Genomic DNA, 57,671 nt, shown 5'->3' on the forward strand with positions numbered 1-57,671 from the left:
GACCACGATTCGAGGAAATGTTGATTTCCTGAAAAAGCTGTGGGATCAGGAGGGTGAAGATCGGCCGAATCTGGATGAAGATACGATCAGACAGATGTCTTTGGAAGCGATAGAGGATATGTCTGATGAGGGCAAACGCATGAGTCGCCTGATTAGTGATATGTTATCACTCGCCAGAGCGGATACAGGACAGAAAATCGAGCTTAATCCCATTCCGCTGCAGATTCTAGTGCAGGAAGTCGCACGAAGGTCCCAGTTTCTGGATCGTCAGGCCGACTGGTGTCCGGGAGATTTGTCGATCCTCAACGGTATTTACGTGAACGGTAGCAAAGATTATTTGCAGCAGATGTTGTTTATTTTTATCGAGAATGCGTTTAAATACACACCGGGTGGCTCGGTTACGCTGGATGCTCTGTTATACAAAGGGCAGGTTGGGCTGCGTGTCAGCGATACAGGCATTGGCATGGATCGGGACGAAGTGCCCTTTATTTTCGACCGTTTCTATCGGGCAGACGAATCCCGCGGAGCAACGCCAGGCATTGGACTGGGATTATCCATTGCCAAATGGATAATAGAGGAGCATAACGGTTCTGTTGAGGTCGTGACGAGACGTGGAGAAGGAACTACTTTTATCATCTGGCTGCCTGTAGTCTTTGCCCCGCCTATCGAATAAAGGTATAATAGAGGAAGACTGCAATTACATCGGCTTTTACAGCCGAAAAGAAAGCGGGTGGCAACCAAGTGGAAGTACTGCGAATTTCGCCGCGGGGATATTGTTACGGAGTTGTAGATGCCATGGTGCTTGCGCGTCAGGCGGCACGCAACCTGGATTTACCACGGCCTATTTATATATTAGGTATGATTGTGCATAACAAACATGTGACCGATTCTTTTGAAGATGAGGGCATCATTACGCTGGACGGTCCTAATCGGATGGAAATTCTGAACCAGGTAGAAAGCGGCACGATTATTTTCACTGCTCACGGTGTATCACCGGAGGTGCGCAAGCTGGCTCGGGAGAAAGGTCTGACCACAGTGGATGCAACTTGTCCGGATGTGACCAAGACCCATGATCTGATCCGGGAGAAGACAGCAGAAGGATATGAGATTATCTATATCGGCAAGAAGAATCACCCGGAACCGGAAGGGGCAATCGGTGTTGCGCCAGACCATGTTCACTTGATTGAGAAGGAAGAAGAGATTGAAGACTTGCGTGTGCCTGCGGGCAAAATTTTGATTACTAATCAAACTACGATGAGTCAGTGGGACATCAAGCATATTATGAGCCGGTTACTGGAGAAATTTCCTGGAGCTGAGATTCATAACGAGATTTGTCTCGCTACACAAGTCCGGCAAGAGGCGGTGGCAGAGCAGGCCGGGCAGGCCGACCTCGTTATTGTTGTGGGTGATCCACGAAGCAATAACTCGAACCGTCTCGCACAAGTGTCAGAAGAGATTGCCGGTGTAACGGCATATCGTATATCGGATGTAGCCGAGATTCAACAGGACTGGCTGAAAGGTGTGCAGAAGGTTGCGGTTACGTCAGGTGCATCAACACCAACACCAATCACCAAGGAAGTTATACTGTATTTGGAGCAGTATGAGCATGACCAGCCGGAAACGTGGGAAATTAAACGTACCGTTAATATGAGCAAGCTACTGCCTCCTGTTCGAGAGAAAACACGTACCACATAATTTTAAAATTAAAAGTGTTCCAATAGCATAATAAGAAACATCCTGTCTGTGCAGATCCTCGTTTGGATATGGCGTAGCGGGATGTTTTTTTGTCCATATTTTTGTATTGAAGGGGGCGGTCGGACAGGATATCACTTCTTGACGCAAGGGGGAAACTGTGTTATATTTACTTTAGTGATTAAAAGCTTAAAAGCGAACAAGCGTTTAAGCGCGACAGGGGTTTAGGGTACTGACAAACAGACTATAATCAGACGCACGAAATAAACGAGTGCTCTTATACAAGGAAGGATGGGACAATTTATGATCGTAATTGCAGGCAAAGCTACCTCGGAGGATCAGATTCAGGATATCGTTGGTGTTATTGAAAAGGAAGGGTTACAGGCACATGTATCCCGCGGAGAAGATCGCACCATCATTGGATTGATTGGTAAAGTGGAACCGAAGATGCAAGAGCACCTTCGTCAAATGAAGGGCGTCGAGAATGTGGTGAAGATTTCGAAATCTTACAAATTGGCAAGTCGTGACTTCCATCCGGAAGATACGGTTATTTCCATCAAAGGTGTAGATATCGGCGGGAAAGAGCTTGTTGTGATGGGCGGACCTTGTGCGGTTGAATCAGCAGCGCAGATTGATGAGATTGCTGGACTTGTTAAAGCGGCTGGTGGTCAAGTGCTCCGCGGAGGTGCTTTCAAGCCACGTACAGGTCCTTACAGTTTCCAGGGAACGGGTGTGGAAGGTCTGATCATGATGGCAGAAGCGGGTCAGAAACATGGCTTGCTGACGATCACAGAGGTCATGACGCCTGAGTATGTGGATATCTGTGCGGAGTACGCAGATATTCTGCAAGTGGGTACACGTAACATGCAGAACTTCGACTTGCTGCGCAAGTTGGGTGAGTGTGGTAAACCAGTATTGCTGAAGCGTGGATTCAGCGCGACCTATGATGAATTACTTAACGCGGCCGAATACATTTTGGCAGGAGGCAACCCGGATGTAATGCTGTGTGAACGCGGTATCCGTACGTTTGAATCGTACACACGGAATACACTGGATCTGTCAGCGATTCCTGTCTTGCAGTCTCTGAGCCATCTGCCAGTCATCTCTGACCCAAGCCATGGTACGGGACGCCGTGAACTGGTAGAACCAATGACCAAAGCCTCGGTAGCGGCAGGAGCTAACGGCCTGATCATTGAGATGCATACAGATCCGGATAACTCCATGACGGGAGACGGTGTACAGTCTTTGTTCCCTGACCAGTTTGCAAACTTGTTGCAGGATCTGGAGAAGCTAGCTCCAATTGTGGGCAGAACATTTAACACAGCTAAACAGCCGGCTGCATTTTTCCCGGCACGTGTGGGCGTATAATTAACGCAACCATAAAGATTTGAAAGTTAAACCGGACATCCCCCTATTTGTTCCTTGTGAACAAATAGGGGGATGTCCGGTTTTTCGTGTATTTTGGACATATGAACATATTTATTATCAAAGGTGATAAGAAACATTTATGATGTCACGTATTTCCCATCATTTAGGCTATTTTAGGGGTCGCTTTACCGCATTAAATCAGTCAAATACAAATTATTAACGTTGTTATATGAATTATTGAATATTATAAAATGTAAGTATACCTAACATGCTCGCAAAAAATACCTTACATAAGTATTGACGATGTAATGTTTTAGAAATTATAATGACGACAGAAAAAAATTCGAATATATAGACATTTTCTTCGTGGGGTTGTTTAATGTTCGGAATATTTGGGAGGACGAATACATGTCGGTTGAAAACGTATTGAAATCAATTCAAGAGAATAACATCGAGTGGGTAGATTTTCGTTTTGTAGATTTGGCTGGTCGTGCGCATCACATCTCTTTGCCAGCTTCGGCTGTTGATGCAGACACGTTCGTAAATGGAGTAGCATTTGATGGTTCTTCTATCCAAGGTTTTCGCGGTATTGAAGAGTCCGATATGGTTATGATGCCAGATCCTGAAGCGACTTATGTCGATCCGTTCACTGCACACCCTACATTGAATGTTATGTGTGATATTTTTACACCGGATGGCGAGCGTTATGAACGTGACCCGCGTAGCATCGCAGTTAAAGCTGAAGCTTTCCTGAAAGAAAGTGGCGTAGGTACTGCAGCGTTCTTCGCACCAGAATCCGAGTTCTTCATCTTTGACGATGTTCGTTATGAGAGCGGCACGAACAGCTCTTCTTATTTCGTAGATTCCGAAGAAGCATCATGGAACACAAACCGCAAAGAAGAAGGCGGCAACCTGGGCTTTAAAGTTCGCACGAAAGGCGGATATGTTCCAGTAGCTCCAGTGGATACTCAACAAGATATCCGCAGCGAAATGTGTCGTTTGCTGGAAGAAGCTGGTTTGTCCGTTGAGCGTCATCACCATGAAGTTGCAACCGCTGGTCAAGCTGAAATCAACTTCCGTTTTGATACGTTGAAGAAAACAGCAGATAACCTGCTTGTATACAAATACATCGTGCACAATACGGCACGTCAATATGGCAAAGTAGCAACATTCATGCCAAAACCGTTGTTCGGTGACAACGGTAGCGGAATGCACGTTCACCAATCCATTTTTGATGGTGATTCCCCGTTGTTCTATGATAAAGGCGGATATGCAAACCTGAGTGAAATGGCTCTGCACTATATCGGAGGTATCTTGTATCACGCTCCGGCTTTGATCGCTTTGACGAACCCAAGCACAAACTCGTTCAAACGACTCGTGCCTGGTTACGAAGCACCGGTTAACTTGGTATATTCCAAAGGTAACCGTTCCGCAGCTGTACGTATCCCGGTAGCGGCTGTAACACCTAAAGGCTGCCGTATCGAATTCCGTACACCGGACTCCACAGCTAACCCATACTTGGCATTCTCCGCAATGCTGATGGCAGGTCTGGATGGAATCAAACGTAAAATCAACCCTACTGAGCTTGGATATGGTCCACTCGACAAAAACATCTATGACCTGTCTGATGCAGATAAAGAAAACATCCGCAGTGTACCAGCTTCTCTCGAAGAGGCGCTGGATGCACTCGCAGCTGATAATGAGTTCTTGACTGAAGGTGGCGTGTTCACCAAAGAATTCATCGAGAATTACATCAACCTCAAGCGCGATGAAGCTAAAGCTGTTGCGATCCGCATTCATCCACATGAGTACAGCCTCTACTTCGACTGCTAATCGGTCGGAGTCGGAACAGAAATTGTTCCAACCCAAAGCCTCCGGGACTCGCTCTCGGAGGCTTTTCCTTGAAACAAACCGTGTAGCGCTTTAACTTTTTAGGGTGATAAAGGAATTTGATGGCTTTTAACGGGTATTCAGTGCATATTGCCCTTGAAGCAGTCAGGGAATACTGATATCATAGCGATAATATTTACTTCATATGTTAGGGCGTGTCTGAAAACTCCGAAGGGAGCAGATTTTGCCGGATTTTCGTTCCAAGCCAGGAAGTTCTCCGCAGGCGTGCCGGGGCACGTCAAGGGGAAGTGACGCAGCAGGGGGCGAAAAGACGATAAAAGATGCACTTCAGCGAGTTTTAAGACACGGCCTAGTTAAGGATGGAAAGGGCGGGGAAGTTTGTGACAAAGCGAGCGTATAACTTTAATGCAGGACCAGCAGCACTGCCACTAGAAGTATTGGAGCGTGCTCAGGCAGAATTTGTAGATTTTCGTAATACAGGCATGTCGATTATGGAGATGTCCCACCGTGGGGCGGTGTACGAGTCTGTACATAATGAAGCTCAGGAGCGCTTGTTGTCGCTGCTAGGTAATCCCAAAGGATATAAAGTTCTTTTCCTGCAAGGCGGCGCAAGCACCCAGTTCGCGATGCTGCCGATGAATCTGCTTGGGGCAGGTCAGACAGCTAGTTACATCATGACAGGTAGCTGGGCCAAAAAGGCTCTGTCAGAAGCGAAGTTGATTGGAGAGACACAGATTGTTGCTTCTTCGGAATCCGATAAATTCATGAAATTACCGAATGTTTCGAATCTGAGTTTACCTGAACGTACGGCTTATGTGCATATCACTTCCAACGAAACAATTGAAGGTACACAGTTCAAGAATTTCCCTGATACCGGATCGGTACCGTTGATTGCAGATATGTCCAGTGATATTTTCTGTAAACCGTTTGATCTGAATCAGTTTGGCATGATCTATGCAGGCGCACAGAAAAACCTTGGACCTTCGGGGATTACAGTTGTTATCGCACGGGAGGAACTGGTGAGCGAGTCTCCTAAGACGATTCCAACGATGTTCCGTTATAACACCCATGTGGATAATAATTCTCTGTATAATACACCACCATCCTTCTCGGTATATATGGTGAATGAAGTGTTGAAATGGATTGAAGAACAAGGCGGCCTGGTGGGTGTGGAACAAAAAAATATCAAGAAAGCGGAGTTGCTCTACAATACAATTGATTCCTCAGGGGATTTCTATCGTGGTTGCGTTGCAGCAGAAGACCGCTCGTTGATGAATGTGACGTTCAGACTCGCATCTGAGGAACTGGAGAAGAAATTTATTAAAGCCTCTGAGCAGGAGGGTTTTGTGGGTCTGAAGGGACATCGCAGCGTAGGGGGACTTCGTGCTTCCATCTATAACGCAGCTCCATACGAGAGTGTTAAGGCACTTACCGACTTCATGAAGCACTTCCAGCAAGCAAACGGATAACTTTAAGAATTCATGACCGAGTGTAGCAGTAGTAAGCTCTCGACGAGTCGTGCTACTGCTGTGGCAAAGCCTTCCACATTGACGTGTGGAGGGCTTTTCTTTAGAATTAGAGGATTGTTGTATACATGAACATGAAATATAAAGGAGATCAAACGCATATGGCATTACACATCGTTCTTGTTGAACCGGAGATCCCGGCTAACACCGGTAATATCTCGCGGACTTGTGCAGCGACAGGTACGCATCTGCATCTCGTGCGTCCTCTGGGATTCCGGACAGATGATGCAACCTTGAAGCGTGCTGGACTGGACTACTGGCATGCAGTTCATATCGAATATCATGATTCTTTTGATGAAGTTCAGGCGAAGTACCCGGACGGACGTTTTTTCTACGCAACAACGAAAGCCCAAAACCGGTATTCGGATTTCGAATTTCAGGATGGAGATTTTCTGGTGTTCGGCAAAGAAACCAAGGGGCTTCCACCGGAATTAATTGCTGCGAATCCGGAAACTTGCATGAAAATGCCAATGAGCAGTGATGTCCGTTCCTTAAACCTCTCCAACTCAGCAGCAATTATTGTATATGAAGCACTCCGCCAGCTGAATTTTCCAGGGCTGGATTAATAAATTGCTTCCGAAAAGACGGATAGAATTCGCTAAATAAACATTTTTCAAAAAAAAGGACAAAAAATGTTTATTTCCAGCAGGATTCGACAAAATTTTGGCGAATCTATAGATGTAGTACTAATGTACCTAGAAATTCAGAGTAAGATAGGAGAGGTGTGCCGTAGCTATGAAGCCAGCAGGAGTAGTTCGCAAAGTTGACCAATTGGGTAGGATCGTATTACCTAAATCTTTGCGCAAAAGGTATCAAATGAATGAAGGAGATCCTGTAGAAATTTTAGTTCAAGGGGATCATATTATCTTGGAAAGATACCGTCCGAAATGTATTTTCTGCGGATCAATGGAAGATGTCAATGACTTTAAAGAGCGTTACATATGCGCACAATGCTTGGAAGAAATGACTCAGCTTTCATAAAAAACAAGTACACAAAAACGTCATGGAGTTCATAAATTCCATGGCGTTTTTGGCTTGTTTATTTTTGGATTTTTTGTCATGAAGCCAATATAGGCAAGATCTGCTCCCAGACAGCGTTCAGAATACCTTGCATATTCTCTTCTTCACTGTTGATACTGATGACAGCCTTTTTGGAAGGCAGAACAATGCAAAATTGGCCAAAAGCTCCATCTGCGCGATAAGAATCATGCGAGCACATCCAAAATTGATAACCATAGCCTTGTCCCCAATCTCCATCTCCGTTTGTCTCAATCTGTTTACACGTAGCTGCCCTAATCCACTCATTAGGAACCAGTTGTTTATTATTCCAACGCCCTTCCTGAAGCAAAAACTGTCCAAACCGGCTTAATTCTTCATTGCTCAGCCAAAGACCTGCACATCCAAGGGTGATTCCTAGTGGAGAAGTCTCCCATTCTATATCAACCATGCCTAGTGGTTCAAAAAGCCGTGGTATGAGGTAATCTTTAACTGTCTGACCGATAGCTGCTTGAAGCATGGCCGAAATCATGAATGTATCCCCGCTACTATATGTGAAATGATTTCCTGGCATTCGATCTAATGATAAAGACATGTAATGTTTCACCCAGTCCTTTTCTTTTAAGGAGGCTCGTTCGTCTGCCCAGAGAGGAGGAGAATCATGGCCAGAAGACATGCAAAGCAGATCTCGCAGTGTAAGCTCTCGCGGAGAAGGCAGTTGTGGGGGATTTAGCTGTACTTGATCATAAGGGAAGTAATCGCCTAATGTGTCATCTAACTGAATGAGTCCTTCCTGAACGGCCAGTCCAACCGCCATGGAGGTAAAGGATTTACTTACCGAATGTTGCACACGGCGGCAATCACCGTCCGAATGCCATTCGTCCAGAAGCTGCCCATCGTGCAGAACACGTACAGAGTGTACATGAAGTTTCTCTGCTCTGATTGTATCTATGAATCCTTGAAGATGTTTAGACATGATAACCCTCCAGTTTTAGGCTTTTACCTGAATGAATTCAATCTGGTGAAACGTTTCCGTAAATCGAACACAAAATTAGAACTCATGTTAGTACAATCTTTGTTTGAAGTCAATTCAGGTGGAATAACGATGGTTAAACCTTAATGTACGCACAATAAAAGTGTCTTTTGGATCAAAATCGAAACGTATAAGTCACTTTTTTAAAGAAATAACGCGAAAATTGTAAAAAGGTTATTGACAGGATTTACTCATCGGGATTATGATTTATTCGAAACGATTCGAAGAAATCGCTTCCAAGTAAAACGTTGATATTTAATCTTCAAGTAAATCAATGTGGATTGTTTTTGAAACGATTCGAGAGAATCGTTTCGATACCAGAACCTAGTTACGGGGAGCATGTGGAAAGAAGAAACGGCACACAGAGAAGACAAAACAAGCAATCCGCAGTTAAAAGCAGCAAAGATGAAAGGGGTTACGATCATGGCGCATATTACGATCGAAACCGGATCGCCCACATTATGCATGAATACAAGCATACATGTGGTGTCCAGTGACTCCGGAGAGACTTCAGGCGGTACACTATATCTGCTTCACGGGGCAGGAGACAATGCGAGTACGTGGCAGCGTCTGACCACAATTGAGATGTACGCAGCCCAATACGGCTGTACCGTCATCATGCCGGAAGCGAGTCGCAGTTATTACACGGATATGGAATACGGCCTGAATTACTTCCACTACATCACGAAGGAACTACCCGAAATATGTGAAAGGCTGCTACGGTTGAACTCCGACCCAGCTAAAACGTATGTTGCCGGTTTGTCCATGGGCGGATACGGGGCATTGAAATGTGGGCTGACCTATCCTGAGCAGTACAGCAAAGTGGTGTCTTTATCCGGTGTAACGAACATTCAGGCACGTCTTCGTGATCCTCATATGCCAGAAGGTATGATTAAGGAAATGAAAGCGGTTTTTGGGGAACGGTTACAGGTTAAGGCTGATCAGGATATTTACGCATTGTCAGCCAGATTACTGGAGCAGGGAGGAACCTTGCCGAAGATTCTGAGCTGTTGCGGAGATCATGATCCTTTCGTGGAAATGAACCGGGAGTATACCGAGTACATGCAGGGAACTGCATTTGATTTTCGGTATGTTGAGACCCCTGGTACACATGAATGGAGATTTTGGGAGCAACATCTGAAAACGATGTTTGATTTTCTTTATAACGACAACACCATAGTAGAGTGAGGAGATGCAAATTGAAACCTGCAGCCGAAGGACCTGACAAAAAGCTGAAGGCAAACATGAGAGGCAAGTCGCTCTGGACGGAAGTCTGGAAGAACCGAATGACGTATACCCTGCTTGTTCCGGGACTAATCTGGTTGATCTTGTTTGCTTATATGCCGATGGGCGGCCTATCACTGGCGTTCAAAGATTACAAGGCGAACCTTGGAATCTGGGGAAGTCCGTGGAGCGGATTTGAAAATTTCAAATACGTTTTCCGTGATCCGACCTTTATTGATGCCGTATGGCGGACGCTTTACATTAACATTCTGAAACTGATTATTCAGTTCCCGTTCCCCATTATTCTGGCACTGCTGCTGAATGAGCTGCGGATGCGCAGAGGGAAAAAGTGGTTCCAGACCGTGCTGACATTCCCGCACTTCCTGTCCTGGATCATTGTATCCGGAGTCGTCATTAATGTGCTTGCATATGACGGATTAGTAAACAGTGCGCTCGGATTGCTCGGATTGCCAACGATTAACTTCCTGGGTTCCGAATCGAACTTTGTTCCCATGTTGCTGCTGACTGACATCTGGAAATCAAGTGGATGGGGCGCAATTATCTTCCTCGCTGCCATCTCGGGTATTGATCAGGATCAATATGAATCTGCACAGATCGATGGTGCATCCCGGATGCAGCAGATGTTTCGTATTACGCTACCAAACATTATGCCAACGATCATGGTTATGTTTATTTTGTCGGTGGGTGGATTGATGTCTTCCGGGTTCGACCAGATCTTCAACTTGGCGAATGCGGCAACGAAGAATGTATCTGAAGTACTCGATGTGTATATTTATCGGATTACGTTCCAGTCATCAACCGACTTTTCATTCTCGACAGCGGTCAGCTTGTTCCGTTCCCTGGTAAATATGGTGCTGCTGCTTCTGGCTGACAGATTTGCCAAGTGGCTTGGCGGAGACGGTTTGTTCCGATAAGAGAGGAGGAAAATAAGATGAGCAAAAAGACTGGTAGAAAGCCGAAAATTGGCACCGAACGAATGACGATTCTCGATTATTTTATATTTGCTGTTTTGTTAGTGCTTGCGCTGATGATCCTGATTCCGTTCTGGAACGTGATTATGATCTCGTTTGCAACGCAAAAAGAATATGCTGAAAATCCGTTCCTGATGTTCCCGAAAGAGTTCACGCTCGATTCCTATAGAGCGCTGTTCGCTGACGGAAGCATTCTGTCGGGTTACAAAAACACATTGATCTTGCTGGTTATTGGTCTGCCGCTCAGTTTGTTCCTGACGACAAGTATGGCTTACGGCCTGAGCCGCGGCAATTTCCCGTTCAAGAAGTTTCTCTTTTTCCTGGTACTGTTCACCATGATCTTTAACGGAGGTATTGTTCCTCTGTACCTGATTATGAAATCATTGCATCTGACAGGTACGTTATGGTCTGTCATTCTGGCAGGAAGTTTCAGTGCCTTCAACATGATTCTGATGATGAACTATTTCTATACCTTGCCTGAATCACTGATGGAATCTGCACGACTCGATGGTGCAGGAGAGTGGAGAATATTGTTCTCTGTCGTTCTTCCGCTGGCAACACCAATTATGGCAACCATTACACTCTTCTATGGGGTAGCCTACTGGAACAGCTGGTATGATGCGATGATCTTCCTGCGAAAAGCAGATCAGTTACCACTGCAAAACGTGCTAAGGAACATCATTGTAACGTCCACAACGAATGCATCCAATGCATCCAGTGTGGATGCAGTGAAACTGAGCAGCTTCTCCATGGGTATGAAGATGGCTGCCGTATTTGTCACGATGGTACCAATTATGTGTTTCTTCCCAATGCTGCAAAAGCACTTTGCCAAAGGGGTATTAACAGGGGCTATCAAGACCTGATATACACATAGGATTTCAATGCAAAAGAAATTCGACTAAAAACATGGGGGTAAAAGCATGAAAACGGGTAAAAAGTCGTCAGTCAAATCGTTATTTGCGATCACACTCTGTCTCTTGATGTTGGTAGTATCCGCTTGTTCCAACAGCAGCAAAGGCTCAGATGGTGGCAACGAAAAGGATGCGGAAGGAAATTACAAAGATAACCTGACCATTTCTGTAGCGAATCTGACCGAAGTGAAAAACGGAAATATGGACAATGAGTTCCACAAATTCTGGCAGGACAAATTTAATATCAAATGGGATTACAACTATATTGACTGGGATTCATGGGGTGAGAAGCTTCGCCTGTGGATTAACTCTGGTGACCTGCCGGATGTAGCGGTATGGAACTATGTACACGGCGATGCTATCAATAACATCGATCAAGGCTTGTTCTACAAATTCCCTGATGATTGGAAAGAGCGCTGGCCAAATGTTGCTGCGGCTTACAAACTGACTGGTCTTGGCGATAAGCTGGAAGAACTCACAGGCGGTACGTACGTGCTTCCTAGACCGATTTATTTTGAAAACAAACCGGCTGATCCGCTGACGAACCAAATCGGTGTTATTGCTCTTCGTAAAGACTGGGCAAAAGCCGTTGGTTTCGAACTGAAAGATGCATACACCACTTCTGAATTGAACAAGTTCGCTGAACTGGTGAAAGAAAAAGATCCAGGCAAGGTGGGCAATAAACTGGTGCCATTATCTTACAATGCTGCCGATGCAATGACAAACATGATTATGCCGAACAGCGTTCATGCGATGACAGATGTTCCTTTCTACAAAGGTGAAGATGGTCAGTTCCATTGGGGTCCTGCAGACCCGGAAACACTGACAGGTTTGAAACTGATGCAAAAAGCCTACAAGGATGGATTGCTTAACCCAGAGTTCTACACTTGGAAAAACAATGAAGGACAAAACAACTTCAAAGTAACAGGTACTGCGGCTGTAACCAGTCTTGGTGGATTGGCTTCTTACAGACAAGGTCTGGATTCCGATATGCGGAAAAATCTTGGCGTTAACAGTGATGACCTCGTTCACACAGCGATCGTTCTGGGCGATGACGGTAAATACCGTAACATGGAACAAGCGAACTTCTGGTCTGCTTTGATCTTCAATCCAAACATTAGTGATGAGAAATTCGAACGGATCATGGATCTGATCGATTACTCTGCAACGAAAGAAGGACAACTGCTGATCAATATGGGATTCGAAGGAAAAGACTGGAAATACGATGACAAAAAAGAACTGGTAAACTTGTTGCCTGAGGGAACGGTTTTGGAAGACAAATACCCTGCACGTTTTGAAGGACTTTATCTTCTGGGCGATGACTTCAGTGTCGTAAACCCTGCAATCAAAAAAGATTATCGTGACAGAGCCGTGGAACTGTTCCAAGAGAAAGCGAAGTTGGGTACAGAAACTAAATCACTGGCACCATACGATTGGGATGTTAACTTATACGATTCCAAAGCGAAAAGTCAGGCTTCGTTTGATTATCAAAACGAATATGCCAACTTGATCCTTAAAGGTGGCGACTTGGAAGCCAACTGGAAAGAGTGGGTTAACAGCAAAAAGTCTCTGGTTCAGCCTTATCTGGACGAACTGAACGAGAAGTTCAAGTAAACGTAATAAAATCATGAACAGAATGGGGATGGCAGGAGCGTTCTGTCTCCCCGTCCGATTGAACCCGGTGCGCGGTCTCTCCCCGAACGCAGCCGGGTTCTTTCTATCAATAAAGATGTAGTGGAGGATGATTACGTGAATAATCAGCAGTTGATGGATTTGGTCAATCAGATGACGCTGGAAGAGAAAGTGGCACAGTTGTTGCAGTTAACTGCCAATTTTTACGAAGGAACAGATATGCAGGGTCAGATTACAGGTCCGATGGAAGAGATGGGCATTACGGAGCAATCTGTACGAGCGAGCGGCTCCATTCTTGGTTTATCGGGTGCACAGGCTATTATCGATGTACAGCAGGCCTATTTGAAAAAAAGCCGACTCGGCATCCCGTTGCTGTTTATGGCAGACGTGGTGCATGGCTTCAAGACCATCTTTCCGATTCCGCTGGCGATTGGGTGTTCATGGGATCTGGAGCTGGCAGAGAAAAGTGCCGAGATTTCGGCACGTGAATCCGCTGTATCCGGTTTGCATGTAACCTTTGCACCGATGGTGGATTTGGTTCGTGATCCGCGCTGGGGTCGCGTGATGGAAACAACAGGTGAAGATCCTTATTTAAACAGTTTATTTGCAGCCGCTTTTGTGCGCGGTTACCAAGGGAATAACTTGACAGATGAACTGGATCGTCTTGCGGCTTGTGTAAAACACTTTGCGGCGTATGGTGCAGCAGAGGGTGGCCGTGATTATAACACGGTAGATATGTCAGAACGCCAACTGCGTGAATATTATTTACCAGCATACAAGGCAGCGCTGGATGCTGGCGTGGAGATGGTGATGACTTCATTCAATACCGTAGACGGTATTCCGGCCAGCGGGAATGAGAAGTTAATGCGTGGTATTTTGCGCGATGAATGGGGGTTTGACGGCGTGCTGATCTCGGACTGGGCTTCCATCCGTGAGATGATTGCCCATGGTGCGGCCGAGGATGACCGTGAGGCGGCATATCGCGCTATTCGTGCGGGTGTGGATATGGAGATGATGACACCGTGTTATGTCAAACATCTGCCTGAACTGGTTCAACAGGGCGAAGTGGATGAGAAGCTTGTAGATGAAGCAGTTTTGCGTATTTTGCAACTCAAAGATAAGCTGGGTCTGTTCGATAACCCATTCCGAGCCGCCGACCCTGAACGTGAGGATGAGATTGTTTTTTCCAGGGAACATCGTGAGGTATCACGGGAACTTGCTGCGAAGTCTGCCGTGCTGCTCAAAAATGAAGGGCAGGTTCTTCCGCTCGAACCGGATGCAAAGGTGGCATTAATTGGACCGTTTGCTCAAAGCGAGGACATCCTCGGCTGGTGGTCTTGTGAAGGCGTCAAATCGGATGCGGTGAAGCTGGGAACAGCATTGAAGGAGCGTCTCCCGCAAGGGAAGGTTGTTGTAGCTCAAGGCAGTCATGTTCACACGATAACAGATGAGCAGATTGCCGAAGCACTGGAGGCTGCAAGTCAGTCTGATGTCATCGTACTTGCACTAGGCGAAGATTCCGAGATGAGCGGCGAGGGTGGTTCACGGACAGACATTCGTTTACCAGCAGCGCAGTTGCAGTTGGTACAGGCGCTTGAGGCAGCAGGTAAACCGATCGCCAGTGTTATTTTTAATGGCCGTCCACTCGATTTGAATGGTGTTATCAGCGAATCGCATGCTGTACTTGAAGCGTGGTTCCCTGGAAGTGAAGGCGGAGCAGCAATTGCCGATGTGCTTACAGGCGCAGTCAATCCATCTGCCAGACTCACGATGTCTTTCCCGCAATCTGTTGGACAAGTGCCAGTATATTATAATCACTTCAATACAGGACGTCCGATCAACCCGAATAATACTGAAAATCGTTATGTTTCCCAATATATTGATAGTCCCAATGAACCGCTATTCCCGTTTGGATATGGTCTCTCCTATACGACATTTACATATGGAGATATTGAAGTGTCAGGCCACGAGATGGCTGCCAATGACACTCTGACCATCCAGGTGTGTGTAACCAATACGGGGGATCGTGCTGGTGTGGAGACCGTGCAATTGTATGTTCGGGACGTGAGTGGTGAAGTGGTTCGTCCGATGCGTGAGCTGAAAGATTATGTAAAGCTATCTCTTGCACCAGGTGAGACAGGTAAGGCAACTTTTACACTAAATGAAACGCAGCTGCGTTATCACCATGCTGATCTGAGTTATCACAGTGATCGTGGAGAGTTCCGTGTGATGGTTGGACCAAACAGCAGGGACACACGGAGCCACACATTCAGACTAATTTGAACCGGTTGATTCTGTGACGAGACGTACATTTCTTCAGATCTAATTAAACATCAGGTCTTTCGTAATGAGAGGCCTGATCAACATAACAGAGGAGCAAAGAATATGGTCAGTATCAAGGATATCGCCAAAAAGGCGGGGGTTTCCATCTCGACCGTATCATACGCGCTGAATGGAAGCAACAAAGTGACCGATGAGACTCGTTCGAAAATTCTGGTCATTGCCAAAGAACTAAACTATGTTCCCAATGCGGCTGCCAGAACATTGAAAAAGAGAGAGTCACGGATTTTGGGTGTATTTCTCACGGATTTCAGCGGGGATGTATACGGAGACTTATTAAGTGGCATGAAAGCGATTTGTAATGCCCAAGGGTATGATCTCATTGTATGCAGCGGCAAACAGTCCCATCGAATGTTGCCGGAAAGAATGATTGACGGCGCTATTATTCTCGATCACACGTTTTCGAGCGAGGAACTTATGCAGTATGCGGATCGAGGACACAAAATTGTAGTGCTTGACCGTGAGTTGAAACATCCCAATATTAATCAGGTTCTGCTCGATAATAAGGCTGGAGCCACACTGGCGATGGAATATTTGATTGAACATGGTCACAAAAAGATCTATGTGGTCACAGGTCCGGAAGGTTCGTTTGACTCTGTGCAGCGATTGAAAGCCGTAAGACAGGTTGCTGAGCGTGAGGCGGATGTAGAGTGGATAGAAGTCACGGGAGATTTCGAGAAAAGCGGAGGGGAACGAGCCGCGGATCAAATTATTCAAACGTATAGTGGACCGGCAGCTGTCTTTTGTCTCAATGATGAGATGGCTATTGGTTTATGTGATCGTCTTGCAGACAGTGAACTCCAGGTGGGCAAGCACATCGATGTAATTGGCTTTGATCATATTGAGCTTAGCAATTACGTGCAGCCCAAACTCGCAAGCATCGATTATTCCAAACGGAAATGGGGAGCGATCGCAGCTGAACAATTAATTAAAATTATTGCTGGAGAACCCGTTGATCACGAGCGAATATATGTCACTTTGGTGGAAGGGGAGTCTGTGACAGGGCCGAATCAGGCTGAGGTTATGCTGTCCCTGCCAAACGAACGTGCAGTCAGCTACTAATCGCTGCATAGCATCATTGCTCGCTGGTTACCTTGCATATATCTTTCGTTATAACAAGAGACAAGCTTTGGAAGGATGGAACGTCCTTTTAAGACTTGTCTTTGCTGTACGCGATAACATGAAAAAAAGCCTCTCCAGAGAGAGGCTTGGCCTTACAGGCCTTTTGTTTTGTCGTGATTGTAGGATGAAGTGAGAATACCTGTGGTAAATAGCGTAAGTACAACTGCAATAATCCAGAATGTCAGTGAAAACGACATACACTTCGCACCTCCTGCACAAGCTCATTTACTTCTATTATAACCATATTCGTTAGAAAAGGAATGCCCTGCCCCATCATTTGTAAAATAAAAAGTGGGTAGGTACAGGTCTCAGACTACCATCCGAAGGGTGGTTGATCACCCGGTTATTCAGAATTAACGATGAGGAACCACCGCCATCCAGATTATAGGCGTCCATCACGCCCAGTTTAAGCATTCTGCCTTGCATTTCTTCGAGGGTGGCACCCGAACTCCCGCTCTCGTTGTAACCATCGACTACCATGATAAGTAATTGATCATCCTTGTAGTTGCCAATGACAGTTCGTGGAGCTCGTTTGGGTGAAACCTTCCATTTGTCTGGAATAATTGTTTTCTGTCCATTTTTCATAAGGACCGGTACAAAAGTCGCTCCAAATTGCGGGCGCAGACGATCCAGAGCGTTTTTATCGAAAAACTTGCCTCCGACCAGCTTACCGGCATCGTTAAGTCCGACAAAGAACAAATCTTTGAAACTGGCTTGAAAACCGTTGATGTACTTGCCGTTCATGACGGTTGTACTGAGGGGATAACGTTTGCCACCACTGTCAGCAAATCCGCCAGCATTAATCCCGGCAATCGCTCCGTTACGTTTCACCGCCTGCATTGTCGTTTCTGATCGACCAAGTTCACTATTTAGAGCCATTTGCATCGCGCTGTGATCCTTTAGATTGATCTTCATGGCATATCCCGTGTAAGTACCTGGATTAACCCGATACATCTCGATGGTGATCCGATCACTGTCTACACGCTCAAAAGGAACACCAAGTTTAGCCGTAATCCGTTTGTTGTAGATGCTTTCCGGACGAGAGGCTTGAACAGCAGCCTTTTGTACAATGTCAGACATGGTACTGGTAGTTTTGTTGTAGAGCTGGGTTGTTCTTTTAATAGAAGAAGAAGTTTGAACAGCAGCCTCCTTTGCTCCTGCAAGCTCTTTACTGATTGCTTGGGTCTGAGAGGTTATACGATCCTCAGGCAAGTTAGAAGAAATTACGGTACCTGCTTCAAACTCTGGACGAAACAGCAGCAAACATATGATTAATCCTATAAAAGGAGCGAGTGCAAGCATAAAAAAACGATTAACCTGTTTCGCGGGTGTAATCATTTGAGCAAGTCCATCTTTTTCTGGAGAGCTTCCAGTTGTTTCTTCACTTCGCTCAGCTGCGTATACAATTTATTACTGTTGTCCGTTTTGCTGCTTGCATTATCCTTGGTGAAAGTCAACAGTTCATTGAAAGACTGAACTTGTCCCTGCAATGCTGCAACTTCCGAGGATATCGTTGTTAGCTGCTTTTCGTAGTCGGTTTTCAGTGCGTCAATCTGCTTTTGTGTATGGACCTGAAGCTGGTTGATCATCTGTTGCTGGAGGTGGTTACTATAATAGTAGGTTCCAGTGACTCCTAATGCAATGAGAACGATCCACATGACCAGAAACCATTTAACGGATGATCTGATCTTGCCTTTGGCGCTCCGGGTGTGATGGGTGTCAGAAGACGGGTCGGATAGATTCATAACATCACTCCTGGTTCAATAGATTAAAGATTAAAAATGCCAATCCTCATTCTACCATGCTGCATTTATTTACGCAAAAATGAAATTCTTTAAATAATAGATGAAAAAGAGATTGCATCGGAAGGAAGTCCTAGGATACAATTTCTTATAGATGCAATAAGTAGGAACTTTGGGTGAGTTTTTCGACTTTTTTAGATAGGGATGCAGGAAATTTATACTAGGTTTTGATCATTTCAGGCATGGAAAGAGACCCGTCTTACCGTCTTTACAGTGAAATATAGTCAGAAAACAGAACGTTTAAGCGTCTGGGTCCTGTATTTCTTCTTTATTCGACACAATCCGACCTTTGCTTCATCTATACTCGGACTGTCGCATAGACTGTGTAAAGGATATGGATGGAAACAGAAGTCAATTGCCCAATACATAACAGGGGGAACCATAATGAAAAAAGTATGGCAGGTGGTCATCGTTGATATCCACCCCACCAGCATGCTGGGAACAAAATTAATCTTGGAAGAGCAAGAGGATTTGACAGTACGTGGTATGACTTCGACGGGAACAGAAGGCCTTGAACTGGTGAGTGTGCACAAGCCTGATCTGATTCTGATGGATTATCGTCTTCCGGAAGGACAGGCGGATCAATACATCGCCCAAATAAAAGGGCTATCGAATGACACACACATTATTATTCTGACAGATGAGGATAACGTAAAGCTGTTTCGTCATCTGATGAGCCTTGGGGCAAGCGGCATGTTATCCAAACAGGCTTCACCAAGCCAACTGATTCATCTGATCTCCGGACTAAGGGAGGGCTACGTTTCTATTCCAATGTCTTGGTTAAACAGTGAGGATTGGGGTCATCCTGCTGACTCACCGGCAGAAGAATGTATAATTGAACTAACCGAAACAGAAACTTTTATTATGGAAAGAATTGTTCAAGGGGTAACCTATGATAAAATAGCGAGTGAGATCAATGTGAGCAGACGCTCAATTGACAATTATTTACGTAAAATTTATGTGAAGCTGGAAGTAAACAGCAGAGCGCAGGCCATCGAACGTTATGCCTTACATGCAAGGCAGGCTAAGACACTGTCCTGATTATTGCCTTTGCTCGTTCTGTCAGGTCAAGATTAGATGGATCCGGTCAGGTAATCATTCAGGTATTTGTCCAGTTAGTTATATTTGGTGTCCGGTTGGAATAGGTTGTAGGGCGGCTGCGAGAACAGTTTCGGATTAGGGATGAAGGGGGATTTATCCATGAAATATTTCTTTGCTTCCCGTACCAACAGGCTTTTATCTTCACCGCTGAGGGATATACGTGAGATGTCTGGCAAGGAATATTTCATTTCTCTCGCTGAAGAATTGCCTGCGGAGGAACTGTTTCCATTTAAACTGTTGGAGGAAGCAGCACTGTCTGTATTCAGTTCAGGGCCTTCTGCTTTGCAGTATGGTGAGCCTGGAGGATATGCACCATTAAGGGAATGGCTGAACAATGATTGGAATATGCGTAAGGGTATCCGAACCGTATCCGATCAGATTCTGCTGACCACAGGTACCCAACAAGCCATCGATCTTGTAATGCGTCTGTTGCTGGAGCCGGGAGACTCTGTGCTTGTCGAACATCCGACTTCTCCCGGCTGTCTTGAAGTCCTGGAAATGCAGGGAGCGGCGATTGTACCAGTCGCCGGAGATCAGGACGGCATACTGCCGGATTTATTGGAACAGCACATGCAGCAGGTGAAGCCTAAGCTGCTTTTTGCTGCACCCAGCTTTTCCAATCCCACGGGAATCTTGTGGAGCATGGAACGACGAGAAGCCGTGCTTGATCTGTGCGCGCGCTATGGTGTGTTACTTGTGGAGGATGATTCCTATGGCGAGTTGCATTTTGACGGTCTGGAGCCAGCTGCTTTCTACCGCAAGTATCCTTCACTCTTCGCACTCGACACCGCAGATCAGGGTGGACATGTCCTCCACATTGGCTCTTTTAGCAAAACGGTTGCGCCGGCACTTCGCACAGGGTGGGCCGCTGGACATCCGGCACTTATAGAGGCGATGACATCTGTTAAACGGATTGCAGATGGACAGTCCAGTCCGATGAACCAGCGTCTGTTGTATCAGCTGTTAGCGCAGTCTCCCTTCCGATGGAGCGATCACTTGTCTATGCTGAACAAGGAGTACAAAACCAGACTTAAATTGATGCTTGAATTATTGAAAAGACCAGGCTGGAAAGGGTGCAGCTATAACATTCCTGAGGGTGGAATGTATCTGTGGGTCCAGCTGCCTGAAGGGCTGAACAGTGAGGCACTGCTCAGGGCAGCTTTATTGAAGGGGGTATCTTTTCTACCCGGAACGTTATGCTCCACAGGCACGCTGGATCAACAATATATTCGGTTAAACTTCAGCCGTCCAGGGCGTGATGAGTTGCTACTTGGCATGAATCTGATTAGCGAAGCCATCTCAGAATTTACCGCTCGCAGCTAAAGATAGAACGATTGCATACACAGAAATTTCAATGTAGTTTACAAATCATAGAGATTACCTTATTGCATCCACTAACATTTTTATATATAATGTGAATTAATGAGTTGTTGGTTTCTTTATACTAGGCAACAACGGTTGCGAGTTGAGGATATGCACTCATATATTTTAATTATTGGGGGAAATTTCAACATGTCTAATGTTCTTTTTATTAAAGCTAATGACCGTCCTGCAGATCAAGCAGTTAGTGTTCAATTGTACGATGCATTCCTGAGCGCATACAAAGAGTCCCATCCAGGTGATACCATCACTGAGCTGGACCTCTACAATACAGATCTTCCTTACTACGGTAACACTGTAATCACTGGTGGTTACAAAGCAGCTAACGGTATCGAAGCAACTCCAGAAGAGCAAAAAGCAGCAACACTGGCTGCGCAATTGCAAGATCAATTCCTTGCAGCTGATAAAGTGGTATTTGCATTCCCACTGTGGAACTTCACTGTTCCAGCACCACTGGTTAACTATATCTCTTACCTGAGCCAAGCAGGCAAAATGTTTAAATACACTGCTGAAGGCCCAGTAGGTCTGGTAGGCGACAAAAAAGTAGCATTGCTTAACGCACGTGGTAGCGTATATTCCGTAGAGCCTATGGCATCTGCTGAAATGTCCGTTCGCTATGTAACGAACGTACTTGGCTTCTGGGGCATCCAAAACCCTGAGGTTGTCGTTGTAGAAGGTCACAATGCTTCTCCTGATCGTTCCCAAGAAATCGTGGAAGCTGGTTTGAAATTGGCTAAAGAAGTAGCAGCAAGCTTCTAATTCCATTTCGATATCGGTTTAATTAAAACGCCTGTCGTCTCCAAGGAGATGACAGGCGTTTTTTGGGCTATTTGCGAATGCGGGCACACGGGCTATGTATGCCCATCTTGGACGAAGGTAAGCCCGCACGGGTTCCGTGTCGTTTATCGGATCATTCCGTTTTACTGATGTTCAGGAGATAACGTTCGGTGACCTCGGCAACCTGAGCCAATTGTTCTTTAGTTGAATCCTGCAGCATAAGTTCATGTTCGGTTAATGCTTGCATACCTTTGATGGTGAGCATATACTTTCCGCGGGAAACACGTTCAAACCAGCTGTAATAGTTTTTTTGCAAAATAGCTGCCGCTGAGCCTACACCGGTCTGCCGGGCAAGAGCCGCTGGTGAAGACTCACCACTGGATCTTAGCGCAGCCGCGACACGTATAGCTTTTTCCCGATAGGCTGTCATCAGCTGGCGGCCTGTACTTCCGCCTATGTTATAGTCTCCACTCCGTTCATCGAATTCCTTAAGCAAACGCTGACGGCGTATGCCGCTTTTACGGGCTAACGGGAGGGGGCGCAAACTGCCAGATATCACGGAGGGTTCGCATAATACATCAATCAAAGGTGCTTTGGTTTTGTAAAAGGTGACCGTCAATAGCCCAAGGCCGAGCTGACTGCACAGTGCTGTTAACTCGCTCCAGCGCTGATTGACCGCTCCGCGTTTACTTCGGTTTCGCTCCACAGCCAGATATACGAGCGGGCTGAGTTTAAGGCGTTGCATGCCTTGCAATAGCAAAGACAGGTTAAACGTTTTTTTCATCTCCACAATAAGGGGTTCAGTCTGATCCGCTCGGACTCCGACGAGGTCACAATGCTTAACCTCTGCCTTGATATCAAAGCCGCGCTGTTCAAAAAAAGCTTTGACAGGGGAATACAGCTCCGTTTCATATTGTATAGCCAAGCTCTCTACTCCTCTCCTGAAGTTGTTTACCCGTCTGCATTACCTTGTTCCGGTTTCCTTCAATAGAACCTACATTATAGCATATTCATGCTTTTTTTTCTGAGGTCACGAGATGTCTGAGAGGACTGCATATGCATAAAATTCAGGATCAAGGTTTGAAAAAAAGAGGTCAACTTATCCAAGTTGCCGCATAGGTATGTAATACACTTTTCACATCCATACAAGATCATTGGAACAAGGGTAGCGGGACTAAGCCGGACCGCAGAAGGGTATTCAAGCAGGAGCTGCAATTCTATTGATTTCTTCATACCATTCGGAATGGTTGACAATCACACTAAAGGAGCCATGGGAGGTACCAAGCATGAATATTTTTGAACGCGTTGCGGAATATCGGGCAGAGAGTGACCGTTTGTCATGGAACGGAACATTTGAAGATTATATTGCACTGCTGAGAGAGGACCCGACTCCGGCAATGACGGCTCACGCACGAGTGTATCAGATGATTGAATCGTTTGGGGTAGAAGAGGCCTTGGGACACAAACGGTACAAATTTTTTGAGCAGGAAATCTTCGGACTCGATCGTTCCATTGAAAAACTGGTGGAGGAATATTTTCATTCGGCTGCACGCCGTCTGGATGTACGCAAACGGATTTTGCTGCTGATGGGGCCGGTTAGTGGGGGGAAATCCACGCTGGTCACGCTGTTGAAGCGAGGTTTGGAACAATTTTCACGTACGGAAAAGGGAGCAGTTTACGCTATTAAGGGATGCCCGATGCATGAGGAGCCCCTACATCTCATTCCGCTGGAGCTTCGGTCCGATGTGGAGAAAGAGATCGGTGTGCGCATTGAGGGCAATCTATGCCCTTCCTGCCAGATGAGACTTCGCACCGAATTTGGTGGGGATATCAGCAAGGTTCCCGTGGAACGGGTTATCATCTCTGAAGATAACCGTGTAGGGATCGGTACATTCAGTCCGTCAGACCCGAAATCTCAGGATATCGCTGATCTTACAGGCAGCATCGACTTCTCCACGATTACCGAATTTGGATCAGAATCAGATCCACGGGCGTATCGTTTTGACGGGGAACTGAATAAAGCCAACCGGGGTTTGATGGAATTCCAGGAGATGTTGAAATGTGATGAAAAATTTCTGTGGAACCTGTTATCTCTGACGCAGGAAGGTAATTTTAAGGCAGGGCGATTCGCACTGATTAGTGCAGATGAGATGATTGTGGCGCACACGAACGAGTCCGAGTATAAGTCTTTTATATCGAACAAGAAAAATGAGGCTTTGCAGTCACGGATGATTGTCATGCCGATTCCGTATAACCTGAAGGTGTCAGAAGAAGAGAAAATTTATGCCAAACTGATTCAACAAAGTGATATGAAACATGTGCACATCGCACCGCATGCACTACGTACAGCGGCTATATTTTCTATACTTACTCGATTGAAGGAAACGAAAAAACAAGGTATGGATCTGGTGAAAAAAATGCGGATGTACGACGGCGAAGAGGTTGAAGGTTATAAAGAAGCCGATCTGCGGGAAATGCAAAATGAATATTTGGACGAGGGCATGTCCGGTATTGATCCACGGTACGTCATTAACCGGATATCCAGCGCTTTGATTAAGCAAAATCTTCAGTGCATTAACGCGCTGGATATCTTGCGTGCCATTAAGGATGGGCTGGATCAGCACGCTTCGATCACCAAGGAAGAACGAGAGAGGTATTTGAACTTTATCGCACTGGCACGTAAAGAGTATGATGAACTTGCGAAGAAGGAAGTGCAGAAGGCTTTTGTTTATTCGTTCGAAGAATCTGCCAGAACATTGTTTGAAAATTATCTGGATAATATTGAAGCGTTCTGCAACTGGTCCAAAATCCGTGATCCGCTGACAGATGAAGAGATGGATCCGGATGAACGGTTGATGCGTTCCATTGAGGAGCAGATTGGCATCTCAGAGAATGCGAAGAAAGCGTTCAGAGAAGAGATTCTGATTCGGATCTCGGCATACTCCCGCAAGGAGCGCAAGTTTGAGTACAGCAGCCATGATCGTCTACGGGAAGCGATTGAGAAAAAGCTGTTCGCTGATCTCAAGGACATCGTCAAGATTACGACGTCTACGAAAACGCCGGATGCTACACAATTAAAACGGATGAATGAAGTCATCAAACGTCTCATTGAAGAGCATGGATATACAGCTGCAAGTGCTAATGAATTGTTAAAATACGTAGGAAGTTTGCTTAACCGTTAACCTGTAGCACCATTCCGAATTAGGTCCTGAAGATTTGTTGTGAGGCTCCTTCACAACAGGTTCAGGGCCTTTTTATATTAAAATAATCCATTATAATCCATATTAATACAATTAAATATAATTAATGCCATATTAAATAGTTCTTAGGGTATATGTGTGTTTAGGTAGTTTAGTCTATAATCAATTAAAATTGTTTTAATTTTTGGTAGAAAAAGTTATTGAGGAGTTGATCCGATCGGATATGAGCAGCATTTCGGCAGAAAGGCAAAAACAACTGGATTATGTGGGGTTAACTGCACAGGATTTGAAACTACTGGCCGATCATCGGCCTGTCTTCAAAAAAGTGGTTGAAGAAGTGGTCGATCACTTCTACAAGCATGTTGGGAAGTATCCTGAACTAATAGAATTGATCGCACGGTTTTCCAATATTGAACGATTGAAGGAAACACAGCGGATGTATTGGCTATCCATGACAGACGGCATTGTGGATGATGCATATATTGAACAACGTATCACCATTGGATTAGTTCATTCGCGCATTGGACTGACAACCAACTATTATCTCGGTGCTTACATGGCCTATCTGGATATCGCTACCACTATATTTAAACAACTTATCCCCGATTCGTGGCACTACGTCATACATGCATTAAGCAAAATGTTCAATCTCGATTCGCAACTCGTTCTGGAAGCTTATGAAAAAAAAGAAAAAGAGCAGCTTCACCAGCTCGCTGCAGATCAGGATGGTACACTGCAAGCGATCACACAGATTACGCAGGAGCTTACCGGTATGATTACGGAGTTAAATGAAAATGCACTATCCATCTCCGCTGTAGCAAAGGAAACCGTTGTTTCCCAAGATCAGGCGCATGTGCTCTTGGAAGAATTAACTGGAGGGATGCAGCAGATCGAAAAAATGGGAGAGCTGATTCGTGAAATTTCGGATCAAAGTCATCTTGTCGGTTTGAACGCTGCAATTGAAGCGGCGCATGCCGGAGAGTTCGGACGTGGATTTGAGGTGGTTGCAAGCGAAGTACGCAAGCTGGCGGCAAGCTCCAGAGACGCGCAAAGCAAAATCCAATCCAATCTGAATCAGATCATGGAAATCTTAAAAAGAGTGCAGCAGGAGTCTGATCGTACGTCGAGTGGGGCGCGAAGTCAGGCCTCGCGTTCATCCGAGCTTGCCGTGTTTGCGACAGCCATGGAGAAGCTTGCCACGGATTTGAGTAAACTGTAGCAGTCACGATAACCTCGGGTATGCCCGGAACTTCCATACCGTTTCCGGCTGTAATAAGCTATAATGGGTAGACAAACCTGCTGATTGTTATAGATAATATAGCCGGAGACAGGCGATTTATAAAGAGGTCGAGGTGATGAGATGGCTTCTATCCATGATGTGGCCAAAGAAGCGGGAGTATCTGTTGCAACCGTTTCCAAAGTATTGAATGACTATCCGGACGTTAGTGAAAAAACACGTAAAAAAGTGAATATAGCTATTGAACTATTAAAATATCAACCCAATGTGGTCGCTCGAGGACTGGTTAAACGCCGTTCATGGACAGTGGGCGTGCTTCTTACGGTTCCGTTTACGAATCCGTTTGTATCCGAGTTGCTTGAAGGTATCAAAACAGCCTTGGAAAATAGCGGTTATGATCTTGTCCGATTATCAACACGATTTGATGACCCTACATATTCATTCATCAAGCACTGCCGCAGCCGAAACGTGGATGGCGTTGTCGTTTTCGGGGAAGGCCGGGAAAATAAAAGCATTCAGGAACTGGTCACAGCGGAAATTCCAACGATGTTCATTGATACTGATCTGTTTGGTAAACGTGCGGGCTACATTACGACAGACAATGTGAACGGCGTTGCTATGGGGGTTAAGCATCTTTATGAGCTTGGACATCGCAAGATTGCCTACATTTCAGGGACGCTGGGACCCGCTGTAGCGAACCTTCGTTTGGACGGATACAAAGAAGGGCTTCGTCAATGCGATATTCCTTATGCGACGATTTATCTGGAAGTCTGTGACTATTCATTTGATGGCGGTGCTAAGGCAGCCCGGCGATTGATGGCTCTTCAGGAACAACCCACAGGCATCATCTGTGCCTCGGACATGTCTGCTTTTGGAGCAATTCATGAGATTGAGAAGCATGGTTTCCGTGTACCGGAGGATATTTCCGTGGTCGGATTCGACAATACGTATTATGCTGAAGTGTTCAAGCCGGGTCTAACAACGGTGAATCAAAATATCTTCAACATTGGCATTCGGGCTATAGAATATCTGATCGCGATGATTGAAAATCCATCGTATACTCCTCCTGTCGTGACGGAACCATCGAATTTGATTATTCGCCAGACCACGGCACCCGTTAATGAAATGGATCCAGAAGTACCCGCACAGCCTTAGGCTGTGCTTTTTTACCTTATTTTCCTGCAACACGGGAACGAAAAGACAGAAATTGTGATCAAAAGTATAAAAAGAGGGGGGAGGACATTAAATTTCCATATTTACAGTAAAAGGCATCATAACATAAATTTGATATGTAACCGCTTACTTCTGAGGTAAGACAGGTTTCGCAGGGTGTAATCAGGCTCACATAAGGAGGTTAAGAACCGTGCATTGAATGTTCCTGATCCCATCCGTGCGACATGATGTTGTTGCCAGTTAACAGACCAGCAGAGGATATCCATGCATGCAGAAAGTGTGTTGTGAAATGCCCGATGTTTGACCGCGTTACAGGATGGTTGACGAAATTCAAGAAGGAGGAGTTTACGTGCGGGGAAAATGGTTGAGATTATGTTTGGCAGCCGTTATGATCTTAAGTTTGCTGCCAGGGATCGGAGCAGGAGAACAGAAGGCAAGTGCAGCAAATGCAGGTGATATTTTGTTGTCTCATTCATTCGAGGATGGCACGACTCAAGGCTGGACAGCCCGGGGTGGAGTGACGGTTGCAGTGACTGGAGATCAGGCTTATCAAGGTACACATTCCCTGAAAACAACAGGTCGTACAGAGGCCTGGAATGGACCTTCACTTTCATTGACAGATGTGGTCAATAAGAATGCTGTCGTCGAAATCTCTGGTTATGTGAGACTGGTTGCAGGTTCAGCCCCGGCTAATCTGAAATTCACCGTGGAACGCCGCGATGGCAACGGGGATACGGAGTATGATCAGGTTAACGCAGCCGAGCAAGTAACTGATCAGAAGTGGGTCAAGCTGCAAGGTCAATACAGCTATGAACAAGGCAGTGGCCTGCAGTTATATCTGGAGAGTGCGGATGCAACTTCCGCTTATTTGTTAGACGAGTTCCAGATCCGTCTTGTTACACCTGCCCCGGAGAATCCGGGTGTACCAGGAGAACCAGGCAAAGCTCTGTTTAACGCTGATTTTGAAGATGGGAATATCGGAAAATGGAAGCCTCGTGGTACTGAAAAGCTGGAGGTAGTCAGCGGCATCGGACACAATAGTAGCCGCAGTTTGAAAACCTCCTCCCGAACGGAAACTTATCATGGACCGTTGGTAGAGGTGTTGCCTTATTTGCAAAAGGGAAGTACAGTTCATGTCTCCTTCTGGGCGATGTATGATGAAGGGCCTGCAACACAGGTGATCAATGGCTCATTGGAGAAGGAATTTAACGGTGACGCAACTAAGCTGGAATATGCAACCTTTGCTTCCACTACGCTTAATAAAGGCCAATGGAAGAAGATCGAAGCAGATGTCATCGTGCCGGCAGAAAGCACGGGTGTAAGCGGATTGCGGATGTATGCCGAGACACCGTGGAAGCAGTCTTCTGAAGTGACAGAGACAGATACTATTCCGTTCTACATCGATGATGTGCAGATTACAGCAACGGAAGCGATCGCGATTGAGAAGGATATACCGGATCTGGCAAAAAAGCTGGGTACATCCTATGCCCTTGGGGCTGCGATTGACCAGACGGCTCTGGATCCACAGGATCCTCATTCGGATCTGCTCAAGAAACATTTTAAGAGTATTACTGCGGGTAACTTCATGAAAATGGATGCCATGCAACCAACTGAAGGTAATTTTGTCTGGTCTGAAGCGGATCGACTGGTTAACTTTGCTGCAGCGAACAATATGGAGGTCAGAGGTCATACGCTGCTCTGGCACAGTCAAGTGCCGGATTGGTTCTTTACCGATCCGAATGATGCATCGAAGCCGGCTACGCGTGAGCAGCTTCTGAAACGCATGAAAACACATATCCAAACCATTGTGAGCCGTTACAAAGGCAAAGTGCATACGTGGGATGTGGTCAACGAAGTCATCTCGGACGGAGGCGGACTGCGTGATCAGGCGAGCAATTCGAAATGGCGGGATATCATTGGCGATGTAGACGGCGACGGAGATGATAGTGACTACATTGAACTGGCTTTCCGTTATGCACGCGAGGCTGATCCTGACGCGGTACTGGTGATCAATGATTACGGTATCGAAGGCAGTGTCAGCAAAATGAATGATATGGTCAAGCTTGTAGAAAAGCTGCTGGCTAAAGGTACACCGATAGATGCTATCGGTTTTCAAATGCATGTGTCCATGTATGGACCGGATGTAAAACAAATTCGTGAAGCATTTAACCGAGCTGTTGCTCTGGGTGTTCACATTCAAGTGACAGAGCTGGATATGTCTATCTACTCCGGAAATTCTGAGCAGGAGAAACCTGTAACGAATGAGATGATGCTGGAGCAAGCTTATCGTTACCGGGCGTTGTTTGATCTGTTCAAAGAGTTTGACGATCGTGGTGTCATGGACAGTGTAACGTTATGGGGACTTGCCGATGACGGCACATGGCTGGACGATTTCCCTGTTAAAGGTAGAAAGGATGCACCACTCTTATTTGACCGCAAGCTGAAAGCCAAACCGGCTTACTGGGCGTTAGTTGATCCGGCGTCCTTGCCTGTGTATCGAAATGAATGGACAGCTGCCCAATCCAAGGTGTCTTTGCCAGATCGTAAAGGGCAGGAAGATATTCTCTGGGGAGCTGTGAAGGCACAGCCGTTCTCACATGTAATCGAAGGTACAGCCGGCACTACAGGCGAAGTAAAGACAGTGTGGGACGGAAAAAAACTGAATCTGCGTATTGAAGTCAAAGATGCCACACGTCTGAAGGGTGACCAGGTAGAGGTTTTTATCAGCCCGGAAGAGCAGGCAGGTAGCAAGAAAAATAACACACCGAAAGATGGACAATACGTCTTTCATCGGGATGGTGGCAAAGGCAAAGATCAGAAGCTGTATCAAGTGAAGGAGAATAAAACAGGATATATTGTTTACGCATCGTTGCCGTTCTCCTCAGCTGATCTGACCGAAGGCAAATTATTATCTCTGGATTTCCGTATTACGGATAAACAGTCTAAAGGTAAAACTTCCATTGTTGTCTGGAATGATACGAATAATCAGCAACCACAGAAAATAGAAAGTCGGGGCAAGCTCAAGCTGGGTCCTGCATTGAAACAAGTCAAAGTGTCGTACGGAACCCCTGTTGTAGATGGTAAAGAAGATAAGGTATGGAAAAAAGCGGCGACCATCACAACGGATGTTAAGGTTGCAGGAAATGCGGGTGCCAAGGCAAAGGCGAAATTGCTGTGGGATGAAAAGTATCTCTATGTACTCGCTGATGTCAAAGATCCTTTACTCAGTAAAAAGAGTGCGAATGCACATGAGCAGGACTCCATTGAGTTATTCGTTGATCTGAATAAAAATCAGACCAGCAATTACGAGGATGATGATGCACAGTATCGGGTTAATTTCGACAATGAAGTTTCCTTCGGAGGCAACGCTCGCAAAGAGTTATTCAAGTCGAGTGCACGTCTGACCAAGGATGGATATGTAATTGAGGCAGCCATTCCATTGGAAAATGTTGGCTCCAAGCAAAGTAAATGGATTGGTTTTGATCTACAGGTGAATGATGACGGTGCAGGGGATGGCAAACGTAGCAGTGTCTTCATGTGGAGTGATCCTTCGGGCAATTCGTACCGCGATACGTCCGGATTCGGCAGTCTGCTGCTGGTGAAAAAATAGAGTTGCTGATCAAACTCATGATCCGTATGTTTGATGAAGTATGTGAAGGAGCGAATCGGATATAAACAGCTGTGCTTCTGGAAATAAGTGTTGATTTTAGTGGCTGGGACGTTTAGACTATAGACATTCATCATAAACGGGTTTCAAATGTATGCCATTCGGTTTATGACTAAGTCGTTGGTCGCCAAGTCAAATGATACGGAGGGAGTGCCTGTCATCCAGACAGCGCACTCGCTTCTTTTTTTACATACATTTACATACATATGAGGATCAGCCCAGCTGAAAGGACAGAGTGAGTGGAGCACATACATGGCACGTACAACTTACAACTTGTTATTTTATCCTATATTATTGCATCGTTAGCTTCTTATGCAGCACTTGATCTTGCAGGCCGTGTATCTCTGACAAGCGGAAGGGCACGTCACTTGTGGGTTGCTTGCGGGGCAATCTCCATGGGACTGGGTATCTGGTCGATGCACTTTGTCGGCATGATCGCTTTTGTGCTGCCTATGCACGTTTCCTATTCTATGGATAAAGTGATCTTGTCCGTTTTATTAGCAATCGTTGCCTCGGGGGTAGCGTTGGAGTTTGCAGGTCGTCGCTCTAACCAGATGAGCAAACTTGTCATTGCTGGATTGCTGCTGACTGCAGGCATCACCTCGATGCATTATGTGGGGATGGCAGCGATGTCGATTCCGATTACATACCAGCCAGCCTTAGTAACGTTATCTGTTCTGATTGCTGCACTTGCGTCCTATGCGGCGCTGTGGCTGATGTTTTTTTTCAATCGCCCTGAATCCAAGCATCACTGGATCTATAAAATGGGTAGTGGACTTATTATGGGTTTAGCGATTACAGGTATGCATTATACCGGGATGGCCGCAGCTCATTTTCATCAAGCTCAAATGATTCCTGAGAGTTTAAGCAGACAGGTGGAGTCGGAGGTTCTTGCTTATCTGATTACAGCGGGTACATTTGTCGCAATTGGGCTTACGTTATTTGGTAACTTTATCAATCAACGAATGTCCCAGAAGGATCAACGGATTCGTGAGAACGAACAGTGGTACCAAGCGTTATACCATAATCATTCGGATGCCATCATTTCCGTGAATCGAGAAGGTATCATTAAAGGCATCAATGCTGTAGTCACCACGATTACCGGATACCCGGAGAAAAAGGTAATTGATCACCCGATTAACCAGATTATTGAGCAGATTAATGTTCAGTGTGCCATGAATGACACGGTTCACGCATGGGACAATCAGGATCTGGAACAGCGGCATTACATGGCAAAAATGAAAAATACACGAGATGAGCTTCTGGACCTAAGTATTGCAGTCATTCCAGTTGTTATTGATGCAACCCATGTCGGCAGTCATATTCTGATTAAAGATATTACGGAAGAGAGACAAGCTCAGGAAAACATTCGTCATCAGGCCTTGCATGATCCGCTCACAGGGCTGCCTAATCGGCGCAAGTTGGATGAGGTGCTTGCTTCTACTATATATACGTGTGAGAAACAAGAGCATAAGTTTGCTGTGATGGTTATGGACATTGACCGCTTCAAAATGATTAATGACTCGCTGGGTCATTCCATTGGGGATGTATTTCTCAAGGAAGTTAGTAACCGGATTGTGGCAACAATCGAAGCTTCACATCCACAGGCGATGTCTAGTGTTACGCTGGCCCGGATGGGCGGGGATGAGTTCACGGTGGTGGTTACGGGGGAACAAGCGAATGAGGAGCTTGTCGTTCAACTTGCAGAACAGATTGTTGAAGCAATCCAGCAGCCCTATCGTTTGAAAGAAAATGATTTTTACGTTACAGCCAGCATCGGTATTGCCATGTACCCTGAACATGGGGCAGGAACGGATGCCTTGATTAAACATGCGGACTCCGCCATGTATGAAGTGAAGAAAAATGGCAAGAACGGCTACCAGTTCTATACGGCTCAACTCGACTCGGAGCTATATGAACGAATTGAACTGGAAGGTTATCTGCGGAAAGCACTGAAGCGGAATGAAATGGTGCTGTACTATCAACCGCAGATTCGTACTCTGGATAGCCGAATGATTGGAGTTGAGGCTCTGATTCGCTGGCAGCATCCGATTAAAGGGCTGCTTGCACCCAATGTGTTTATCCCGCTGGCCGAAGAGACCGGCATGATCTATGAGATCGGCAATTGGACGCTTCGTGAAGCCTGTAGGCAGATGAAGCTGTGGCATGGTAGCGGCGGACCGCTCATCCCGGTATCTGTGAATTTGTCCAGCCAGCAATTTCACCAGCCCGACCTGGTAGAGCAGGTCAAAAATGCTTTGAGCGAGTCCGGGCTTGATGCAAAATATCTGGAGCTGGAAATTACGGAGAGTATGATGATGGATGCAACCATATCCACGGCTATTCTAAATGAACTTTCCGCTCTAGGTGTGAAGATCAGTCTGGATGATTTCGGAACGGGGTACAGCTCATTAAGCTATCTGAAACATTTCCCGATTCACAAGCTTAAGATTGACCGTTCTTTTGTCACGGATATTACCGAGAGTCACAGCGACCAGGCGATCGTAGCCACGATTATTTCGATGGCCCAGAATCTCAAGATGGAAGTCATCGCGGAAGGGATTGAGACCAAAGGCCAACTCGATATTTTGATGCAAAATGACTGTCGGGAGATTCAGGGTTATTATTTCAGCAGACCTTTACCCGCAAGCGAAGTGGAGAACAATTTCTTTGTGCCACTGCGTTTGCTGGGGGAACGTAACACGGTGTTTCATTCGGTATAAACGGCCAAGCGGCAAGTTCTCGATCTGTATCGGGAACTTGCCGCATTTTTGGTTTTTTTATGATATGTCCGAATGCCACCACTCCGGTTTATAAAAACTTGCGGTGGTGCTTTTTGCCGTCATAGGTGAACCAGATCGGTTTATCCTCCACACGGGTCTCCACATGCACCGTACGTCCCCAGAGTCGATATAGATAGGGGAGTGTGCGCTCCATATATTTCAGATCCAGTTCGATGCCTTCGTATTGATGTTTCAACAAGAGTTCGCCGGTACGTAAGTAGTCTGCGTCCTGTACAACCAAATACGGTGAGCCACCGTTGACACGAGAGAATACAAGTTGGTCGCGAATGTTTTCCCAAGACTTGTCGGTGATTTTCCAGTCCGGCCCTTTTTTCTCAAACACGTAGAGGTCGAGATCCTCAGTTAACTTTTTGGTCATGTAGTTACGGATAAAGGCTATTATCCAGAAATACGGTGACGGTTCGGAATACCGGATTGCTTGTCGTTATGTATGGAACGTCAATGTGGACGCTATTAGTTCAATTGGGCATAACGGTCGAAGAGATAAACAGTTCATCGAACATTTCTATATTGTTACAGTGGGGACAGTACATGACGAAGCGCTTCTTCAAGTGGAAAGCACGATTACGCGTGAAGAAATAGCCGCGATCAAAGCTTGTATGACAAGTGCTGCAAAACTTGATGTACCGTTGAAGGGTGATGTTGAAATAATGCAAAGATGGGGTGAAGGAATTAAGCAGGAAGATTAATCCGGAACGGTTCACGTAGGAAACCATATGTGTAGATTAAAAAACAGCCGTATAGGCTGTTAGAAAAAGCACGGTATGTTAAGAGTCTTTTAAAAGTAACTCGCATAATTCTGAAAACATGGATTGTCTATGCATTGCTGTTAATAGATACTTTGGGTTAATATCACTATTCATAATCTTGTCTATATATCCGCAAAATTCGTGGTAATTAGGCATATTATTTACATTTAATTCTTGGGTCGTTATTCCATGATTCTGCAACTTATTTAACATGTTATCAGAAATTAAAACAGGAGTATCATTAATGTCGCGGTTGTCCACTAAACAGCGACGGCGGCGTGAATTCATTGAAATCATTAAAGAGTTCAGTAAGTTTGTTTGATCTTCTGTTACCTCATGATCGAGTAAATACATGAAATAAGGGTGACTATCACCACCTATTACCATTTTCATTAGTTTGATTTGATACTTCAACAGTTCAATTTCTTTGTTCAAAAGATCGCTTCCTTTATTTATTTAATAGTGTAGCAAGGCGCTAGAGGATTTACAAATTAATTAAAGAATAAATCCAGTAATTGCATAAGCAATTACCCGAGCATAGCCTTGTGGTATATCACATTGGAATATTAAGAAATCTATCAATTTCTTTTCGATCTCGTCAGTGACTGAATCAAGGAAATCAGCTATTTTGCTAGAATGCTTGGATAAGTATTTAGCTTCTTTACTAGCAACTCCTAACCAGTCTAACACAGTGTCAAGAGCTTCTCCACCATATCGCAATGCTTTGACAAGAGCAGTCTTTTTAAGACCCATTGCTTCAACTCTGTCATTAGCAGGTTCTTCAACTATAGTTGGTTGTGGAAATTGTGTTTGTACTCGATCTTGTGGATTAGCTGCATAAGTTAACGAAGGAGCAACTACACCAAGACCTAAAGCTACTACTAATGTAGCAGCAACATACTTGATTTTGTTGAACATCAATATATTACACCTTTATCCTATTATTTCCTCTAACGCTTCTCTTGAATATAATTGGATGCATACTAAATGTCAATAAAATACTTAATTTCACTATATTATATTTTTTAATCTATTTTTAGTAAGTTATTGTCGAACTGCTTAAAGAAATCGGCCTCAAAGGGGGAATCATGGAAAAGAAATTGCTTATCACTAAAAAGGGAAAGGAAGTGAAAACTGAAATCGGGAAGGGAAAGAAAACAACGCGGAGCGGACGTTCGTACGGTCGCCAAACGGAAGTAATCATTTCGGAACGCGGTCAAGAAATGCTCGCCGACATGAAGGACACTTCGACCGTTTTCACCTGTTACCCGAACAATTCGATAAGCCGTTTGAAATGGCGCTGCTTAACATGGAACTTCGGAACTTGACGAATCCGAAACGTATCAACTTCGAGCGGGGTCTTGTTACGTTTTCGCCGTCTTCGGCGTCCAAATGCGAACGGGAATTGTTCTATAAGGCTTTGAAGGTCGATAAGGACGAACAAGAAATGTTCCCGTATCAGAAGCGTTGGGTTCGTAACGGTTCCGCAATTCATGGCGCGGTGCAAAAGGATCTGATTTACGCGGAACGTATGGACGGCGCAAAGTTTACCGTTGACCGTATGCCCGACAAAACGCCCGCATGGGAGCAAAACTTGAAGGGCGTAAGCAAGTTAAGCATAACGGTATTCAATTACAAATTTTAGGCATGATGGACGTATTCTTGTTTCAAAAGACGGTTCGAAGGCTGGATTCGAGTTCAAAACGAAATCGACGACGTTGGGCGCGATTAGTGAATATAAAATGAAGGATGCCCAAGACGGGCATAAAGAAAAATGCGTTTCGTATTCGATTCTCTTCGACGTGGACGAGTTCTATTTGACGTATGAAAGTCTTGCTAAGGATGGATGGAACAAAGGCGAAGAAGCTAAAGTGGGTCTAAATGAAGCAATTGTGAGAAAGTATATTCTTGAGCAAGAAGCTTATGGTCAGGCGGTAGATAAGCAGAATGTAAAAGTAATACGAAGATCCATTCAGTAGTAATCGGAGGCAAAAGAAGTAAAACGAGTTTAACTGGTAAGTGAAGGTGACAAATAACACTGAGAACAACCTTGCTGTCAGGCTAGCGTTTTTAGGCAGAGTTTGGAAACAGGGGGTATACTCCGAGAGAAAACCACCCGTTGGACGGGTGGTCATGATTTCAAAATATTATCACTCCAACCTATAAAAACTTGCGGTGGTGCTTTTTGCCGTCATAGGTGAACCAGATCGGTTTATCCTCTACACGGGTCTCTACATGTACTGTACGTCCCCAGAGTCGATATAGATAGGGGAGTGTGCGTTCCATGTATTTCAGATCCAGTTCGATGCCTTCGTATTGATGTTTCAACACGAGTTCGCCGGTGCGTAAGTAGTCTGCGTCCTGTACAACCAAATACGGTGAGCCACCGTTGACACGAGAGAATACAAGTTGGTCGCGAATGTTTTCCCAAGACTTGTCGGTGATTTTCCAGTCCGGCCCTTTTTTCTCAAACACGTAGAGGTCGAGATCCTCGGTTAACTTTTTGGTCATGTAGTTACGGATAAAGGAGGTATCCGAATCAAACTCGCGGACCTCGAACATTTTGGCCCGGCCTTGCCCAGGCTGGCGTCCCCATCGCTCCTGCTCCTCACGGGTGGGGTGATCCCAGCGGAGTTCAATATCTTCAAAGATTTTCAGTCCCAGGTAATATGGATTCAAACTTTGCTTGGACGGCTGTACAACGGAAGAGTTTAGCTTGGCAAATTCGATCGTATCCTCACTGCTTAAGTCTAGCTCTCTTATAATACGTTGATGCCAGTAGGAAGCCCAGCCTTCGTTCATGATTTTGGTCTCCATCTGTGGCCAGAAATAGAGCATCTCTTCCCGCATCATACTCATAATATCCCGCTGCCAGTCGGTGAGGACCTCCGAGAACTCCTGAATGAACCACATAATATCCTTCTCCGGCTCCGGCGGGAAGTGATGTACCTGTAAGCTGTCCGTGGGCTTTTCTTCAGTATGCAGATTGTCTAGCGACCACAGATCGTCATATTGACCTTCCGGTTTAGGTGGTTTCTCACCACGCTGTTCCCGGATTTTCATCTCCATGTAACGCTGTTTGTCAAGATGCCGAGGTTTGATGAGCTGCGGGTCCACATGTTCCTGAATGGCAATCACCGCATCGATGAAGGCTTCAACCGCCTCTGTGCCATATTCCATCTCATAATTGCTGATTCGATCCGCCGTGGCGGCCATGCTTTCCACCATATTGCGATTGGATTTGGAGAAGCGGGCGTTGTTTTTGAAAAAGTCACAGTGTGCGAGCACATGGGCAACGATTAATTTGTTCTGAATCAGAGAGTTGCCATCCAGCAGGAAGGCGTAGCAAGGGTTGGAGTTGATGACGAGTTCGTAAATCTTGCTCAGACCAAAATCGTATTGCATTTTCATCTTATGAAAGGTTTTACCAAAGCTCCAGTGGCTGAACCTCGTTGGCATGCCGTAAGCACCAAAGGTGTAAATGATATCCGACGGGCAGATCTCGTAGCGCATCGGGTAATAGTCGAGGCCGAATCCATCGGCAATCTCCATAATTTCAGCAATGGCGAATTCCAGTTCGCGGATCTCATCGGTCATCCCAGGCTGCCTCCTTCTCTTTTTTGAAAAAAGCTGCGGAGCGCTTTGTATACTTCGCCTTTTTCCTTGATCACGTAATACATAAACTGATCGATCTTAATGTGGCGATAGGCCGACATGAGTGTACTGCTGCGGTTGTACTGATTCACTTCGCCGTAACCAAACATGTTGCTGCGCTTCATTAGTTCGCCGATTAACTTCACACACCGCTCATTATCCGAGGTCAGGTTATCGCCATCTGAGAAATGAAAAGGGTAGATATTGTAGCTGCTAGGCGGATAGCGGCTGTCAATAATATCCAATGCCTTCATATAAACAGAGGAGCAGATTGTACCGCCGCTTTCGCCGCGAGTGAAAAATTCCTCTTCCGTCACTTCTTTGGCTTCCGTGTGGTGAGCCAGAAACACGATTTCGACTTTCTCATACTGACGACGCAGGAAACGGGTCATCCAGAAAAAGAAGCTGCGGGCGCAATATTTTTCAAAGGAACCCATGGAGCCGGATGTATCCATCATGGCGATAATAACGGCGTTGGACTGGGGAATAATTTTGTCTTCCCACGTCTTGTAACGAAGATCGTCCGGACTGATGTGATGAATGCCCGGATTGCCTGTTGTTGCATTGCGGCGCAGATTCTCCAATATCGTACGTTTCTTGTCAATATTGGACTGCATACCTTTTTTGCGAATATCGTTGAAGACCACCGTATGTGTCTCAATCAGATCCTTATCTTTTTGCTTCAGGTCGGGCAATTCAAGCTCCGCAAACAAAATATCTTCCAATTCCTCGATGCTGATCTCGGCTTCCACAATATCATGACCAGGCTGATCACCAGCTTTTTCACCCTTGCCTGGCTTTTGGGACGCTGGATCACGGCCAATGACATCACCGACCTGACTGTCGCCGTCCCCTTGACCGACATGTTTTTGTTTCTGGTAGTTATACACGAAACGGTACTCATCCAGACTGCGGATGGGTACCTTGATGATCTGTTTTCCATCGGACATGATAATATTCTCTTCGGTGATCAGATCGGGCAGATTTTGCTTAATGACATCTTTCACCTTTTGCTGATGGCGCTGCTGGTCCTGGTACCCTTTGCGGTGAAGCGACCAATCTTCCCGGGATACGACGAACGAGTAAGGCTGGTGTGAATTTGACATGTAGGCACCCCCCATTGATTACGCGGCACAGTTTGGCCTGTCGGTAATTAAGTATATTCACGGGTGGGGACGATATGTGATGCGATCTCAACTAAAATGAATGAATTGCGCTGGATTCGCTTTGTGATAGGCTGGAGCAAGGTACACGCTAAATTTTACAAAAATCATGATCAAATGTGATATCTTTCCTTTACAATAGAGAAAAAAGACTGATTCTGGGCATCGAATTCTGATGCGTGTAAAGGAAGGATTACGTGTGGATAATCGTGCAGTAAAAGCCTGGATTATGTATGACTGGGCCAATTCAGCTTATGCAACAACCGTACTGGCTGCTGTACTGCCAGTATTCTATGCTTCTGTGGCTGCGGCAACAGTTGATAAGGATACGGCAGCATCCTACCTGGCTTATACACATTCCATAGGAATGTTATGTGTGGCGCTGTTAACGCCGCTGCTGGGAACACTGGCTGATCTATCGGGGCGAAAAGGAGACTTCCTACGAGTTTTTGCAATAACAGGCATTGTGGCAACGCTCGGATTCAGTGTGATCGGAGAAGGCGACTGGTTGCTTGCGTCTGCCCTGTTGGTGTTATCTACGATTGGTTTTGCGGGCGGAAATACATTCTATGATGCGATGTTACCAGATCTGGTTCCTGCAGAGCGAAGAGATATGGTATCCTCCAAAGGTTATGCCTATGGTTATATCGGCGGTGGACTCCTCCTTGCAATTAATCTGTTAATGATTCAACAGCCAGGCTGGTTTGGCATGCCGAATACCCTAGCAGGTACGCGGATTGCATTCATCTCGGTTTCGCTGTGGTGGCTGCTGTTCTCCTTCCCAATCTTCCGTTATGCCCCTAGACGGCCAGCCTCGCCTGAGCTGCCTGCATCCTGGAACGGTTACACGAAAGTTGGCGTACGCAGATTACGGCAAACCTTCGGACAGATTCTGCGTTTCCCACAGCTGCTTCGAATGCTGGTGGCATTCTGGTTTTTCAATGACGGGATCAACACGATTATTCTGATGGCAACGATCTATGGGACAAGCATCGGCATTGGCACATCAGATTTGATGCTTGCCCTGCTGCTTACGCAATTTATCGGTTTTCCATGTACGCTGCTGCTGGGTGCATGGGCGCAACGGTGGGGAGCGAAGCAAGTGTTGCTGGTGAGTTTAAGCGTGTATATTTGCATCGTTATTCTGGGTTACTTTATGACTCAAGCACTTCACTTTTATATCCTCGCAGGGCTAGTTGGCGTTGTGCAGGGTATAAGTCAATCGACGGCACGTTCTATGTTTAGTAACCTGATGCCGGCTGGACGAACGGGTGAGTATTTCGGATTCGTTAATATTACGGGGAAATTCGCTTCGATCTTTGGGCCATTTGTATTTGGTTATGTTGGACAAATTACAGGGTCCACGCGTTGGGGTATTCTGTCGCTGATCTTTTTCTTTGTAGCAGGCATCGCGGTATTGTTGACAGTACAAGTACAAAAAGGCATGCAGGATGCTCGCTCAGCGGACCAGGAAGAGCTGGAACGTATTCAAAGTCATGGCACGGCGGGAAAAGGAAACGGAGTTACATTTAGCAGTTAAGCATGGTCTGATTTTATCTGCTTGTCTTACCTGGGCTTCCAGGCACTGTTCAGGACAGAACAGAAGTCTGGGGCTTTTTTAGGTTGTTCCGATTCTGAACTCAAGCAAGCGAATAAATTATGAAAAAGTGAAAATAAAAGATTGACATGATACATTTTGTATCATAGAGTAAAGGTATAAATACATATTGTATCTTTGAGTGTCGAAATCTCCTGTCATAACCAGGCAAAGATTACCCGGTCGATCCGATCCCGCCGCATATTCTTATAAATATACAGAGGAGAGGCTGCCATTGATAGATACGCAAGGAAACGGACTGATTTTTTTACTATGCATTCCCCGTAGCGGCAGTTCGTTATCCACCGTTATGCTGCAAAATCATAGTCGCATATTTGCCACTCAGGAGATGTGGTTTCTGATGAATCTCGTCGATTTGTCCAAGGCTGACTCTCGCGCGTACGGTGGCAGTTCCATTATCCGTCAATTTTATCAAGCGATGGTGTCCGAAGATGTTTTCGAAAAGGCATGCAGAAGCTTTGCTCTTGAAATATATAATGGATTCCTGGAAGGGAGCGGAGCAGACTTCATCGTTGATAAATCTCCGCGTTATTATTATATGCTTGAATGGCTGGACCGGTTGTTTCCGCAATCCAGACGCATTCATCTTCAGCGTAACCCCCTTTCTGTAGCGGCATCCTTTAAAAAAGTAAATCGTCATACCGGCGAAAGTTTTGATCTGATTGAGAGTTTAAATCATTCGAAACTGAATATGAAAGCTATAGATTTAACGCTTGGACTAACTCGATTAAATGAATATTTTGCCGAGCCTCATCCTTTTGCCTACGAATTGAAATATGAGCAGTTGGTCATGAAACCACAAGAAGAACTAGAGAAGTTATGTGCTTTTCTAGGTATCACTTATGAGCTAGGAATGGAGCGCTATGGACAATTTGTTCATAGTACGAAAGCTGACATGTTCTACAGTATGGGGGTGGGGGATCCGTTCCTCTCATCACATCAGGAGGCTCACTTGGATTCTGTTAACAACTGGAAAAGTATACTCAATCCACAAGAGGTTGAATTGTATTGCCGTGTGCTCGGAGCCAATCTGTTCCACCGGATGGGATACAGTGAACAGCTACAAGAAGCTGAAGAATGGACGGGAGTCCAGTTTCAGGCAGAGCCGGATACAGAGGTATTGGAGCGGCTCAAGCAACAGCTAGTATTGGCAACGGAGTGTCGTTGGCAGCCAAATTACCGCATGGATGCGCCGATGAATGGAGCCAAGGATCGGTCTCCGATCCACAGCGGCAGTGAGGAGAAGGAAAGCGCCAAGATGGACCCGGCGCTAGCGGCCATGTCGACGATCAGACAACTGCAGGCAGCTCTTCGAGCAGCGGATCAGCGGCTGGAACGTGGCTATACGGAACGGGAACGTTTGAAGAAGCAGCTTGACGCTGTCCAAAGTAAATTACAGCGAATCAAATCATGGATACCATTTGGTCATCAAATCAGCGCCTGGGCGTCCCAGCGCAAGATCGTTCGGGGAGGAAAGTCATGAGTGCCATAGCTGGAATCGTACATACAGATGGTCAGCAAGCGCTATGGGAGGACAGCTGGCGGCTCTACGGAAGTCTTGGACATATCCCGGCAGATACAACGGGAGTATGGAAAGGGGATCAAGCATTCCTCAGTTGCCATTCCCAGTGGATTACGCTGGAATCTGTGAACGAGAAATTGCCTCTCCATGATGAAGATAGCCGATTGACCATCACCGCAGATGCCATCCTGGATAACCGGGAGCAGCTGTCTGATCAGTTGCAGATTTCACGAGCGGAACTGGCTGGACTGGCGGACAGCGAACTGATTTTGCGAGCGTATCAGCGCTGGGGAGAAGGTGTGGCTGGTCATCTGCTCGGGGACTTTGTATTTACGATCTGGGATGAACAACGCCGTATGTTGTTTGCCGCGAGAGATATCACGGGCATGAGATCATTTTATTACCGTCATGACGGTCCCCGGTTTGCTTTCTGTACATTAATGAAGCCCTTGCTTGAGCTTGAAGGCGTACAGAAGTCACTCGACGAAAACTGGTTATCCGAATTTCTTGCCATTCCTGACATGCATGATTCAGCAGATATCCATTCCACAGTGTATCACGGAGTGAACCAGCTGCCCTCTGCGCACACGTTGACGTTTCGAAACGGCAAGGTTGAACTGAAGCAATATCATCGCTGGGATGATGTCGAACCGCTTCGGCTTAAATCGGATGATGACTATGTGGAAGCTTTTCGTGATGTGTTTAGTCAAGCCGTAGGCTCGCGCTTGCGAACTCACAGACAGGTTGCGGCGGCATTAAGTGGTGGATTGGATTCAGGGGCTGTTGCGGGTTTTGCTTCCGGAACGCTTCGAAGCCAAGGGAAACAGCTTCACGCATACAGCTATGTGCCTGTTCCGGACTTTACGGATTACACGTCGAAAACGTTACTAGCTGACGAGCGGCCCTTTATTCGTTCCACCATTAATCACGTAGGCAATATCTCAGAAAACTATCTGGATTTCGAAGGACGAAGTCCACTCAGTGAAGTGGATACGTGGCTGAACATGATGGAGATGCCTTACAAATATTTTGAAAATTCTTTCTGGATTCGTGGATTTTATGAAAAAGCGAGTGAACAGGATGCCGGTATTTTGCTGACGGGCGCGCGTGGTAATTTCACGATCTCCTGGGGACCCGCACTCGACTATTACGCCAGTTTGCTAAAAAGCGGCCGATATTTCCGCTGGTTTCGCGAGATGCAGCAGTATAGCGAACGAACAGGCATGGCATTCACGCGTATCGCCCGGATTACAGGCCGTAAGGCTTTTCCTGACTGGTTCAAAGGAAATAACAAAGGGACAACGCAGCCACCAGTGCCTCAATTGATTCACCCCGAGTTCGCCAAAAGAACAGGCGTGCTGGATCGGCTCAAATCCATCCTGGTGTTGCAGGGCGGTGCAAGAGCTGATGCACTTCAGGTGCGTGCTGATAAGTTTAACAATTTAGCTATTGCTAATAAAAATGGGGCTGTTGCGACCAAATGTTCTCTCCGTTACCGGGCATGGGAACGTGATCCAACGAGTGATCCACGAGTGATTCGATTTTGTCTCTCTGTACCGATCGAGCAATATGTGCGTCAAGGAACGGATCGTTCTCTGATTCGCCGTGCTACATCACCCGAATTGCCGGACAAGGTGAGGCTCAATCAGCGTGTGCGGGGCGTACAGCCTGCGGATTGGCTACATCGTATTCTGCCTGACTGGCAGGCATTTACCTCGGAGCTGCAAACCATGTGTTCTGACAGTCAAGTTGCCGGCATATTAAACACCGACCGGATTAAATCAGCGCTGGATAACTTTCCGAGTCCCAAACCCGAACTGGCGTCTCATCCAGATCTGCGTTTAATGATGCACAGTTTGATTGTATACCGTTTTATCCAGAAGTTTTGATCTACGGTATACAGCTCTTGAAAGGAGGTGAATACAATGCAAAACGAAAAAAAGGAATGGCAAGCACCTGTTCTTGAAGTGCTGGATGTGAATGAAACGATGGCAGGAGTAGGATACAGACAAATTGACTGGATCACTGTTCACGATGCCGACTTGTACGATCCAACGTCTTAATTTAATTGTTTCCCAAGCTATCTCATACTTAAAAGGGCGGAAATGCAATCTATCCTGCTTTTTCGCCTCCGCCCTAATATTGAGCTAATGAATATCAGGGCTTTTTTTCATATCTAGAACAAGAAGGAGGCGCCCCTCATTGTTGCCTATGCACTACGAAGCTTATGGACTGCTCTGGTTGAGTCACATTCCGATGCCTGAATTGCAAATTGCACCTCTGGATGTTAAGACGAAGCCGGATGCGGCTGAAGTGCAGATTGAGTCTCATGATCTGACAGAGTTATGGGAGAAATGGGATGTTGGCAGCGACAACTTTGTGGCGCGGGATGGTTGTCTTTTTTTCAGAATCGAAGATACGGGTCTGTTTTTAATGGAGCGTGGCCAAAAGATCGTTGTCTCTCCAGTGTTTGGAGCCGATGAAAAAAAAGTCAGGCTGTTTATCCTCGGGACATGTATGTCCGTGATTATGATGCAACGTGGTATTCTTCCACTGCATGGAAGTGCTGTTGTTATTGATGGTTGGGCTTACGCGTTCGTGGGTCATTCTGGCGCAGGAAAGTCCACATTGTCAGCGGCTTTAGCAGCACAGGGATACCCGCTTCTCACCGATGATGTGGTTGCTTTGAGCTGGGATGCTGGAGGCAGAGCCACGGTGTCGCCTGGGTATCCCCAGCAGAAATTGTGGCAGCCTAGTCTGGAAGGTTTCGGGATGAAGCAGGAGGATTATGCAACGGTGCATGCTGAAATTACGAAGTATGCCATACCGGTTCAACATTACTTTCACCAGAGCGCTGTGCCGCTAGCAGGAATTTATGAACTTGTGCCACAGCCAGATCATGAACCTGGGCCAGTACAGTTGCAAGAGGTTAGTGGGCTGGAACGCCTCCACTTGATCTGCTCTCATACTTTTCGTGGTGGACTAGTGAGACGCCAGGGGCTCGCGCAATGGTTGTTTGAAACAGCTTCGAGACTCTCAGCCAGTGTAGAGATCAGTAGAGTAAGCCGAAAGGGTTCAAATTTTACAGCTTTTGAAATGGTAGAACGGATCATCCATCATATACGTAAAGGAGTGCATACAGGAATATGACAGCAATTACACCCATCCATGTGAATGACGTGGTAACCCGGAAAGAAGGACATCTGGTCAGTGATATGGGCGGTGAAAAGGTAATGATGAGTATCAGTTCCGGCAAATATTACAATCTGGGCAGCACAGGCGGACAAATCTGGGAACTCATTGCAGAGGGCCGAACGCTGGACGAACTGATCGAAACTCTTGCTGCAGAATATGACGTTGCGTCAGATCAATGCCGCGAACAGGTTGTGCCTTTTTTGGAGCACCTTCTAGGTGAAGGTTTAATCGATATTTCCCGCGGAGAGTAAGCAGATGTTTCGTAAAGTGAAGGCATACTTCTCACTTTCAAGAACGATGCGACGTTTAATATGGGAGGCTTATCTCTTGCTTGGATGGGCACGTATCCAGAAGGCAAGACCGTTTGCTAAAATAGCTCCGAGGCTAGGCACGGCTACGGTTGAGACACCTGTTACAGGACTCAGCCGCAATCAAGTGATTGAAATTAGGAACATATCAAAAGCCGTCATACTTGCCAGCAAATATACATTATGGGAGAGTCAATGCCTCGTCATGGCTATAGCTGCAATGAATATGCTGGAACGGCGTAATATCGCAAGTACGTTATACATGGGGACCGCACGGAATAAGCAAGGACAACTGATGGCACACGCCTGGCTGCGAAGTGGCAAGTTGATTGTGACTGGAGCAGATACGATGGACCAATATACGGTTGTCGGCGTGTTTGGCAAACAATGTCCTGAGAAGGGATCTGGAGAGATTGTCTATGACTCATGAAACTGAACTGTATTCCAAAGAGTTTCCGAAGGAGCTCAAGCTGATCTTGAGTATGCTTAGAGGTGATCTGACAACTCTAACTTCAGAGGAGATTGTGGGCCGTCTGCGCGATATCAATTGGTCTCTTTTTGTACAGCTTGTAAACCATCATCGTCTGTATTCCGTCATTTATATGAATCTGAAAAGCATGAATATCCCTATGGTTCCCGAAGCAGTGATGGAGAGACTGAAACAGCAGTATACGATCAATACCTTTCGCATGTTGCAGCTAACGGCTGAAATGGAGCAAGTATGTAGAGTATTTCGAGAACGGGGCATACGTACGATCACATTGAAAGGGCCAGCTTTGGCTCATGATCTTTATGGAGATGTATCCATGCGAACGTCCAAAGACCTGGATATTCTAATTCCAGTTCAAGAGGTCGAGGCAGCTGAACGTATTCTCACCGAGCTTGGGTATCAGCGTAAGGAGGGCGAGAGAGAACTTACCGTTCGCAGCTGGAAGTGGAGGGAACATCACATTTGTTATATTCACCCCAGCAAGCGAACCCAAGTGGAGATTCATTGGCGGCTTAATCCCGACTCTGGCCGGGAAACCGATTTTGAGTTGTTGTGGAAACGTAGTCGGTTCAGCTCCTATACGCAGACCCCTGTGCGTATGCTGGAAAGAGAAGATTTGTGGGTCTATCTGGTGACACACGGTGCAAGGCATGGCTGGTTCAGACTGCGGTGGTTACTTGATATTGATCAGATGATTCGCACGATACCTATGGATATGGCAAAGGTTGAGCGGCGTTTAAGAGCAGAGGGGCGATTATCGATTGGCTCGCAGGCATTACATCTCACTTCGGATTTACTGAATACACCTCTGAATGAGTCTTGTACATCAATTATGGCAATACGTGAGCGCACAGGAAAACGACTAGCTCAAGAAGGCACGCTGTTTATGAATGACATGTTGGAAAGTCCATCTGAGCTTAAACATTATCAATCCTATTTATTTTCCCTCCGCAGCACGAGGCAGAAGTGGTTCTTCTTTGTTGAACGTTTATATCCAAGCATCTGGGACGTACACCAATTGCCGCTCCCACGTCCTTTGTTTTTTCTGTATTTCCCGTTACGTCCGTTTCTCTGGTTCTGGCGACGCTTGAAACGAAGCACGATGACAGAGAGGGGAAAAGTATGATCTCCGAATTAAAGTATTTTATGAAAAAACTGCATCAGGTTGCCGGTCCCATTTTATATTGGAATTTGCTTGCTATGATCTGTATCGGTTTAATGGAAGGGATCGGCATATACATGCTTGTTCCCATGCTTAGTCTGATCGGTGTTTTTGAGATGGGGACGTCTGGCATACATATCCCCTGGTTAACCGGAACACTCAACCAATTTTCAAGTCATAGTCAATTGATCCTTGTTCTATCCTCTTTTGTGCTTATCGTCTCTGGACAGGCGTGGATGCAGCGTCTTCAGACCATCCGCAGTACTCGTATACAGCAGCAATTTATACGAACGCTGCGCATAGAAACCTATAGTGCACTTCTAAGGGCACAGTGGTCTTTTTTTCTCCCCAAACGAAAATCCGATTTTAATCATATATTAACGACAGAGCTCGCACGTGTTAGTCAGGGAACAAGTCTATTGTTACAGATGGCTGCTTCTCTCATTTTTACGGGGATTCAGATCGGTCTGGCTTTTTGGTTATCCGCCAAGTTGACAACGCTTGTACTCATCAGTGGGTTGCTGTTATTTATTCTATTGAGAAAGTTTGTTAAACGTGCCAAACAGATTGGGGATCAGACTTCGGAATTCTCACAGAGCTATTATTACGGGATCACCGAGCATTTTAACGGGATAAAAGACATCAAAAGTAATATGCTGGAGAATTCACATATCCGCTGGTTTGACCGTATGTGCAGAAAGATTGAGCATAATGTAGTACAGTTTAGTCAATTAAACACGGGTACACAGCTGATTCACCGGTTGTCGGCAGCTTTGATTATTGCGGCGTTTATCTACCTATCTCTACAAGTGATGTCTGTGCCTCCGGCCAATCTGTTGTTGATTATTTTAATTTTCTCAAGGTTATGGCCCAGGTTTACTGCGATTCAGTCCACTCTGGAATATATCAGTTCGATGCTACCTGCATTCCGAATGGTGAGAGAACTGCAGGTGCAGACGGAGAACAGTCGTGAGATCGGTGAAAAAGATTCAATGGGGCTACAGCCCAATAGTTCTGTGTCCGCTGCTGATCAGCCTATCTCTCCAATGGACCTGGTGCAAGCCATCGTTTGTGAAGATGTGAATTACCGCTACGAGGGAAGTGACACGTATGCCTTGAAGGACGTGCAAGCCTTTATTCCAGCCCAAGGCATGACTGCTATCGTTGGGAAGTCGGGGGCGGGGAAAAGCACACTGATCGATCTGATCATGGGTCTCGTGAAACCAGAAAGCGGCCGTATTCTGATCGATGGAGAACCATTGACCGCGGAACAGTTATTGAACTGGCGTAGTTCGATCGGATATGTGTCACAAGAACCTTTTTTGTTCCATACGAGCATTCGTGAAAATTTACGTCTGGTTGATCCGGATGCAAGTGAGGAGCAGATGTGGCGTGCACTTCAATTTTCTTCTTCCGCTTCATTCGTTCGCAGGCTTCCCCAAGGTTTGGATACGATTATAGGTGACCGCGGCATACGCCTGTCGGGCGGTGAGCGTCAACGTCTTGTGCTTGCCCGAACCATGCTACGGAATCCTTCTGTGCTGGTGTTGGATGAAGCAACGAGTGCACTGGACAGTGAAAATGAACAGCACATTCATGAAGCGCTCGAACGATTGAAAGGGCATGTCACCGTTATTGTCATTGCACATCGATTATCTACGATTCGAACGGCAGACCGGGTAATCGTTCTGGAGGAAGGACGTGTCATCCAGGAAGGAGCCTATCAGCAATTGTCTATGGATACTTCGGGTATGTTCAGCAAACTGCTCCATATGCAAGCTGGTGCTGCCGGACAGTAAACCGGGAATAACATAAATCTGGTCGACAAGGAAGCATTCATATACAGGAGTGAAAATGAAAAGAGGCGTGCCGTTAAGGGACGCCTTTCCTATTTCGATATTGCTTTTGCTTGAAATAAACTAACAAGTCAGGCTTGATTGGGTCCGTACAGGAAGATGTAAAGCACCGATTTGTTGCAGATGATCTACAATTTCTTGAACGGCTTCTTCAATCGTACAATGTTCGGTATCCATGATGAATGAAGGCGATGTAGGGATATCATAGGGGGCAGAGATGCCGGTGAAATGAGGAATTTCACCTTTGCGAGCTTTTTGGTAAAGTCCCTTAGGATCACGCCGCTCACACTCTTCAATAGAACAACGGACATAAATTTCGATAAAATCTTCCGGTTCAAACAGCTGCCGAACCATTTCGCGATCCTGCGCGCTGGGGGAGATAAACGCCGAAAGAACAAGTAGCCCCGCGTCCACCATCAGCTTGGATACTTCCCCGATCCGCCGCAGATTTTCCTGCCGATCCGCTGCAGCAAAACCAAGATCCCGATTCAATCCATGCCGTACATTATCACCGTCAAGCACATAACAACGTACACCTTGTTCATGCAAGTACCTTTCCAGTGCAAAGGCAATGGAGGACTTACCCGCCCCGGATAAACCTGTAAACCATATCGTGCGACTGCGGTGTCCGTTGTTGTTCTCCCGATCCTGCCTGGTTAGGCTCGATGCTTGCCAGGTAATATTGCGTTCTTCTTTCGACATGTTTTCCCGCCTCTTTTCATTTCAGCTTATATAATATATTTTAACATATTTGCTAGATTATAGCTCATAAAAATTCTCTGTAAAAGCAGCGTGAACCTTATGTATATCGGGTATAGATGTTATACATAGAGAGCAGGAGGACAATATCATGAGTGACAACATTCAAAATATTCAAGTAGGATTCCAATGCCCCGATTGCGGGCAAGAAGTGAAGACCTATTTTATGCAACAACAAGTCAATACGGTTCGTTGCGAGGGATGCAATCGGGCGTATACACTCATGAAACCGACGATTGGAGATGAAATTTTGCTGGATTGGGAGCAGGAGGCACTGTATCACAAGCTGCGTGCCGAACGCTCGGAAGAGGACAACCATCATATGTCCGCACTGATCATCAAAGTGATTGAACTCCTAACCTGGCGGGATCAAGGAGATGGTCAGACACGTGCAATTCAGACGGTAAAAGAATGGCTGGCTACTAGTGGTCAACCTCAGACTTTACTTGAGCTTTTTCATCAACCCACTCCGTCAACACGTGATAATAAACGGATATAATACTAATGATTACATAATATAAACGCTCCTGCGGCATATTACCTGAAGGTGTTTGTAGAATAGAAACAAACCGAATATTCAGGAACAGGAGCGGATAACATGAAACGAACGGTCCTATATCTGCTGCTCGGCTTGTTAACCATTAGCATGCTGGCATCACAGGCAGAAGCATCTCCCATTCATGGTGCATACCACTTTGGTTTTAAGAAAAGTCAGAACGGACAGCTGCCTTCTATTGATCAGGAAGGTTTTAAGTCTATTTTGGAACATAATCATGCCATCTTTTTGGGGGACACGAAACAAAAAGAATTGTATCTGACTTTTGATAATGGCTACGAGAACGGGTTCACACCGGCAATACTGGATGTGTTGCGCGCGAAGAAGGTGCCTGCCGCTTTCTTTGTTACTGGACATTATCTGAAGGATCAGCCCGATCTTGTCAAACGTATGGCTGCCGAAGGGCACATTGTGGGAAACCATTCCTGGAGTCACCCTGACATGACCCGGATTTCCAACACACAAATTAAAGAGGAACTGGAGAAGGTAAAATCCGAGGTGCAACGTCTCACGGGGCAACAGGCTACCTTTTTACGTCCCCCTCGCGGTATTTTCAACAATCGAACCCTTGCTGAAAGTTATGCGCAGGGGTATGTCAATGTGTTTTGGTCTGTAGCGTATAAAGATTGGGATACCAATGTACAGCGTGGTGCACAATATGCGCATCAGCAAGTGCTGAAGCAGCTTCATCCAGGGGCAGTCATTTTGCTGCATTCTGTGTCTAAGGACAATACGGAGGCACTTGGGGACATTATTGATGAGGCCCGCAAGCAAGGGTATGTCTTTAAAAGTCTGGATGATTTAAAAACCAGAACCTATTAAATGACAAGATATTGAGGGTGCAGACGAATTTGGATAGGTGAGTGGAGGGAATGGTAAGGGCATGCCTAGCGATTCTGCTGAGCAGGCCCTTTTTGTGATGGTTTTATTCAACCTAATGAATGGTGTTATAGATGATACCCGTTGTTTTGGGGCCGCAATGACTGCAGACGACGCAACCCGCAGTTGTTAATTCTACGCGTGCTCCGGTCTGTTCTTGCAGCGTCCTTTTCAAGTTTATGGCGTCTTCCTCAGCCATGGTATGAACAACAATCATTAAATCCCGATCAATATGCTCCTTGTTGTTAAGTGTATTCTGCAACATTTGTTCCAGTGCCTTTTCGCGTTTGCCGCGTACTTTGTAGGCAGGAGCCATCTTACCATCGGTTACCCGAATGACGGGACGAATTTTAAGCAGGCTGCCGATCAAATTTTGCATGCCGGAGCAGCGTCCGCCTTTATACAAGTATTCCAGTGTATCAATAACAAACTCTGTACGCACCGTTGGTTTCATGGCTTCAATCCGTTTTGTAATCTCAGCGAGGCTTTGTCCTTGTTCTGCTGCATGAACAGCTTTCATAACCATCAAGCCAATTCCTGAGGAGAGATTTTTTGAATCCACAACGGAGATGCGTCCCTCCGGAAATTCAGAACTGGCGAGCAGAGCATTCTGATACGTTGAAGAAAGCTCTGAGGATAAGGAGATGTAGAAAATATCATCCCCTTGTTCTATGTAAGGTTGAAATGCGGTCATGAAATCAGCGGGTGAAGGTGCTGCTGTTTTGGGTAGAGAACCATTGCGGCTTACACGTTCGTACAGTTGCTCTGGTTTGATCTCCTCACCGTCCTTTAGTGATTCTTCACCAAACACCACATACAAAGGAATAATGCCGATTTCGTACTGCTGGATCCACTCAGGAGCCAGATCACTGGTGCTGTCCGCAAAAATTTTGATTCGTGACATGTCAATCTCCTTTAGAGTACAAATATTGGTCAGACATAAGTTACGTGTGACGGGACCAGGTACAGGCCGCCTAAGTTTAATTATAATGAACCTTGACGCTCATGGAAAGCATTACGTCAAGTATATTCCGCCAAGTACAAGCACTACGAATAATAGAATAAAAAATCCATTCAGAATCGTACCTATGATGGCAAAGACCTTCCTGCGATTTTGGAGCACTAATCCAATAATACCGAGAATGATTCCAGCCAGATTAAGGATCAGGCAGACGAGAAAAGCTAATGAACCCAGGACTACTGCTGGATGGGTGGCGAGTTCTTCGCTGCTTATTGATGAGCCAAGGAGTTCAATAGAACTACGGAGTGCAAGGGTGAGCAACACAAATGTCACGACATGCCCCAGGAGTCCGACCAACCCAACAATGAAACTGGATATTCCCGGGCCTGAATGTTTAAGGTGCTTTTCAGAATTTTCCTCTGCATCTGGGGATGGATGGTCACGATTACTCGTGTTGTATGGGTTTGAATCATCGGAATGGGATGAAGTGTTATTTTGGTTTGAATTTTGAGAATTGTAATGATCCATTAGCACAGGCCGCCTCCTTAAAAAATCGTAAGTCAAATAGATATTTCGTTTATTACCCTGTTTCGTGTCCAGCGATTCGGAAGCAGATCTGCATAAGGCACTTTTTTTACTTTAGGGCTTGAATTCGCTACAATAAATGGAGTCCGAAATGAATCAAGGGAGAGAATAGATATGCAGCGAAGATGGATGATGATTGGAGCCTTATTAACGATGCTGTCTGTGGCTATTGGTGCATTCGGTGCACATATGCTTAAGGACAAAATTGGTGCAAGTGCAATTGCTACATACGAAACAGGCGTACAGTACCATATGATTCATGCGCTGGCTTTGCTGATTGTTGGATTAACCGCGGGGCAATTGGGAGCGTCAACGAAGCTGAGATGGGCAGCTCGTTTGCTCTTCGCCGGAATCATTATTTTCTCGGGAAGCCTGTACGTACTGAGCATATCGGGTATCAAAATATTGGGAGCTATCACACCGATTGGTGGCGTAGCTTTTATTGCCGGCTGGTTACTACTGGCCATGGACGTTTGGAAACGGGGTAAGAAAGATATGTAACAGTCCTTGTTACAGAAAAATGTTAAAATAAAAGCAACCTGGGTTGGATGTTTGGCATTCCAGTTCAGGTTGCTTTTTGGGTTTGAATTAAGTTCGTGTTAAGTATTAGTTTACATCTAAAGGTTTACAGCAAAAACTCGTCAATTTCGTTAGTTCGGAACGTGTAGACTTGTTTTTCATCCACATGGTAAATGGTTACCACATTGTTATCCCGGTCAAAATTCAGAATACGACAAGGAATGCTCTGGTGTTTGCCATGTTTGTTGTTCACAACAATTCGAGTGAGGCGATTTTCTTTAATTAAGGATTCGATCCAGGCATCGAACGAATTAGAATCTGCAACATGTGAGGTGTCGGCAGAAGGCTTTTTCTTATCGGCCTTAGTAACGGTTTCTTTAGTGACTGATTCTTGATGTAATTCGGACGAAACAGAAGGAACAGTTTGGTCTGACTTACTGGAGTTTAACTGCTCAATAGGTACTTGTGATGACTCCAAATTGGAGTCAGGGGAGTTTGTTTTGGCCTGAAGCATAGCTTCAATCATTTTTCCGAGCTCTATTCCGGAGTGAATCCGAAAGTCCGCAATTTGTTGTTCTTTGTTTATGAACTCGATCAGGGACTGCAGTGCCAATGCATTTGAGCGGCTCTTAATAAGTATATCGACATTGAATAAAAAGCCAACGTCATCTTGATTGGATAAGGTTTGTTTCATTCATCCCAGCCCCGTTAAATAATGTGTAAGCACATATGTACTCCAATATACTATAGCATTAAAATGATGGAAATCATAGTACCAAAGGCTTAGAAACTGGCTAATTGTAAAACTTGGAATCCTCCTTTGCTTTTGCTTTATATTCTTCTTTTTTCAGCCCATGAACATCCCTTTTGCAGACTTCATTAACCTGAGTCCCAGTTATAATTTAGTAATCAGGTTAGGAAGCATTAGGGGGAATACAATGGACAATTCATATCAGAATCGATTGAGATACGTATACAAGGTCACCTCTTCACGAATTCAAAAGGCGAATTATCAACTGTCTCTAACCTATCAGGAGGCTTCAATAAACGGAGAATTGGCAGAAATTGGTAACCATCAAGTTCTCCGGTTCATTGATCAGCTTCGTTCACAGAAGAAAATGGAAGAACAGTGGCAGGAGATTCGGCAAGAACTCAAGCGCATCAAAGCGTTAAAGACGACGGTTCACCATAAACGAACGATTAAAAAGCTGCATGAGGATCAAAATAAACTTAAGTTTGTTGCAGATTATCTACTGGTCATCATCGAAAATAATAAAGATTACGATCGCTTAAACGCATCTAACGGATTTGAGCTGAATGGTAAAAAATATAAGCGTTTGATGGCTACCACTTGTGGTGCCAAGAGTTCAACTGTGATCTACGTGAGTGAGGATATTCACGCGCCACTGGAACGCAGATTGAATAATGGTAGAAATCCAAATATGGAGATGATTCCTGCCAAATTGGAGGCTTACAAAGCTCTTGCTTGTAATGCCAGTACTCCAGTATCTCATCCTGAGCGTGTGCTGGTTGTACCGGACTCTATCATCGGATTTTGTGCTGATATTATTCAAACAGATGATGCCGAGACCAAATATCCCCAGGTTGAGAAGAAACAAGATCAGCCCGTTCAATTGAGTATGAGTGATGGATTCGGTTTGATTTCACCAGCACTGAGTAACTTATGGGCAAAAGAACTTGGTCATGATTATATCCCTCGTGGTTTTTGTATCCGCAACAGCTTCTGCAAAGGCATGGTGTTCACGTTTGATTATCAAAAATTGGCTGATCGGATCGCGCGTCAATATATGGTCATGGATGCCTGGGGCGAGTCGGTAGATATACGTGAAGTGGATCTGATTATAACGACGTCTATGCTCAAGCTTTGGCAAGCATACACCGGAATAAACGACTACCTGTTATGTTGTGGTTATCACGGATACACTTTTAGCGTAACCAAAGTAACACCGGAAGAATTAAAGGATGAATGACATCTGAATTATTATATTAATTCATTCAGTCGTTGTAGTTTAGCGATAGCGAAAATTAGAGTTTTTAAATCATCATTCTATACGATGAACTAGGCAGGGGAATTATGTCAAAAGAATTAACTTTAGCGCAAGTAGAAGCTTTGATTAGAGAAGCTGTAGAAAGGGGGAGATCCGGAGATTATTGGAGTTTAGGCCCCTTTTCCATTTTAAGGAGAAATTCTAAATGTGAAAGGATATTGTTCTGTAGGGGTAGTCCTTGGAATCGTTACCATTCAATTAACGAATTAGAACTTAACACAAAGGAGAATGATTAGTATGACACAACCGATTATTTCATGGATGGACGCAACACATAACAAGGAGATTATAGCTCCGTTTGATTATCAAGTTATTGATGCTGATGATAAAAGTGACATTTTTATTTTCAATGTTTGGAATAACAAAGGCGGTGATACGGATGTATCCAAAATGGAAGATTGCACCATTACTACGCGAGACCTGGATGGAGGCAATGGGGATTCTGAAAAATTCAATATTGAAGCTGTAAGAAACAACTGGTTCCATGTGCAGGTGGACTCTCTTGGAGAAAATGATCTGGATGAAGAGAGCTCGCGTATAGGTAGAGACTTTTCGAAGCCGATTGGAACGACAGGTAAAACAACACTGGATTATTCGGGTACACCACACACCACACCACTGGTGCCAGGAGCAAAAGAAATTCTGGGAGTTAACAATAATGGCAAACCGCAAGATGCCGCAGGTAACTATGTGACACTTTCCATTCAATGTGAAGTTCCTTTGAACGCTCGCAGCGGTAAACAGGAATTCAAGAAACGTATATCCTATCGTTACGTGTAAGGTTAGGAGATGAAAGAACGAGACAGGCTATTCGGTCTGTCTCTTTCCATTTTTATACCGTAGTTGAGGAGGCAAAATTGTGATTTTAGGTCAGAAGCAGTATGCTCGTTCACCGGTACCGCAAGCTTATGTATGGATTGCTGATTATTACGATGGAACCTTTTTGAGCGAATATGATCTGCAGACAAAACGTTCAACGAATTTTTATGATATTCAAAAAGATAAGCTCGTATACTTCGGAGTCATTGGGCAAGGTTCGCAGGTATATTACAACGTTGCCAACGGAGTTTTTCATATCAACATGGATCGTTATTCGATCGCTTATGAATGTGAAGGGCAAGAGTATCCGCTAACGGGAAGAACATTTGTATACAATGATATTATCCAATACAAGAATGGATCTTCCGAAACAAGCGTAAGAGAGTTCACTGGCCGAAATAAATCGGGAGCTTTCAAAAATGCGATTGAGTGTTTTAATTTTGGCTACAAAAAAACAATGGATCTGCACGATGCGATTATCAACTTTCAATGTGTGTGCTCTTTACCAATGAATCAAAATGCATTCTTTCAAATTAAGATTACTTCGAATATAGATCTGCCCGGTCAATTAATCATTCGTAAAAATGGGTTGATTATAGATCGGGTCGTAGCTTCGTTAAAAGCGAACCACGCGGGAATCATAAACTGGGATCTTCGCTAACGAGATTTCGACAAGATAAGGGGTGTGTGGATATGGCGATTCAGGAGATTGATTTAGACATTGATTTGTCCATTGGTACGTTTAACAATACGATTTACAAGGATCAAAAGTTAAGACTTGAAGAACAGGGGAGAGATGCGGATGGACATGTAATTTATGTATCCTCGGGTTTCTGGGAGTCAGAGGCTATTCTGATTCGGGATAAGTTTGCTTCTTTCAAGGGAGTATCTGCCCACATTCATAGCTTGGCTGGTTCGGTATATAAGATCTATTGGAGTATCTCGGATGACGGATTTCAGTGGACTGAATATGAGGGTG

Annotated in this window: 52 protein-coding genes and 2 pseudogenes (2 of these 54 cut by a window edge); 41 read left to right on the forward strand and 13 right to left on the reverse strand. The window is 45.4% G+C overall.

Annotated features, from left to right (window positions below):
• The 7 genes from ACUTVW_RS03770 to ACUTVW_RS03800 all read left to right on the forward strand — a co-directional run.
• Positions 1-673: the end of a sensor histidine kinase gene (locus tag ACUTVW_RS03770; RefSeq protein ID WP_445644543.1), read on the forward strand. The gene continues 788 nt to the left of window position 1, outside the view; only the last 673 of its 1,461 coding nucleotides appear in the window; the start codon falls outside the window, past its left edge; its stop codon occupies positions 671-673.
• A gap of 68 nt (positions 674-741) precedes the next feature.
• A complete protein-coding gene (locus ACUTVW_RS03775) occupies positions 742-1,695 on the forward strand; it encodes a 4-hydroxy-3-methylbut-2-enyl diphosphate reductase (RefSeq protein WP_445644544.1) in 954 nt (317 codons plus the stop codon).
• A 300-nt stretch (positions 1,696-1,995) separates the two neighbouring features.
• Entirely contained in the window at positions 1,996-3,060 is a 1,065-nt protein-coding gene (gene aroF, locus ACUTVW_RS03780) for a 3-deoxy-7-phosphoheptulonate synthase (protein ID WP_445644545.1), read from the forward strand.
• Between the two features lie 408 nt (positions 3,061-3,468).
• A complete protein-coding gene (gene glnA / locus ACUTVW_RS03785) occupies positions 3,469-4,893 on the forward strand; it encodes a type I glutamate--ammonia ligase (RefSeq protein WP_445644546.1) in 1,425 nt (474 codons plus the stop codon).
• 398 nt (positions 4,894-5,291) lie between these two features.
• A complete protein-coding gene (gene serC, locus ACUTVW_RS03790; protein ID WP_445644547.1) occupies positions 5,292-6,380 on the forward strand; it encodes a 3-phosphoserine/phosphohydroxythreonine transaminase in 1,089 nt (362 codons plus the stop codon).
• A 158-nt stretch (positions 6,381-6,538) separates the two neighbouring features.
• Positions 6,539-7,003, forward strand: coding sequence for a tRNA (uridine(34)/cytosine(34)/5-carboxymethylaminomethyluridine(34)-2'-O)-methyltransferase TrmL (gene trmL / locus ACUTVW_RS03795; RefSeq protein WP_445644548.1), 465 nt, complete (start codon positions 6,539-6,541; stop codon positions 7,001-7,003).
• A gap of 169 nt (positions 7,004-7,172) precedes the next feature.
• Positions 7,173-7,418: an AbrB/MazE/SpoVT family DNA-binding domain-containing protein gene (locus tag ACUTVW_RS03800; RefSeq protein ID WP_090919903.1), complete on the forward strand. Its 246-nt coding sequence runs from the start codon at positions 7,173-7,175 to the stop codon at positions 7,416-7,418.
• Positions 7,419-7,494: 76 nt separating this feature from the next.
• On the opposite strand, the gene ACUTVW_RS03805 is transcribed toward ACUTVW_RS03800, so the two are convergent.
• On the reverse strand, positions 7,495-8,409 hold the full coding sequence (locus ACUTVW_RS03805) for a serine hydrolase domain-containing protein (RefSeq protein ID WP_445644549.1): 915 nt from the start codon (positions 8,407-8,409) through the stop codon (positions 7,495-7,497).
• Positions 8,410-8,805: 396 nt separating this feature from the next.
• On the opposite strand from ACUTVW_RS03805, the gene ACUTVW_RS03810 reads away from it, so the two are divergent.
• The 6 genes from ACUTVW_RS03810 (at position 8,806) to ACUTVW_RS03835 (ending at position 16,627) form a co-directional block, all read left to right on the forward strand.
• The gene (locus ACUTVW_RS03810) at positions 8,806-9,654 is read left to right on the forward strand and encodes an alpha/beta hydrolase (RefSeq protein WP_445644550.1); all 849 of its coding nucleotides are present in this window, start codon (positions 8,806-8,808) and stop codon (positions 9,652-9,654) included.
• 11 nt (positions 9,655-9,665) lie between these two features.
• Complete coding sequence (locus ACUTVW_RS03815) at positions 9,666-10,625, forward strand: ABC transporter permease (RefSeq protein ID WP_445644551.1); 960 nt, start codon at positions 9,666-9,668, stop codon at positions 10,623-10,625.
• A gap of 17 nt (positions 10,626-10,642) precedes the next feature.
• Complete coding sequence (locus ACUTVW_RS03820) at positions 10,643-11,545, forward strand: carbohydrate ABC transporter permease (RefSeq protein ID WP_445644552.1); 903 nt, start codon at positions 10,643-10,645, stop codon at positions 11,543-11,545.
• 57 nt (positions 11,546-11,602) lie between these two features.
• Complete coding sequence (locus ACUTVW_RS03825) at positions 11,603-13,207, forward strand: ABC transporter substrate-binding protein (RefSeq protein ID WP_445644553.1); 1,605 nt, start codon at positions 11,603-11,605, stop codon at positions 13,205-13,207.
• Positions 13,208-13,342: 135 nt separating this feature from the next.
• Entirely contained in the window at positions 13,343-15,508 is a 2,166-nt protein-coding gene (gene bglX, locus ACUTVW_RS03830) for a beta-glucosidase BglX (RefSeq protein ID WP_445644554.1), read from the forward strand.
• A 102-nt stretch (positions 15,509-15,610) separates the two neighbouring features.
• On the forward strand, positions 15,611-16,627 hold the full coding sequence (locus tag ACUTVW_RS03835) for a LacI family DNA-binding transcriptional regulator (RefSeq protein WP_445644555.1): 1,017 nt from the start codon (positions 15,611-15,613) through the stop codon (positions 16,625-16,627).
• A 333-nt stretch (positions 16,628-16,960) separates the two neighbouring features.
• On the opposite strand, the gene ACUTVW_RS03840 is transcribed toward ACUTVW_RS03835, so the two are convergent.
• Positions 16,961-18,025: a phosphodiester glycosidase family protein gene (locus ACUTVW_RS03840; RefSeq protein ID WP_445644556.1), complete on the reverse strand. Its 1,065-nt coding sequence runs from the start codon at positions 18,023-18,025 to the stop codon at positions 16,961-16,963.
• Entirely contained in the window at positions 18,022-18,432 is a 411-nt protein-coding gene (locus tag ACUTVW_RS03845; protein ID WP_445644557.1) for a hypothetical protein, read from the reverse strand. The genes ACUTVW_RS03840 and ACUTVW_RS03845 overlap by 4 nt, the downstream gene beginning before the upstream one ends.
• Positions 18,433-18,873: 441 nt before the next feature.
• Between ACUTVW_RS03845 and ACUTVW_RS03850 the strand changes: the two genes are divergently transcribed.
• From ACUTVW_RS03850 to ACUTVW_RS03860, 3 genes are all read left to right on the forward strand, one after another.
• Positions 18,874-19,530, forward strand: a complete 657-nt coding sequence (locus tag ACUTVW_RS03850; protein WP_445644558.1) for a response regulator transcription factor — start codon at positions 18,874-18,876, stop codon at positions 19,528-19,530.
• Between the two features lie 159 nt (positions 19,531-19,689).
• Positions 19,690-20,913: an aminotransferase-like domain-containing protein gene (locus ACUTVW_RS03855; protein WP_445644559.1), complete on the forward strand. Its 1,224-nt coding sequence runs from the start codon at positions 19,690-19,692 to the stop codon at positions 20,911-20,913.
• 150 nt (positions 20,914-21,063) lie between these two features.
• On the forward strand, positions 21,064-21,729 hold the full coding sequence (locus ACUTVW_RS03860) for an FMN-dependent NADH-azoreductase (protein ID WP_445644560.1): 666 nt from the start codon (positions 21,064-21,066) through the stop codon (positions 21,727-21,729).
• A gap of 151 nt (positions 21,730-21,880) precedes the next feature.
• Here ACUTVW_RS03860 and ACUTVW_RS03865 read toward each other — a convergent pair whose 3' ends face one another.
• Complete coding sequence (locus ACUTVW_RS03865) at positions 21,881-22,672, reverse strand: DUF2161 domain-containing phosphodiesterase (RefSeq protein ID WP_445644561.1); 792 nt, start codon at positions 22,670-22,672, stop codon at positions 21,881-21,883.
• A 361-nt stretch (positions 22,673-23,033) separates the two neighbouring features.
• Here ACUTVW_RS03865 and ACUTVW_RS03870 point away from each other — a divergent pair, with 361 nt between their 5' ends.
• The 5 genes from ACUTVW_RS03870 (at position 23,034) to ACUTVW_RS03890 (ending at position 33,747) form a co-directional block, all read left to right on the forward strand.
• Positions 23,034-24,929: a PrkA family serine protein kinase gene (locus tag ACUTVW_RS03870; RefSeq protein ID WP_445644562.1), complete on the forward strand. Its 1,896-nt coding sequence runs from the start codon at positions 23,034-23,036 to the stop codon at positions 24,927-24,929.
• 241 nt (positions 24,930-25,170) lie between these two features.
• Positions 25,171-26,166: a protoglobin domain-containing protein gene (locus ACUTVW_RS03875; protein ID WP_445644563.1), complete on the forward strand. Its 996-nt coding sequence runs from the start codon at positions 25,171-25,173 to the stop codon at positions 26,164-26,166.
• 141 nt (positions 26,167-26,307) lie between these two features.
• A complete protein-coding gene (locus ACUTVW_RS03880; protein WP_445644564.1) occupies positions 26,308-27,339 on the forward strand; it encodes a LacI family DNA-binding transcriptional regulator in 1,032 nt (343 codons plus the stop codon).
• Between the two features lie 367 nt (positions 27,340-27,706).
• On the forward strand, positions 27,707-30,967 hold the full coding sequence (locus ACUTVW_RS03885) for an endo-1,4-beta-xylanase (RefSeq protein WP_445644565.1): 3,261 nt from the start codon (positions 27,707-27,709) through the stop codon (positions 30,965-30,967).
• Between the two features lie 296 nt (positions 30,968-31,263).
• A complete protein-coding gene (locus ACUTVW_RS03890; RefSeq protein WP_445644566.1) occupies positions 31,264-33,747 on the forward strand; it encodes an EAL domain-containing protein in 2,484 nt (827 codons plus the stop codon).
• An 88-nt stretch (positions 33,748-33,835) separates the two neighbouring features.
• Here the strand turns inward: ACUTVW_RS03890 and ACUTVW_RS03895 are convergent.
• Positions 33,836-34,204, reverse strand: a pseudogene (locus ACUTVW_RS03895) (SpoVR family protein); the annotation flags it as partial.
• A 67-nt stretch (positions 34,205-34,271) separates the two neighbouring features.
• Here ACUTVW_RS03895 and ACUTVW_RS03900 point away from each other — a divergent pair.
• Positions 34,272-34,517, forward strand: coding sequence for a hypothetical protein (locus ACUTVW_RS03900; RefSeq protein WP_445644567.1), 246 nt, complete (start codon positions 34,272-34,274; stop codon positions 34,515-34,517).
• 78 nt (positions 34,518-34,595) lie between these two features.
• Here ACUTVW_RS03900 and ACUTVW_RS03905 read toward each other — a convergent pair whose 3' ends face one another.
• Complete coding sequence (locus ACUTVW_RS03905; RefSeq protein WP_445644568.1) at positions 34,596-35,012, reverse strand: hypothetical protein; 417 nt, start codon at positions 35,010-35,012, stop codon at positions 34,596-34,598.
• Between the two features lie 60 nt (positions 35,013-35,072).
• Positions 35,073-35,495 (reverse strand): hypothetical protein, encoded by a 423-nt coding sequence (locus ACUTVW_RS03910; protein ID WP_445644569.1) that lies wholly within the window; start codon positions 35,493-35,495, stop codon positions 35,073-35,075.
• Positions 35,496-35,665: 170 nt separating this feature from the next.
• Here ACUTVW_RS03910 and ACUTVW_RS03915 point away from each other — a divergent pair, with 170 nt between their 5' ends.
• From ACUTVW_RS03915 to ACUTVW_RS03925, 3 genes and pseudogenes are all read left to right on the forward strand, one after another.
• Positions 35,666-35,905: a hypothetical protein gene (locus ACUTVW_RS03915; protein ID WP_445644570.1), complete on the forward strand. Its 240-nt coding sequence runs from the start codon at positions 35,666-35,668 to the stop codon at positions 35,903-35,905.
• Entirely contained in the window at positions 35,887-36,222 is a 336-nt protein-coding gene (locus ACUTVW_RS03920) for a hypothetical protein (protein ID WP_445644571.1), read from the forward strand. The genes ACUTVW_RS03915 and ACUTVW_RS03920 overlap by 19 nt, the downstream gene beginning before the upstream one ends.
• Positions 36,223-36,445: 223 nt before the next feature.
• A pseudogene (locus tag ACUTVW_RS03925) lies at positions 36,446-36,578 on the forward strand (IS200/IS605 family transposase); the annotation flags it as partial.
• 159 nt (positions 36,579-36,737) lie between these two features.
• On the opposite strand, the gene ACUTVW_RS03930 reads toward ACUTVW_RS03925, so the two are convergent.
• Together ACUTVW_RS03930 and yhbH are read right to left on the reverse strand one after the other, a co-directional pair.
• Positions 36,738-38,174: a SpoVR family protein gene (locus ACUTVW_RS03930; RefSeq protein WP_445644572.1), complete on the reverse strand. Its 1,437-nt coding sequence runs from the start codon at positions 38,172-38,174 to the stop codon at positions 36,738-36,740.
• Complete coding sequence (gene yhbH / locus ACUTVW_RS03935; RefSeq protein WP_445644573.1) at positions 38,171-39,337, reverse strand: sporulation protein YhbH; 1,167 nt, start codon at positions 39,335-39,337, stop codon at positions 38,171-38,173. Before yhbH ends, ACUTVW_RS03930 begins: the two co-directional genes overlap by 4 nt.
• A 256-nt stretch (positions 39,338-39,593) precedes the next feature.
• Between yhbH and ACUTVW_RS03940 the strand changes: the two genes are divergently transcribed.
• From ACUTVW_RS03940 to ACUTVW_RS03980, 9 genes are all read left to right on the forward strand, one after another.
• The gene (locus ACUTVW_RS03940; protein WP_445644574.1) at positions 39,594-40,934 is read left to right on the forward strand and encodes an MFS transporter; all 1,341 of its coding nucleotides are present in this window, start codon (positions 39,594-39,596) and stop codon (positions 40,932-40,934) included.
• Positions 40,935-41,226: 292 nt separating this feature from the next.
• Positions 41,227-42,495: a sulfotransferase family protein gene (locus ACUTVW_RS03945; protein WP_445644575.1), complete on the forward strand. Its 1,269-nt coding sequence runs from the start codon at positions 41,227-41,229 to the stop codon at positions 42,493-42,495.
• On the forward strand, positions 42,492-44,423 hold the full coding sequence (locus ACUTVW_RS03950; protein WP_445644576.1) for an asparagine synthase-related protein: 1,932 nt from the start codon (positions 42,492-42,494) through the stop codon (positions 44,421-44,423). Before ACUTVW_RS03945 ends, ACUTVW_RS03950 begins: the two co-directional genes overlap by 4 nt.
• 36 nt (positions 44,424-44,459) lie before the next feature.
• Complete coding sequence (locus ACUTVW_RS03955) at positions 44,460-44,597, forward strand: paeninodin family lasso peptide (RefSeq protein WP_251502676.1); 138 nt, start codon at positions 44,460-44,462, stop codon at positions 44,595-44,597.
• Positions 44,598-44,736: 139 nt separating this feature from the next.
• The gene (locus ACUTVW_RS03960) at positions 44,737-45,684 is read left to right on the forward strand and encodes an aldolase (protein WP_445644577.1); all 948 of its coding nucleotides are present in this window, start codon (positions 44,737-44,739) and stop codon (positions 45,682-45,684) included.
• Positions 45,681-45,980 (forward strand): lasso peptide biosynthesis PqqD family chaperone, encoded by a 300-nt coding sequence (locus ACUTVW_RS03965; protein WP_445644578.1) that lies wholly within the window; start codon positions 45,681-45,683, stop codon positions 45,978-45,980. Before ACUTVW_RS03960 ends, ACUTVW_RS03965 begins: the two co-directional genes overlap by 4 nt.
• 4 nt (positions 45,981-45,984) lie before the next feature.
• The gene (locus ACUTVW_RS03970) at positions 45,985-46,467 is read left to right on the forward strand and encodes a lasso peptide biosynthesis B2 protein (protein ID WP_445644579.1); all 483 of its coding nucleotides are present in this window, start codon (positions 45,985-45,987) and stop codon (positions 46,465-46,467) included.
• Positions 46,457-47,653, forward strand: a complete 1,197-nt coding sequence (locus ACUTVW_RS03975; protein WP_445644580.1) for a nucleotidyltransferase domain-containing protein — start codon at positions 46,457-46,459, stop codon at positions 47,651-47,653. Before ACUTVW_RS03970 ends, ACUTVW_RS03975 begins: the two co-directional genes overlap by 11 nt.
• Positions 47,650-49,488: an ABC transporter ATP-binding protein gene (locus ACUTVW_RS03980; protein WP_445644581.1), complete on the forward strand. Its 1,839-nt coding sequence runs from the start codon at positions 47,650-47,652 to the stop codon at positions 49,486-49,488. Before ACUTVW_RS03975 ends, ACUTVW_RS03980 begins: the two co-directional genes overlap by 4 nt.
• A gap of 120 nt (positions 49,489-49,608) precedes the next feature.
• Here ACUTVW_RS03980 and cysC read toward each other — a convergent pair whose 3' ends face one another.
• On the reverse strand, positions 49,609-50,247 hold the full coding sequence (gene cysC / locus ACUTVW_RS03985) for an adenylyl-sulfate kinase (RefSeq protein ID WP_445644582.1): 639 nt from the start codon (positions 50,245-50,247) through the stop codon (positions 49,609-49,611).
• Between the two features lie 148 nt (positions 50,248-50,395).
• Between cysC and ACUTVW_RS03990 the strand changes: the two genes are divergently transcribed.
• Together ACUTVW_RS03990 and pdaA are read left to right on the forward strand one after the other, a co-directional pair.
• On the forward strand, positions 50,396-50,803 hold the full coding sequence (locus tag ACUTVW_RS03990; protein ID WP_445644583.1) for a hypothetical protein: 408 nt from the start codon (positions 50,396-50,398) through the stop codon (positions 50,801-50,803).
• Positions 50,804-50,902: 99 nt separating this feature from the next.
• Positions 50,903-51,682, forward strand: a complete 780-nt coding sequence (gene pdaA, locus ACUTVW_RS03995) for a delta-lactam-biosynthetic de-N-acetylase (RefSeq protein WP_445644584.1) — start codon at positions 50,903-50,905, stop codon at positions 51,680-51,682.
• A gap of 112 nt (positions 51,683-51,794) precedes the next feature.
• Here pdaA and ACUTVW_RS04000 read toward each other — a convergent pair whose 3' ends face one another.
• Together ACUTVW_RS04000 and ACUTVW_RS04005 are read right to left on the reverse strand one after the other, a co-directional pair.
• Entirely contained in the window at positions 51,795-52,643 is an 849-nt protein-coding gene (locus ACUTVW_RS04000; RefSeq protein ID WP_445644585.1) for a DegV family protein, read from the reverse strand.
• A 111-nt stretch (positions 52,644-52,754) separates the two neighbouring features.
• Complete coding sequence (locus tag ACUTVW_RS04005) at positions 52,755-53,228, reverse strand: hypothetical protein (RefSeq protein ID WP_445644586.1); 474 nt, start codon at positions 53,226-53,228, stop codon at positions 52,755-52,757.
• A 171-nt stretch (positions 53,229-53,399) separates the two neighbouring features.
• On the opposite strand from ACUTVW_RS04005, the gene ACUTVW_RS04010 reads away from it, so the two are divergent.
• Positions 53,400-53,786, forward strand: coding sequence for a DUF423 domain-containing protein (locus ACUTVW_RS04010; protein WP_445644587.1), 387 nt, complete (start codon positions 53,400-53,402; stop codon positions 53,784-53,786).
• 124 nt (positions 53,787-53,910) lie between these two features.
• Here ACUTVW_RS04010 and ACUTVW_RS04015 read toward each other — a convergent pair whose 3' ends face one another.
• Positions 53,911-54,498 (reverse strand): hypothetical protein, encoded by a 588-nt coding sequence (locus ACUTVW_RS04015; protein ID WP_445644588.1) that lies wholly within the window; start codon positions 54,496-54,498, stop codon positions 53,911-53,913.
• A 244-nt stretch (positions 54,499-54,742) separates the two neighbouring features.
• Between ACUTVW_RS04015 and ACUTVW_RS04020 the strand changes: the two genes are divergently transcribed.
• The 4 genes from ACUTVW_RS04020 to ACUTVW_RS04035 all read left to right on the forward strand — a co-directional run.
• Positions 54,743-55,795, forward strand: a complete 1,053-nt coding sequence (locus ACUTVW_RS04020; RefSeq protein ID WP_445644589.1) for an RNA dependent RNA polymerase — start codon at positions 54,743-54,745, stop codon at positions 55,793-55,795.
• 315 nt (positions 55,796-56,110) lie between these two features.
• A complete protein-coding gene (locus ACUTVW_RS04025; RefSeq protein ID WP_445644590.1) occupies positions 56,111-56,653 on the forward strand; it encodes a hypothetical protein in 543 nt (180 codons plus the stop codon).
• A gap of 79 nt (positions 56,654-56,732) precedes the next feature.
• Positions 56,733-57,353 (forward strand): hypothetical protein, encoded by a 621-nt coding sequence (locus tag ACUTVW_RS04030; protein ID WP_445644591.1) that lies wholly within the window; start codon positions 56,733-56,735, stop codon positions 57,351-57,353.
• Positions 57,354-57,385: 32 nt separating this feature from the next.
• Positions 57,386-57,671, forward strand: the 5' end (the start) of a protein-coding gene (locus tag ACUTVW_RS04035) for a hypothetical protein (protein ID WP_445644592.1). It continues 287 nt past the right edge of the window; the window shows 286 of its 573 coding nt (coding positions 1-286); its start codon is at positions 57,386-57,388; its stop codon lies beyond the right edge, outside the window.

Source organism: Paenibacillus sp. TSA_86.1, assembly GCF_052691815.1.

Coding starts and splice junctions, on each gene's coding strand:
- aroF (WP_445644545.1), top strand. CDS start 1,996: ATGATCGTAATTGCAGGCAAAGCTACCTCGGAGGATCAGATTCAGGAT.
- glnA (WP_445644546.1), top strand. CDS start 3,469: ATGTCGGTTGAAAACGTATTGAAATCAATTCAAGAGAATAACATCGAG.
- trmL (WP_445644548.1), top strand. CDS start 6,539: ATGGCATTACACATCGTTCTTGTTGAACCGGAGATCCCGGCTAACACC.
- ACUTVW_RS03800 (WP_090919903.1), top strand. CDS start 7,173: ATGAAGCCAGCAGGAGTAGTTCGCAAAGTTGACCAATTGGGTAGGATC.
- ACUTVW_RS03805 (WP_445644549.1), bottom strand. CDS start 8,409: ATGTCTAAACATCTTCAAGGATTCATAGATACAATCAGAGCAGAGAAA.
- ACUTVW_RS03810 (WP_445644550.1), top strand. CDS start 8,806: ATGTGGAAAGAAGAAACGGCACACAGAGAAGACAAAACAAGCAATCCG.
- ACUTVW_RS03820 (WP_445644552.1), top strand. CDS start 10,643: ATGAGCAAAAAGACTGGTAGAAAGCCGAAAATTGGCACCGAACGAATG.
- ACUTVW_RS03825 (WP_445644553.1), top strand. CDS start 11,603: ATGAAAACGGGTAAAAAGTCGTCAGTCAAATCGTTATTTGCGATCACA.
- ACUTVW_RS03835 (WP_445644555.1), top strand. CDS start 15,611: ATGGTCAGTATCAAGGATATCGCCAAAAAGGCGGGGGTTTCCATCTCG.
- ACUTVW_RS03840 (WP_445644556.1), bottom strand. CDS start 18,025: ATGATTACACCCGCGAAACAGGTTAATCGTTTTTTTATGCTTGCACTC.
- ACUTVW_RS03845 (WP_445644557.1), bottom strand. CDS start 18,432: ATGAATCTATCCGACCCGTCTTCTGACACCCATCACACCCGGAGCGCC.
- ACUTVW_RS03850 (WP_445644558.1), top strand. CDS start 18,874: ATGAAAAAAGTATGGCAGGTGGTCATCGTTGATATCCACCCCACCAGC.
- ACUTVW_RS03855 (WP_445644559.1), top strand. CDS start 19,690: ATGAAATATTTCTTTGCTTCCCGTACCAACAGGCTTTTATCTTCACCG.
- ACUTVW_RS03860 (WP_445644560.1), top strand. CDS start 21,064: ATGCACTCATATATTTTAATTATTGGGGGAAATTTCAACATGTCTAAT.
- ACUTVW_RS03870 (WP_445644562.1), top strand. CDS start 23,034: ATGAATATTTTTGAACGCGTTGCGGAATATCGGGCAGAGAGTGACCGT.
- ACUTVW_RS03875 (WP_445644563.1), top strand. CDS start 25,171: ATGAGCAGCATTTCGGCAGAAAGGCAAAAACAACTGGATTATGTGGGG.
- ACUTVW_RS03880 (WP_445644564.1), top strand. CDS start 26,308: ATGGCTTCTATCCATGATGTGGCCAAAGAAGCGGGAGTATCTGTTGCA.
- ACUTVW_RS03910 (WP_445644569.1), bottom strand. CDS start 35,495: ATGTTCAACAAAATCAAGTATGTTGCTGCTACATTAGTAGTAGCTTTA.
- ACUTVW_RS03915 (WP_445644570.1), top strand. CDS start 35,666: ATGGAAAAGAAATTGCTTATCACTAAAAAGGGAAAGGAAGTGAAAACT.
- ACUTVW_RS03920 (WP_445644571.1), top strand. CDS start 35,887: ATGGAACTTCGGAACTTGACGAATCCGAAACGTATCAACTTCGAGCGG.
- ACUTVW_RS03930 (WP_445644572.1), bottom strand. CDS start 38,174: ATGACCGATGAGATCCGCGAACTGGAATTCGCCATTGCTGAAATTATG.
- yhbH (WP_445644573.1), bottom strand. CDS start 39,337: ATGTCAAATTCACACCAGCCTTACTCGTTCGTCGTATCCCGGGAAGAT.
- ACUTVW_RS03950 (WP_445644576.1), top strand. CDS start 42,492: ATGAGTGCCATAGCTGGAATCGTACATACAGATGGTCAGCAAGCGCTA.
- ACUTVW_RS03955 (WP_251502676.1), top strand. CDS start 44,460: ATGCAAAACGAAAAAAAGGAATGGCAAGCACCTGTTCTTGAAGTGCTG.
- ACUTVW_RS03965 (WP_445644578.1), top strand. CDS start 45,681: ATGACAGCAATTACACCCATCCATGTGAATGACGTGGTAACCCGGAAA.
- ACUTVW_RS03970 (WP_445644579.1), top strand. CDS start 45,985: ATGTTTCGTAAAGTGAAGGCATACTTCTCACTTTCAAGAACGATGCGA.
- ACUTVW_RS03975 (WP_445644580.1), top strand. CDS start 46,457: ATGACTCATGAAACTGAACTGTATTCCAAAGAGTTTCCGAAGGAGCTC.
- ACUTVW_RS03980 (WP_445644581.1), top strand. CDS start 47,650: ATGATCTCCGAATTAAAGTATTTTATGAAAAAACTGCATCAGGTTGCC.
- cysC (WP_445644582.1), bottom strand. CDS start 50,247: ATGTCGAAAGAAGAACGCAATATTACCTGGCAAGCATCGAGCCTAACC.
- ACUTVW_RS03990 (WP_445644583.1), top strand. CDS start 50,396: ATGAGTGACAACATTCAAAATATTCAAGTAGGATTCCAATGCCCCGAT.
- pdaA (WP_445644584.1), top strand. CDS start 50,903: ATGAAACGAACGGTCCTATATCTGCTGCTCGGCTTGTTAACCATTAGC.
- ACUTVW_RS04000 (WP_445644585.1), bottom strand. CDS start 52,643: ATGTCACGAATCAAAATTTTTGCGGACAGCACCAGTGATCTGGCTCCT.
- ACUTVW_RS04005 (WP_445644586.1), bottom strand. CDS start 53,228: ATGGATCATTACAATTCTCAAAATTCAAACCAAAATAACACTTCATCC.
- ACUTVW_RS04010 (WP_445644587.1), top strand. CDS start 53,400: ATGCAGCGAAGATGGATGATGATTGGAGCCTTATTAACGATGCTGTCT.
- ACUTVW_RS04015 (WP_445644588.1), bottom strand. CDS start 54,498: ATGAAACAAACCTTATCCAATCAAGATGACGTTGGCTTTTTATTCAAT.
- ACUTVW_RS04020 (WP_445644589.1), top strand. CDS start 54,743: ATGGACAATTCATATCAGAATCGATTGAGATACGTATACAAGGTCACC.
- ACUTVW_RS04025 (WP_445644590.1), top strand. CDS start 56,111: ATGACACAACCGATTATTTCATGGATGGACGCAACACATAACAAGGAG.